Below are 54,185 nucleotides of genomic sequence, written 5' to 3'. Positions count from 1 at the left end.
ATGTACAGGTGTGTTATGGCATCTGGATATGATGAAATAAACCGAACACTTCCCTAAGTGTGTGGAGGGAGGGAGATCAGATGGCAGAAGTTAAAGTTGGCAAAGGCGAGTCACTGGAAAGCGCACTGCGTCGTTTCAAACGTGCGACCCAGAAGGCTGGCATTCTTTCCGAAGTTAGAAAACGCGAACACTACGAAAAACCCAGTGTTGCGCGCAAGAAAAAATCCGAAGCAGCCAGAAAACGTAAATCCAGATAATTGGAGGCGGGTCGGATGACCACAAAAGAAAAACTGATGGCTGATATGAAGCAGGCGATGAAGGACAGGGAAGCAGGCAAGCTTCGTCTGGAAGTGATCCGGATGGTCCGGTCCGACATCCGCAATGCGGAGATCAACGGAAAAAACAAAGAAGAGCTTACTGAAAATGAAGTGTTAGCTGTTATTATGAAGGCAGTCAAGATGCGGGAAGATTCCCTGGCTGAATTCATCAAAGGCAAACGCGAGGATTTGATTGAACAGACCAATAAGGAACTGGAAATCCTGAAAGCGTATCTGCCGGCAGCTATGAGCGATGAAGAACTGACGGCTATCATTAAAGAAGCGATTGCTTCCGTCGGCGCCACGGGCCCGAAAGAAATGGGAAAGGTCATGAAGGCGGTTATGCCTCAGGTGCAGGGACGTGCTGATGGCAAACGGATCAACACCATCGTGAAAAGCTTATTACAGTAAACAACAAATAACAGTGTCGGGAGGCACTGTTATTTTTGTAATCAGGAGGAATTTATGTCAAAATTATTAATGGGCGGCAGCGCCAGCCTGTTCCTGATCATCATCGGTGTGTTTATTTTTTTGCAGTTTGTGCCGGTGGGGCTTTGGATTTCAGCCATATCTGCGGGCGTCAGTATCAGCATTTTCAATCTGGTAGGTATGCGGCTGCGCCGGGTACCGCCGGATAAAATCGTGTTGCCTTTGATTAAGGCGAACAAGGCCGGCCTGCATGTGAATTCCGATCAGCTGGAAGCCCATTATCTGGCCGGCGGCAACGTGGACCGGGTCATCGATGCACTGATTGCGGCGCACCGGGCGGCCATTAACCTAACCTTTGAACGGGCCTGTGCTATCGATCTGGCCGGCCGCGATGTGCTGGAAGCCGTGCAGATGAGCGTTAACCCGAAAGTCATTGAAACGCCGGTAGTTGGCGCGGTGGCGAAAAACGGGATTGAATTGCGCGTCAAAGCGAGGGTTACCGTGCGCGCCAACATTGAACGACTGGTCGGCGGCGCCGGGGAAGCAACGGTCATTGCCCGCGTCGGGGAGGGCATTGTATCTACGGTCGGTTCTTCAGAAATGCATACCGATGTGTTGGAATCGCCGGAACATATTTCCAAAACGGTTCTGGATAAAGGACTGGATGAGGGCACTGCTTTTGAGATTCTGTCTATCGATATAGCGGATGTGGATGTGGGGCGCAATATCGGTGCCGCCCTGATGACCGATCAGGCAGAAGCGGACAAGCGTATCGCCCAGGCAAAAGCGGAACAGCGCCGCGCCATGGCAGTGGCCAAGGAACAGGAAATGAAAGCATACACGCAGGAGATGAAGGCCAAGGTCGTAGAAGCGGAAGCCAAGGTGCCGGAGGCTATGGCAGACGCATTGCGGCAGGGACGTCTGGGTGTGATGGATTATTACCGCATGAACAATATCAACGCGGATACCCAGATGCGCAAGGCCATTTCCGGAACAGATACACCGGAAGAAGCATAAGAGCAATCGCGTAGAATGATGTGAAACCATGTGAACATGGACGGGATCGTTTGTGTATCCTTTTATTCTGCAGGAGTTTTGTTATGTTTTTTAACAAGAATTACATACCTGCCGTTCCGATTCGTGAAGAACAACGCATCTCGGAAGAGGAAGAACTGGCGCGGCAGCTGAAACGGGAAGCCCGTATCTTTTTCCCGGACAGGAAGCTGCCGGACTTCGACACGGTTGACCTGCCGCCGCTGCCCACAGAAGAGCAGGAGCCTGAACTGTGGAAGACATCTCCTTCACCGGGCGGAGAAGAACAGACAACCGTTCTGCAAGATCACGATGCAGTCTGCCGGGAAGAAGACAGCCTGCGGAGAGAGCCGGACGGAAGCATATCCCATCACGAGGTGGAAGATGTACGGAAGGAATCAGAGCAGATTGTAAAAAAAAGAAAGCAGTTACAAAACAGCAGACAAAGCCTTTCACAGCTGGCTGACGGCGAAATCGGGCTGCAAACCGGGGGAACGGGTCAGGACGTTCGCCCCCGCTTAAATAAACAGGACTTAAAACGGGGCATCCGGTTACAGGTCATACTGGATAAGCCACGTGGCATTACGCCTTGGAAGGAGGACAATTTCTAATGTTAAAAAAAGTGGATCTTGACGCGAAACTAAAAAAATCAGAATTGAAAAAGCTTCTGGATGAAAAACTGGGCTATGAGCTGGGCAAGGCGCAGCGCGCTGCCAGAGATGCTGGCATGCCTGTTATCATGGTTTTTGAGGGCTGGCGCCATTCCCGCCGCAGTGAAATCGTCGGGAAAATGATGCAGTTTATGGATGCCCGTGGGTTCCATGTATACACAGCTACAAGAATTTCGGAAAAAGAAAGACTGCAGCCCTTCTTTACCTCTTTCTGGAAGCGCCTTCCGCCTCCGGGCCACATTTCGATTTACCGTCATGGCTGGTACTATCTGAAAAACGATATTGAAGTTAAGAATGAAACAAAATCGGTCAGGACGAGCTATGATGAAATCAATGCCTTTGAAAAGCAGCTGACGGACGGTCATTACTGCCTGTTAAAATTCTTCGTGCATGTTTCGGAAAAGCAGCAGGAGAAGAATAAAAAGAATATCATCAAAGAAACGGGCAAGGCGTGGAAGCCGGTTCAGGAAATTTATACCGAAGAAGGAAATTACGAAAAATTTTACAAACGGTATGACGAAATGCTGGAAGCGACTGACACGGAGAATGCCCCCTGGCACCTGATCAGCGGGGAAGACGTGGACGTGGCGGAATACGAAGTCTTTAACGCAGTGGTTGACGGTATTAACAAGGCGGTGAAAGCGTTTACTACATACAAAGAAGCACAGCGCCTGTCCACCAACGTCAGCGACAGCAAGCGGAAGTATGATATCCTCAGCAAGGTGGATTTAAGTAAAGATATCAGCAAGGACGAGTATAAGGAAAAACTGGACGCATACCAGAAACGTCTCCGTGAATTACAGGTGGAAGCGTTCAACAAAGGTATTTCCACAATCCTGGCATTTGAAGGATGGGATGCCGGCGGTAAGGGCGGCGCCATCAAACGCGTGGCCGAAGCGCTGGATCCGCTGGATTTCAGCGTACATCCGTATTCTGCCCCTAATGCGGTAGAGCGTATGTTCCATTACCTGTGGCGTTTCTGGATCAACATTCCGGCGCCCGGGCAGATTGCGCTGTTTGACCGTACCTGGTACGGACGCGTCATGGTTGAACGGATTGAAAAGATCACGCCGGACGTGGACTGGCGCCGGGGCTATGACGAAATCAACGAAATGGAAAAGGAATGGGCGGAAGCCAACATGGTCGTCCTTAAATTCTGGCTCCAGATCGATAAAGACGAACAGGCCCGCCGTTTCAAAGAACGGGAGAACAATCCGGAAAAACTGTGGAAGATTACCGACGAAGACTGGCGCAACCGGGCCAAGTGGGCCGAATATGAAGACGCAGTCAATGAAATGATCGGCCGCACCAATACCGACTATGCGCCCTGGATCATTGTAGAAGCCAACAGCAAGTACTACGCGCGGCTGAAAGTGCTGAAGAGCATCATTGAAGCGCTGGAGAAAAAGCTGAAAGAAAAATAAGAATGATAAAGCGAGGTCAGTTGTTTGAGCTGGAATCTGCAAAAAGAGATAAAGGAAATCCTTGCAACAGAAATCGGAACCCAGATATTTGCCCCGGGGCGGAGAACCCCGGTGGCTTTTTTATACCCGAATACCTATCATCTGGGGATGTCTAACCTGGGGCTTCATATTCTGTATCAGATCCTGAACCGGGAGGGCTGGGCCTGCGAACGCGTTTTCCTGCCGGAAGCCAGGAAACGGGCCGAGTACGCCAAAACGAAAACACCGTTGTTTTCTATGGAGAACCAACGCCCGCTGGCAGACTTTCCGTATATCTGCGCTACCCTTTCTTTTGAAATGGATTATCTTAACTTTCTGATCCAGCTGCAGATGGGGCACATTAAACTGCTCTCGGAAGAACGGGGAGAAAGGGATCCTTTTGTCATCATCGGCGGTCCATGTGCAACTTTTAACCCGGAACCGCTGGCGGAGTTTGCGGATCTTGTGGTCATCGGCGAAGGGGAAGAAACATTGCCGGAGCTGCTGCGGCTTTTGGAACAGCTGCGGATGGAAAAGAAGACGAGGAAGGAAAAGCTGCTGGCTGCGGCAGCGTTACCGGGGGTGTACGTGCCGCGGTTCTATCAGCCGCAATACGATGAGGCGGGAGACTTTACCGGTATGGAACGGCTGGAAGCCGTACCGGAAAAAATCAGACGCCAGTGGGTGAAAAACCTGGATGCATATCCCCATACTTCAGCCATTATTTCGCCTTATACGGAATTTGCAAACATGTTTATTGTGGAAGTAGCCAGAGGGTGCGGACGGCATTGCCGGTTCTGCATGGCTGGCTACTGTTTCCGAAAGCCCCGCAATCGAAAACTGGAGCTGTTGCTGCAGGATATCCGTCACCGTCCGGAACAGACGGCGAAGGTGGGACTGATGGGGGCCGCAGTATCCGACTATCCCGAAATGGCAAAACTGACGGAGACCCTGATCGACGAGGAAATCCCGTTTTCCTGTGCATCTCTGCGTGCAGATTCCCTGGACCTGCCGTTGGTGCAGGCACTGGCAAAAAGCGGGCAGCGTACCATGACAGTGGCGCCGGAAGCAGGCAGTGCCCGGATGCGGGCGGCTATTAACAAAGGAATCAATGAAGAGCATATTTATCAGGCGATGGAATATGCAGCCCTGGCAGGAATGCCGAATAATAAACTGTATTTTATGATCGGTTTGCCCGGTGAAGAAGACGAGGATATCGAGGAGATGATTGCGCTGATTCACCGGGTACGGAAACGCATGGATGAACTGGGGCATAAGGGTGACCTGGTGCTTTCTGTAAATGCATTTATCCCTAAACCGTTTACGCCATACCAGTGGTCACCTCTGGAAGATGTAAAAGTATTGAAACGGCGGTTTAAGATGTTACAAAACGGATTCAGGAAAGACAGGCGAATCCGTCTTCTGACTGAGTCACTGAAAGAGACGGTGTTACAGGCTGTTTTGGCAAGGGGTGACCGGAGAATTGGGAAAATTTTATTATGGGCGGCGGAAAACCGGACGGAGTTAAAAGAAGCGTTTCAGTTCTATCATATCATGCCGGAAGAACATGCCTGCCGTGAGATAAAAACCAGAGAAACGCTTCCCTGGGATCACCTGGATATGGGCGTGACCAAAGCGTATCTGTTGAAAGAACGGGCTAATTCGAACATGGGTAAGTTTACTCCAAATTGCTTTGAAGGTTGTAAACGTTGTGGCGTTTGCAATCAATAAATTCGAAAATGAAATCCAAAAGAGGAAATAGAATGCAAAATGATTTCAAAGTGACGTCACATAATAATGTTTGGTACGGATACTTTTCCAGCTTTGCAAAGGCTGGTTTTATTACGGCCTGTTCCTGCCGGATCCACGGAGAAAGTGATATCGTTCCCGGCACGTTGAACCTGGCACTGCATGTGGGGGATAATCCGGAAAAGGTGCTTCGCAACCGGAAAAAATTTGCGGAAGCTATCGGTGTGAAGGAAGAACGGTTTACGACCTGTGCCCAGGTACACGGCAGTAATGTGAGGATAGTTACAGAAAAACTGGCCGGCAGCGGTGCGATTTCTTTTGCAGATACGGTTCCGGAAACAGACGCTCTTGTTACCAATCTGGCGGATGTACCTTTGTTGTTGTTTTATGCTGATTGTGTTCCCATATTGCTGGCCGATCCCGAAACAGGTGTTATCGGACTGGCTCATGCGGGCTGGCGGGGAACCGCGGCGCAGATTGCAAAGAAAACAGTCTCCGCCATGACCGAAGCGTTTGGCGTCAAACCGGAAAACATTCTGGCGGCCATCGGTCCTTCCATCGGCTCATGCTGTTATGAAGTGGATGATGCTGTAAGAAACCAAATGCAGGAATATGCATCCTGTTTTACGGAAAAGTGTGACGGCAAATACTGGCTGGATTTGTGGCAGGTCAACCGGTTGCAGTTGATGGAAGCGGGGGTTACACTTTCCCGTATTTCCGTTTCCGGTGTGTGTACAAATCATAATCCGGAACTGTTCTGTTCCTACCGTTATGAAAACGGAAGGACGGGACGCATGGGCGTTTGCCTGTGCAGAAAAGGATAAAAATCACTCTTCTCTTTTTTCTTGCTGAAATACTCTTTATCTGTTATGCTTTAATGTGGTATAATTCTTATTATATATATTTATATTATTTCTAAAGAGGTCTGGTTTTATGTTGGCAGACAATCTGCGTAATGTAAGGGAAACAATTGCATCGGCCATAGCGAACCGTACAGAGGAAAAGGAAACCGGGGACTCGGTCTGCCTGGTTGCAGTGACAAAGAACCATCCGGCTGCTGTAATAACGGAAATAGAAGCGCTGGGTGTCGGTACTATCGGTGAAAACCGGGTACAGGAAGCCCGGGAAAAGCAGGAGCAGATTGGACATCCGGGCAGATGGCACCTGATCGGGCACCTGCAGACCAACAAAGCAAAGCAGGCGGTGGAACTGTTTGACCTGATTGAATCTGCAGACAGTGAACATCTGTTACGGGCACTGGAGAAGGAAGCAACAAAACAGGATAAGGTCATAGATGTTCTTCTGCAGATCAATGTGGCGCGTGAACCGCAGAAGACGGGCTTTTTGCCGGAAGAGTATGATGCTGTACTGCCGTTGCTGGATTCGTTTCCCCATATAAGAGTGCGGGGCATCATGGTCATTGCGCCGAATACTTCGGATCAGGAAGTACTGCATGCTGTGTTCCGGCAGGGATACGAGTATTATTGCAAACTGAAGAAGCAGCGGAATGATATAGATTACCTTTCCATGGGTATGACAAGCGATTACGCGATTGCCGTGGAGGAGGGCGCCAATATGGTGCGTGTGGGTACGGCGTTGTTTGGTGCGAGGAATTACAATTATCGGGGCTATTAATACAAAGGAGACCAGATTATGGGAAAAAAGAAGTTTTTGGAACGGATTTCAGATGCGTTGGGGCTGTATGATCCGGACGATCCGGACCGTGTAATGGATGAAGAGGACGAAGAAACGGAAGAGGAAGAAGCGGCAGAAAGGCCTGTAAAAAAAGCTTTCCCGAAAGCAGTCCGGCCGGCTCCTGTTCCTGTGGTGAAAGAAGAGGTTGTACCGGCTCCTGAAGAAAAAGAGGTAAAAGAGAAAAAAACCGGTCTGTTGTCCCGGGTGCGTAAAAATAAAAAGGAAAACCGTACAATTCAGATGAAAACGACCACGGAAGTTCGTGTTGTTGTAATCGAACCTGTGAGCTTTGACGATTCCCAGAAGGTGGCTGACTATCTGCGGAACGATCAGCCTGTGGTAGTAAACTTTGAAACGACGGAACCCGCTGTGCGGAAACGTATGACGGATTTTATCAGCGGAACGATTTATGCATTAAATGGCACGATCCGTACGATTGGACCGAATATTCTGGTCTGTGCGCCGCGCAATGTGGACATTGATGCGGAAGCAGAAGTGTATGGCGGAGAAAGAGGGGGATCCTCGTGGCCGAAAAACTGAATTTGAAAAAACTGGCATTTATTGGCGGCGGCGCTATGGGGGAAGCGATTATCAAAGGCATTACCGGCGCCGGGCTGATTGACCCGGCCATGGTTTGTGTAGGAGCACACAGGAAGGAACGGGCAGATTATCTGCACGAAACCTACGGCATAACCGGCCTGGTAGATAATTGTGAAGCGGTCAGGAACGCGGACATGATCGTATTGGCGATTAAGCCGCAGATGGTAGACAGCGTGCTGGACGGTGCGCTGGTTTCGGCTGTGCCGGACAAAGCGGTTATCGTGTCCATCATGGGATCTGTTACAATTGAAAAAATAGCCGGGATTTTTAAAGGAAATCCTGTCATCCGTACCATGCCAAACACCCCGCTGGCAGTGGGGGCAGGCATGACCGCGATTGCGCCCGGCAGCGGCGTGGGAGAAGACGCGGTGAAAACGGCGGAGCAAATTTTCGGCTGCTGCGGAGAAACGCTGCGGATCCAGGAAAAGGATATTGAAGCCGTTACTGCCGTTTCCGGATGCGGTCCGGGATATGTGTACGTGATGATTGACGCGCTGGCGGATGCAGGTGTAATGGCCGGACTTCCCAGAGCGGCGGCTATCAAACTGGCGGCTCAGACGTTTGCCGGTTCAGGAAAGATGGTGCTGGAAACGGGCAAACATCCTGCCGAACTGCGCGATATGGTAACTTCTCCCGGCGGAACTACCATTGCCGGTATCAAAGCGCTGGAGAATGGTGCTGTACGGGGAGCGCTGTACAATGCGGTACAGGCTGTGCTCGCCCGCAGCGAAGAGTTAAAGGGAAACAAATAAGCATGGCAGACAGGGATAAAATACTGCGTTATTTTAAAGCCGGCGGGGATGAAGAACTGGCGGCACGGTTAGTTGATCTTGCGGAAGCGGCGAAGAAAACTTCAAAGTACAAGGTCAGCGGCTTTTTGGATCCGCACGGCCAAAATGTGGCTGAAATCGTGGCTGCAAATTTTGACGGGATCCGTCTGGAAACTGATGGCGGGTTTGCCAATGCGGAACGGGCCAGGGCGGCCTTTGTGTCAGAAGATTTTTACGGAACACCGGATTTTGGGATTGTCTGCTATCTCGTTACCTGGGATAAGCGTTATTATACAGTTGGTCACAGGGATATTCTGGGTGCGTTTATGGGCATGGGTTGCGAACGCGAGATCCAGGGCGATATCGTTTTGGTGCCGGAAGGGGCCCAGTTTGTGGCAGACAAAGCCTTTGCTAATTACATCGAAAGCAACCTGACTCAGATTGGTGCTGCTAATGTGAGCCTCCGGCAGATTGGCAGAGAGGAATTGCAGGCAAAGGAAGAAAAGATCAAGATCATTTCAGCTACCGTGGCGGCATTGCGCCTGGATGCGGTGGCAGCGGCGGGTTATGGAATCAGCCGTTCACGGATGGCGGATGAAATTAAAAGCCAGAATGTGAAAATCAACTGGAAAGAAGCTAAAAACGCATCTCAGGCTGTTTCGGAAGGTGATATCATTTCGTTCCGAGGGAGGGGACGGGTGGAACTTTCTGAAATCCGAGGCACGACGAAAAAGGGTCGCTGTGCGATTACACTGAAGCGTTATATATAACTAAAGAAATGTAGGTAATGATGCAGGAGGAAACGCTATGCTTACACCATTGGACTTAAATGGAAAAACATTTTCCAAAGGTTTTCGTGGTTATGACACGGATGAAGTCAATCAGTTCTTTTCGCAGATTTCCCGGGATTATGAACGGTTATATCAGGATAATGTGGAATTAAAGGATTCCGTAGAGCGTGTCAGCGCCAAACTGGAATACTATCAGCGGATGGAAAGCACCATGCAGAGTACGCTGGTTGTAGCGCAGGAAACTGCGGACGAAGTGAAAAAGAGCAGCATGCAAAAGGCAGAAGTGCTGACCAGAGAGACAGAACTGGCCTGCAATAAGCAGAAAGAGGCTGCTGTTTCTTTCTGCAATAAGCTGCGCGCAGATACGGAAGCTGAGATTACCCGCATGAAATCCGAGGCGGACGCTTATGCGGAAAAGGTCCGGAAGTTGGCGGATGAATATGCGTCCAAAACCCGGGGCGAAGCGGACGATTACGGAAAATCTACCCGTACGGATGCGGATTCCTACGCATTGGGTCTGCGCAACAAAACAGACTCTACGACAAGCAAGCTGAGGGAAGAGGCCCAGTCCTTCGTAGACAAAATGAAAAGCCTGGCGGAAATTGAAGTGGCCAAGATGAAAGTGCAGGCGGAAGAAAACTGCAAGTCCCAGCTGGCTGACAGTCGGGATCAGGCCCGTACTCTGACAGCAGAAGCTTCAGCTCATGCCAACCAGGTAATGGCAGATGCCAACCAGCAATCTCAGAATATTGTAGCGGAAGCGACGCAAAAATCCCATGAGATGATTGCCAATGCCCAGAAGCAGTCTCAGGATATGATTGCGGAAGCACGGCAAAAGTCACAGGATATGGTGGCGGAAGCTACGCAGAAATCCCAGAATATGATTGCAGAGGCAACAGAAAAATCTCAGAAAATAATGGCAGAAGCCACGGATCAAAGCCGCTCCATGATTCATGAAGCGACTGAACGGAGTCGTTCCATGGTCCAGGAAGCCACGGAACGAAGCCAGAAGATGGTGTTCGTTGCAGAGACAAAAGCCGCTGCGGCCATGGATACCTATAATGCCATGGTAAACAAGGCAAATTCCCAGAGTAAACAGCTTAAGAGCCTGCTGCAGTCCCAGTTATCGTTGTATGATAATTTTGATGCGGAATATGCGGTGGACCAGATGGTCCAGCCCAAGCTGCAGGCGGTAAAGAAAGCAGAACCGGTTCTGGAAACGAAAGCGGAACCGGTCGTCGCAGGGACCGATGATACGGCTGCGTTTGTGGAAGCTGGGAAGACTGTGACCGGACAGGCAGATGTGGAAGCAGTAAAACCGGCTGTAGAAGTTGTCACAGAAGAAGCAGTTCTTTCTTCTGAAGAGGGTGCAGAGAAGGCTGTGAGTCAGGAGACTGCTAAACCGGAGCAGACCGGAACAACGGAGCCGGAGAGTAAACCGGCACAGGAGGAAGTGGCAAAAGAAGCAACTCCCGAAACAGTTGCTGAAACAAAAAATGCAAATTCCGCTGGTGTGGCGGATGCATCACGCAAGCCTCTGTTTCCCCGTTTTAAACCCCGCAGCACGATGGTTTTCAACCGGAACGGGTTTCCCCGTAAAAATGCTGACCTGCGTGTAGCGTTAAATGAACTGCAGAAGACGGCGGAAACGAAACCCCAAAGCAATGTTACAAAACCGGAACCGGTTGGGGAAGCTGTTAAAACTGAATCTCAAATTGCTGATCCGAAGCCGGAGCAGAATAAGGAATCCTGATATGATCATTCTTATACGACATGGAGAAGCAACGCACCATACGGAGCATTTTACCGGAGGATGGACAGATTCGGATCTGACGGAAAAGGGCCGAAGACAGATTGAGGCGGCCGCGGAAAAGCTGGCGAAGGATTTTGCCGGAACAATGCCGCATTTCCGGATCCTGTGCAGCGATTTGAAAAGGGCCCATGAGTCTGCGGTAATTTTTTCAAAAAGGCTGGGCATAAAACAGGTTGAGGATTATGCTTTTCTGCGTGAGAAAAATAACGGTAAAGCAGCCGGCCTTAAAGAAAGCGAAGCCCGTTGCCTGTATTGTCCTCCGGCAACATTGAAGGAACTGGATCACCGCAACTATCCCGGTGGGGAAACGCGGCGCGAGTTTTTCCGGCGTACCGTTGACGGAATGCGGGAAGCGGCTGAATGGGAAAAAGAAAACCTGATTATCATCTCCCATAAAGGGACAATACAGAATATTATATTTGCCTGGCTGGGTATGGATATAGACGATGTGAACCGGCTGAATTTTTCGGTGGACATCCTTCCGTCCAGCTTGTCAGTTCTGGGCATCAACAAATGGAAGGAACATGCTATATTCCGGCTGAACGATTTGTCTCATTTAGGGATGCAGGAAGGCTATGGCATTCACAAATTTAAACTGGGAACTATTGACGCTTTTTTTCAAAAGTAGTAAAATAGCTTCATTACAGGCATAATGTTCTTGTGCCGGGCATAAAAACACTATAACTGCTGTGAAAAAGACAGTAACCTGCAGAAATGGTAAAGCGAGCCGGGGAGGGTGAAAGCCCGGACAGAATTTTCAGCAGCGTGAAGATCACTTTGGAGCAGCCTGCTGAATAAACAAAGTAAGCATGGACGGGGTGACGCACGTTATCGCGTTGAACGAGTGGCGGAAGTATTCTGTCATGAGGGTGGTACCACGGGTTACGTATAGTCTCGTCCCTTTTCGGACGGGACTTAATTTTTTTACGAAAAATCAGGAGGAAGAGAAAGTGGATTACAGCAAAACTCTGAACTTGCCGGAGACTGAATTTCCGATGCGGGGCAACCTGCCCAAACGCGAGCCGGAATTTTTGAAATTCTGGGAAGAGAACAAGATTTACGAAAAGAAACAAAAGCTGCATGAAGGCCATACCAAGTGGGTGCTCCATGACGGACCTCCCTATGCGAACGGCCATATCCATATGGGTCATGCGTTAAATAAAGTGTTAAAAGATATTATTATGAAATATAAATATGCCAAGGGCTATGACACCCCGTATGTTCCCGGGTGGGATACCCACGGCATGCCGATCGAACACGCCTGTCTGAATGCCATGGGCGTGGACCGTCACAGCATGACGGCGCTGGATTTGCGGGCCAAGTGCGATGCGTATGCCCATGAGTTTATTGACATCCAGCGGGAAGAATTCAAACGGTTGGGCGTGCTGGGCGACTGGGATCACCCGTACCTGACACTGCAGCATCCGTTTGAAGCGGAGCAGATCCGCGTGTTCGGCGCTATGGCCAACAAAGGATATATTTATAAAGGACTGAAGCCCGTTTACTGGTGCCCTCATTGCGAAACGGCGCTGGCGGAAGCGGAAATTGAGTACGCAGACCAGAAGACTCCGACGATTTATGTGAAGTTCCCGCTGGTAAAAGACAATGGGAAAACGCCGGAAGGCGTAAACGGCCGGCCAGTGTATGTTGTCATCTGGACCACCACGCCCTGGACTCTGCCCGGCAACATGGCGGTCACCCTGAACCCTGATTTTGAGTATTCCTTTGTTGAGAACGGTGACGAAGTGCTGTTCATGGCCAGCGAACTGGTCAATACGGTAGCTGCGGAAGCGGGCCTGACCCTGGGGAACGTGCTGGGTACGGTAAAAGGCCGCGAGATGGAATATGCGGAATGCGAACATCCTTTCCCGGAATATAACCATCGCAAGTCTATGATCTGTTTAGCAGATTACGTAGATCTGGAAACCGGTACAGGCTGCGTGCACACCGCCGGCGGCCACGGCGACGTGGACTATCTGACCTGCCTGAAGTACAATGTGCCCATCGTCTGCCCGGTGGATGAACAGGGCAAAATGACGGCGGAAGCCGGCGAACGGTTTAAAGGCCTGTTTGTGTTTGACGCGAATGTGCCGATTTTGAAATATCTGGCTGAACTTGGTTTCCTGCTGGGCAAAAAGAATATCCATCACCAGTATGCCCATTGCTGGCGCTGCAAGAACCCGATCATCTACCGTGCTACCGAGCAGTGGTTTGCTTCGGTGGACGGATTCCGGGAAGCGGCGCTGAACGCCATCCATAATGAAGTAAAGTGGATCCCGGCCTGGGGCGAGCCGCGTATCCATAATATGATTGCGGACCGTCACGACTGGTGTATCAGCCGCCAGCGCGTATGGGGCGTGCCGATCCCGATTTTTTACTGCGAAAAATGCAATGAGCCGCTGGTAAACGAGGCGACCATTGAAAAGATTGCTAACCTGTTTGAAAAAGAAGGCAGCGATTCCTGGTGGAAATACGAAGCAGCTGAACTGCTGCCGGAAAATACCAAGTGTCCGAAATGCGGGCATACCCATTTCCGTAAGGAAAAAGACATCATGGATGTATGGTTCGACTCCGGTTCCAGCCATATGGGCGTCATGAAGAAGCGTCCGGAACTGGAATGGCCCTGCGCCATGTATCTGGAAGGAAGCGACCAGCATCGCGGCTGGTTCCAGTCTTCCCTGCTGACCTCCGTGGCGGTGACCGGCCATGCGCCGTATCATTCGGTCCTGACCCACGGTTACGTGGTAGACGGGGAAGGACGTAAGATGTCCAAATCCGTCGGCAATGTCATCGCTCCGCAGGATCTGATCAAACAGTACGGAGCGGATATCATACGTCTGTGGGTTGCTTCCGCCGACTATAAACAGGATATCCGTATCTCCAAAGAAATCATGAAACAGTTGTCGGATGCGTATCGCAAGATCCGTAATACCATCCGTTACATTCTTGGCAACACCAGCGATTTTGATTATGAAAAAGACAAGGTTGCCTTTTCGGACATGCCGGAACTGGATCAGTGGGCGCTGATGCGTCTGCAGCAGCTGAAGAAGGAAGTGGAAGCGGCGTATGAAGCCTATGACTTCCATGTGCTGTTCCATGCTATCCATAATTTCTGTACGGTGGAAATGTCCAGCTTCTATCTGGATATCATCAAAGACCGCCTGTATGTTTCCAAAGAAGACGATCCGGTCCGCCGCAGTGCCCAGACTGTTATGTACGAAACGCTGAACGATCTGATCGTCATGCTGTCCCCGGTGCTGAGTTTTACCATGGAAGAAGTATGGCAGTTCATGAAGAAACCTGCTAATTCGCCGGAATCTGTACAGATGTTGCCCTGGCCGGAAGTGAAGCAAGAATATATCAATGACGTGCTGGAAGCAAAATTTGATAACTTCCTGGCAATCCGCGGTGAAGTGACCAAAGTGCTGGAAGGACATCGCCAGAACAAAACCATCGGCAATTCGCTGGAAGCAAAAGTTGTACTGTATGCGGAAGGGGAAGCGCTGGAAATTTTAAAATCTGTAGAAAAAGATCTGCCTGCGCTGCTGATCGTGTCGCAGGTGGAATTGCATGAAGGCGCTTCCGGCGGGGAAGAAGAAACCGGACGCGCAGATCTGAAGGTAACCGTAAAACCGGCGGACGGGCATAAGTGCGAACGCTGCTGGACCTACAGCGAAACCGTAGGCAAGAACGCATCCCATCCGGAACTGTGCGAACGCTGCGCTGCAGTTGTTGAATAAGTGTAAAAAAATGATGCCTGTATCCATGAATGAACGTGGATGCAGGCATTACCTTTTATGCATTTCAGTCCCACCGATTTAAAATATCTTCAATGATCTGCTTTTCCGTTTTCCTCTTTTTCTTCTGCTGTGTACGGAAGTTGTTGTCTTCCTTGCCGGTGGAATAGTCGGCGTAGTCAAAATCGTCGTAGCCTTTGTCATAGCTCCGATTGTAATCGCCGCGGCCGTCGTCGCAGAAAAACGGAAAGGAACAGATGGGATTCAGTAAGGTATTGCAACGATTGCTATTGTATGAAGTAAGTAGGTTCATTGTGCTGAAATCTCCTTTGTAAAATTGAAAGATGAAAGCGGTTTTTCAATCATGATTATAGCACAAAATTGACAAAAAGGATTGAATGTAATAGTATAAAAAAGCATGGTTAAGAACATTTATATTTTTAACAAGTGTGAGCTATTGTAATTTATCAATGCAGTTTCATGGACACGTGAGTGGTAATAACGTTTTAAGGCAACAGGAGAGTAAGTTGATGAAAGAACAGGAACAAACGCAAAGCAAACCGGGATTCCCGCCGTCAAATCTGCCGAGGGACCCGGAGACAGGTTATTTTCTGGACATACCGGCACGCATCCGGGAGATTTATAAGCATAACTGCTTTATGTCTGATTTCTTCCACATTAATATTGATGAGATTTATTGTGGAGGAGCCCAGGTAAGTCTGCATATTGAGCATAATAAGCATGCCAATCACCGAAATGTGACTCATGGCGGCGTACTGACCGCGCTGGCAGATTCTGTGCTGGGGGTAACCGGAGCTTCTGTTGGGGAAGCGGTGGTGACAGCAAGCTTTGCCATGGATTTCATCAGCAATGTAAGTATGGATGGTACGGTGCGGATGATCAGCAACATTAAGCATCACGGTCGGAGCACGATGGTTATTGTAGGCGAGATGTATGACGACAAAAACCGTTTGCTTGCAACGATGATGGCATCCATGGTGAATGTAGATAAAATTGAAGGGATTCCACGGTCCTGGTGAGTTGACGCGGTTTGATGCTGCATTTTGCGGCAAGTATATATGGTGGAAGCGATTTACATCACAAAATATAATTTGGAGGAACACATGAAAACCAATCTTATTTTAATTAACAACGATATTGTAGATGCTGAAGAAATCAATATACATCCGTTTAACAGGGGACATCAGTTCGGAGACGGCGTGTATGAGATGATCCCGGTTTATAACGGGAAAGCCCTGCATGCGGAAATGCATATGGAAAACCTGTTGAACGCTTTAATACAGATTAAGGTTCCCGGTTTCTATATGGTAGAAGAAATGGTTGAATTTACAAGCCGGATGATTGAGGCGGCTGAAATAACTGACGGTCTGCTCTATACCCAGGTGACCCGTGGAATCGGGCCCTATGATCTGGATTTCCCGGAACAGTGTGAACCGGAGCTGATCATGCAGGCTGTGCCGCTGAACCGGGATGCGCTGGCAGAACAGAGGAAGACCGGTGTGAATCTGATGACGGTGCCGGACGAACGGGCTGTCAAATGCGAGTTGAACACGTTGAACCGTCTGCCGGAAATTTTGGCAAAGAACAAAGCCCGTATTGGGAAATGCTATGACGCGTTATTTGTGCGGGATGAAAAAATAACGGAAGCTACTGAGGCTGCGTTTATGGTCGTAAAAGATGAATTGTTGTGGACGTATCCCATGAAGCTTGGGAGCGTCCATCAAAACGTGACACGGCAGCTGGTGAAAGAGAAACTGGCGGCGACACTGGATCTGCAGGTAATCGAAAAAGCTTTTACCAAAGATTTTGCCCTGGAGGCAGAAGAGGCATTTCTGTGCGGTAATCGCTGCGAGATCATGCCGGTTGCCAAGATTGACCGGAGACCGATTGCAGATGGAAAGCCGGGAAAAGTAACCATGCAGTTGCAGGCTGCTTTTGAAGATTATATCCGGGAACAGACAAAATGACTGATTCGCAGCATAACCGTGCATTGGTAAGGGCTGCGCTGTGTCTGGCTGTTGCAGCCATTATGCAGGCGCTGCGGGTTCTCATACCGTTGCCGCCCATCGTGTCCATGCTGCTGATTGGGACGGTAGTAAATCTCTGTCTGTGCTTTGCGGTGTGGGGGAGCGGTATTCTGTATGCCGGAATGATTGGTTTGCTCCTTCCGGTTTTTGCTTTTCTTCAGGGGCATTTGCCGTTATTGCCGATGGTGGCGGTCGTGTTTTTGGGAAATCTGGTATTCTGCCTTGTAGTACAGCAAAGAAAGAGGTGGAAACATTATGTTTTCGCACCGTTGTTGAAAGCAGTGACGCTGTGGTCCTGTACCGGCATCGTGTGTAATTTATTCCGGCTGCCGCAGCAGGCAAAGTACCTGTTACAGATTTCCATGGGGATTCCCCAGTGGACGACGGCGTTGCTGGGCGTTATTGCCGCTGCATTTTTATGGAAACGGCTGCGGGAGAGCGGAATCGTGTGAATGAAAAACCCATTGACAAACTGAAACAGCAATGATAATATAGTTTTGTTCCGTTTTTATGTGCCGCTGTGGCGGAATTGGCAGACGCACTTGACTCAAAATCAAGCGCCTTTGCGGGCGTGCCGGTTCGACTCCGGCCAGCGGCACCAGCAAACCGGCAAAAATCCATCTGACAATTTCAGAATCAATTCTGTTTTTGTTACGGTAATGGAATGAATGATACGCTGGAGAACCGACTTTGTTAATGTGAAGTCGGTTTTATTTTTTAGTGTTAAGATCATTTCCTCCCAGGCAGTTTTCATTTCATGGAGAGAATACTTCGGTTTGGGAACGGCCGCTATGGCGTTTATTTCTTCCATACAGCGCCGCAAATCTTTTTTGAGTGTAGTTAGTCGTTCCAAATCAAATTCGTCTGCTGTGCCCTGTTCTATGACGTCGTACAGATTATTCATCCGGGTGGTAAGCCCGGCTTTTTTATTTTGCAGGAATTTTAATTTGTCGTCTGTGCCGGGAAGGTTTTGTAATTTATTGGCAGCGGCAGCGAAGATCCGGTCAAGATCCTCTTCTGGGAAAAAATCCAACAGCGCGGAGATGATAGTATCTTCTGTCGGTTGCGCTTTTAGTTTTGGATTATTACATTTCTGGCTGCCATGGAACTGTGTGTCTGCACACATATAGTAATAATAAATCTTTGAATTGGAATGAGTGGCCCGGCCGATATAGGAACTGCTGCATTCTCCACAGCGCAGCAATCCGGACAATAAATAATCGTGTTTGGCTCTGTATTGTCCGGGGGCACGTTTGTTAAAATCCAGGCGTTGCTGCACCATGGCAAAATCCTTTTCGGACACAATGGCAGGGATGGCGCCCCGATTGATAATCGTATTTTCTGACGGGGCAGCGTGGTTGTTGCGGCTGCCGTTGGGACGTTTGGCCACGCGGTTGTACATATAGGTACCGCAGTATTTTTGATTTCGCAAAATATCATGCAGGGAATTTTTACCAAATAAACGTCCGCTGCGGGTATGATAATTGGCCGCGGCCAGCTGGTCCAGAATCTGAACATAACTTCTGCCGGCAAGAAATTCCCGGAAGATCAGGCGGATGGCCGGCGCTTCGTCCTCATTAATGACATATTGTTTATCCACAATCTTATAACCGTACGGGGGAGTGCCACCCAGGAACTGGCTCTGGGCAGCGTAGGGTTTCAGCTTTGCCTTCATTTCTTTGGACAGGTTCCGGGAATAGAATGCAGCCTGGCCAACCATGACGGCTTCCATGAACTGGCCTTCCGGTGTGGAATTGATAGGCTGGGCAGCGTATTCATAAGTCAGGCCCAGTAAAATAATCTGCTGTTTGAAACGGTAATAATCAATTTCGTTCCGGGCGTTGCGGTCGATCTTGTGGAAGATAACCACATCAAAGATACCCTTGCGGGCATCAGCCAGCATGGCATTGTAGCTTTTCCGTTTTGTGGATTCCGTTCCGGAGAGCGCTTCATCCACGTATGTCTTCACGACAATGTAATTCCGGTGCTGGCAGTACGCGGTGCATTCTGCCACCTGCGCTTCGATAGATTCCTGATGCTGGTTCTCGCTGGAGAACCGGGCATAAATAACGGCACGTTTCATTTGAAAAACCTCCGATACCTTGTTATAATAAAAGGGCAGACTACTCTCGTATTAGCGTATGATTGGGTGTTTGCGCGACCGTCCGGGGTAGGAGCCGGGCGGTTGAATTTATATAATAATAGTGCTCTCAAACGTTCTGTAATGTTATTTACAACAATATGTAGCGACTGGAAAATCTGTGAAATAAATGATAAAATATAATTAGAACAAATTGAATGAAACAAAACTAAAAGGAAGCACATAAACAGTTACTGACATAAAGGCAGGGGAATAATATGGAGAATCGTATTATATATTCAAATAATCCACTCTTGGAAGTTGTATTGCAATTACGCTTCCCAACGATTCTGATTATAGGAACAGAAGTACCTGACAAATTTCAGGAGGCAATCAGAGAAGATTATCCTTCGTTTCGTTCAGGGATTACAAGCGAAAATACAGTTATGTTAAATATTAATCCGATTAATGGAATGATGCCTCCTGCTATTCAAAGCCAGCAAACTAAAGTATATAGCTTTATTTCCAGTGATGAAACATATAAAATTGATTTAACGAATTCTTCAATCTCGGTATCAACACGTAGGTATGTTAGCTGGGATGATTTTGTCCAGCATTTGAAAAAGCCGATTGACGAATTTATTAAATTATATAAACCGGCCTTTTTTGAGCGCATAGGTTTGCGATATATTGATGGATTGTCAAAACAAAAACTGAAGTCAGAAAACAAAGGCTGGAATGATTTGGTTAACAGTAATTGGCTCGGGATATTGTCTGATCAGGAAGAAAAGAATATCCGGCTAAGTAAATCGCAAGCAGAGTTTTATTTGGATAACAAAGAAGTGTTGGCAAGAATCAATGCATATTTGGGAAAAATAATTAATCAATCTGAGAACATGTTTTTTATTGATTGTGATGTGATTAAAATCAAGCAATCACAAATTAATGATTATGAAGATGTGATTCAAAAGTTGCATAGATACTCGTGGGATATTTTTGATTCGTTGATAACTGACACAACAAAGGAAGCAATGAAATAGAGGGATTTATATGTTTGAAAATTATCATTATAGCGAACATAAAAACTGTGAGAACGTCATAACGGAAATCGTGGATGACGACAATAATATTGTTGAAGAGGATAATCGAGACGATAGATTCATGGTTTTACCTGAGGCTTATGATATTTTTCAAAATATTGATTTTAAAAAGATTATCTCTGTGAGCAGCAGGCAAAAACAGTTTGCGTTTGATTGTTTAGGATACATGGATAAAAATTTGAAACGGCGATTTATAGAAACCGGAATTACAAAAGTATTGCCTAAGCTTTATTTGGTTGTTGAGGAAGATAAGGCATTAACAATTCATTGGGATTATGTTAATTATAGAATTTACTTAGACATTGAAAAGGACATTTCAAAATCTTTTTACGGCATAATTTCTAAAAATGCTGCAAAGGGTTTTAGCACATCGACGGGTCAATTGAGTGAAAATAACTATCCTGAAGTAATTGATAGTATTATTGCTTTTGTTTTTGCCAATTAAGGTGTGAAATGGAAGAAGAAAAATATCCTTCAGATTTTTACCGTGGAATTTCAAGTAAAGACTTTGTTTACGATAGCCCGGATATGGATAGTGGTAATATGAAGACTGTCAAATCAGATGCGTTCCAATTTGATGTTCTACGTTCTGATGGCTATCGGGAATTGTCTATTAACTGGAATGATGATGATAATTCCATTGAGTTGCTTTTTAATCAAAAAAGAGAGAATGGAAAAATTCATTTTCAAGCTGGTGCTGTTAAAATAGATTTGGCTTTGGTGAAACAACTATTTAAACAATTTATTGACTCAGAAGAGTTTGACTATGAGAGAAATAGATTAAAGGAAAATCCATATCATGGTAATTTGCTTGTAAAAGATACGGCACCTAAAGAAACAAGAAAGAAATTGATGTATGGCTTATCTTTAATTGCTGAACCTGTAATTGAAAATCCAAATTGCAAGTAGTGGTTTTCAATTCTTCAGCCTCCCGCCCGGGAGGCTTTTTAAATTTCAAAATAACTGTTATAATAAACAGGCAGACTGCTCCCGTATTAGCGTATAGGTGGGTGTTTGCTCGACCGTCCGGGGTAGGAGCCGGGCGGTCTTTTTTTATATTCCCAAACGTTTGGGAATTTTACTCTTTCTTGCCCCGGATAATAGCAATATACCGTTCCAGCTCCAACTGCTCATAAGTTGCGATCAGGCGGGTCATCGCCTCTGGATTACCGTTACTGTTGCGATAGGAATCGAAGCAGTCATAATACGCGGAGCGGTCATGGAACTTGATGTCGATGGGGAGCAGGCCGTGCTTCACCAGCTCCAGTTCCAGAAGCAGGCGTCCGGTGCGGCCGTTGCCGTCGATGAACGGATGGATCGTTTCAAACTCCAGGTGCATCCGTGCGATGGCCTCCAGGATATGCTGCTCCTTCTGCCACGTTGCATAGTTTTCTATCAGCTGTTCCATGGCTACGGGAACCAGATACGGCTGAGGCGGGGTATGGGCAGCACCCATGATACGGACCGGCACGCTGCGATAGCGCCCTTTGTTCTCCGCGTCGCGCATCAGTACAAGGGAATGGATGTTTTTAATGACAGATTCCGTCAGCGGCGTATCCTTTTTTGCAAGGTCAAGGATATAATAGAATGCGTCCCGGTACCCGATCACGTCGAGATGATCACGCAGCGGTTTGGCCGCGATGGTGATGCCTTCCTGCAGGATGAGGGCCGTCTCGCGTAGGGTGAGGGTGTTGCCCTCGATAGCATTGGAATTATAAGTGGCCTCGATGACGAATTCCTCCCGGAGGCGTTTCAGTTCGGTATCATTCAGCGGGCGCAGTGATTTTACAACGGCCGCCAGCATGTCTATGGCATTAAGTAATACTTTCATAATTAAACTTCCTTCCCGCCGCTCTCCGGAGCGGCTTTTTATTTGCCGGTAACTTGCCGCAAAGCCGAACGGATCCAGCCACGGTAGTAGAGCCATTTACGGGCAATCAGCAGGGGATACCGTTCCGGCTGTACACCCTTATCCAGCGTCTGCTGTCTGTACCTTTTCTGTATCTTTTCTGTACTGTTCCATTTGGGTAAATCCTTTTACTGTGGCAGCGGCTGCTGTTTGGCCAGCTGGGTTTAGTTTTCTGAAATCAGTGATAAGGTCTTTTTCAGAATCGTTTAAAGTAACGGAAACAACAGTGGGAGGGAATAAATCGTTAATGCTAATTCCAAATAATGAAGCCATTATAAAAAGTTGATCTTGCAATGGTTCCGAAACTCCGTTTTCCCATCCTGATATAGTGTTAAATTTAACACCAACTCTATCACCGAGGTCTTTTTGCGTCCAGCCCATTAGTTTCCGATATTCTCTAATTTTTTTGGATGTATATGCTCGAACATCAATATCATTTCTATACATGACGCCACTTCCTTTTCTTGTTAATTCTAAGATACACGAAAAAAACATCATAGTCAAGAAGAAAATTTCGTAAAACACGAAAATAAATGTTGACAAGAAAATAAACTTCGAGTATCATGAATAAAAAAGAGAAAGGAGGAATCAAGATGGCACAACCTTTAGAGTCAATTAGAAGGGCAGCTGGTGAAAGCCAAAAGTACGTTGCAAGCCTGATTGGTGTTGATGTTCGTACATATCAGAATAAAGAAAAGGGCATTACGCAATTCAAACAGGGAGAAATGTTTACCATTGCGCGGCATTATAATAAGCCGATCGATGAAATTTTTTTACCCGTAAACTTCGAGAAACACGAAGTTAAAGGGCGCAACGGAAAGGTAGGGTAAGGGAATGGACGAGAAAGTGAAAGAAAAACTGCTGAAACAGATAGAACTGATTCAGCAGATGTCATATCACGCAAACGTGCAAGAGTTAATTGACTTATCAAAAGTCATGAGTTCTCTGATTGGTCTACTGGCTGGAAGCCAATCTTCCGGCGGGGCTTCGAGATGTCATCCTTACGTGGTAACGCTGTCAGTAGAAGATTTAGCTGACTTATGTGCTGGACGAGTTCAACGGATGCACCGTCAGGGAGAAGCCCAGAGAACAGAATGATGTTAGGTTCCATGTAAGCTACTTTGTTGATAAGGAATGTGACGCCAGGTCCGTTCACAATATTGCCGGCCGCCTGCAGTTCATTAGGGAGCGAAGCTTCAAACTTTTGAATGCGTTCCACAATGTTTTCAAACATAATTTCCGCTTGGGAAGGAAACTTAATAGAAGCCTTGCTCAGAGCTTCGTAATCCGGCAGATGAAAAGACGGTAATGCGAATGAAGGTCCGGACAAATGGTCTTTAGGCATAAAAATCAACTCCTTTCTGCAGATAAATTATATCACGGCAGTGGGAGAAAAAAACAAGATATTGGGAAAGGCAGGGTAAGAGAATGAATAAATGGAAAAAGAAAAACCGGCCTTCTGCTGGAACAGAAGACCGGAAGGATTTCACAGTTGATATTTCAGCAAAAATCTCAAATGATAGCCATCAGGCTCGAGCATTAAAGGAAACGATCATAAAAACTGTATTTGATGCGACATCATCGGTCAAAAGCCATGTTTTGAAATCATTTCTTGAATCTGTTCATTAATCTTCTTGTTATTTGCTTCAATCAATCTGACAGCTAAAGCAGTAAATAAGTTCTGCTGTAAGCAAGTTGCAACGTGAATGGCTTGAACAACATCAGGGTCAACACCATGTTGTGAAGCTTCTGCAAGTTTTTCGTTTGAGATAGGTGGAATAGTCTTGGACAGTCTCTCTGCAAGTCCAGGGTCTTTTCCAATCTGTTTAAAAATAGATATTGCTTCTTCTGTTAATTCATCAACTGTCATACCAACTTCGTACATAGAAAACACCTCCAGTCCGTTTAAAGAAGTTGTTTGATAGTTTCGCTTTGACTCAGCATGTTCCGCCAAGCGGCTGCGCCTGTAAGAGCAGCAACAAAAATTCTGTCGTTTGTGTCGACATAGTTTCGCAAATCGTCTCGAAGCTGTTCGCAGTTAGCTGTTGCCGAGATAATCCAGCAGGATTCTGTTAATTTGCAAACGTTACGGTATTGCTGGATACGGGAAATGAGTCTGGAATAATCTCTTCCTGGTTGGCAAAGGTCATAACAAACAATTTTTGCATTTGACATGGCAAGTTCCTCCTTTCTGTCCAAATTATAAGAGGATGAACGAAAATGGCGAATAACCGTTCATCATTATATTAACAATACTATCATATATATTGTGTTTAGTCAAATAGTCAAATACGTTTATAACACAAGGAGGCGAACAGTAGTGAATAAAATCGAACAGATTAGAAAGGATAAAGGAATTTCAAGATACCGGCTGGCAAAGTTATCCGGATTGGACTATGTAACGATTACGAAAATTGAAAAAGGAGGAGATGTAAAGCTGAGTAATCTGCGGAAAATTGCAAAGGCGTTGGGCGCGACAATTCAGGAAGTGGTTTGGTAGGAAAGGCAGGGAAACAAAATGCTGAATCAGGAAAACACAGAGAAATGCCGGCGGATATTAAACCGGTACGGGTACCGGCCACAGATGCTGATGGTCATAGAGGAATGCAGCGAGTTGCAGAAAGCCACATGCAAGATGCTCCGGAACGGAACCACGGCCACGGCGCCTTCCGATAATTTTAAAGAGGAGATTGTGGACGTGATCGTGATGGTGACCCAGGCGGTTTTGATGGCGAATTTGAGTGCCGGGGAGATAAACGCCATGGCGCAGGCAAAGCTGGACAGGGTATTGGGGAAGGCAGAGTAAAAGAAAACCCCGGCAGAGAACCGGGGCAGGGGGAGAAAATGGATAATTTTTATTTGATACTTTTGCAATCAGTAGTGCTTATCTTCATAAATGTGACAGTTGCAGGATATTTGACACTAAAAATGGCCGTGTTTTTGTGGGAAAAGATTAGTGACTTAAAGGCAAATCGATTTAAATAGTTCGCCGTAAGAAGTAATTGTGAAAGATCCTTTGCTGATTTTGACTTCGCCAAAAAGGTTTGAATTATTCGAAAGCATTTTCAAAGCCTGTTGATAATACGAAAGATTTTTGTATGGTTCATAAATCAATTGGTCTTGTAATGAACATAAGTGGTCAAGTTCAATTAATCCTAAACGATCCAGATTATTAAGCGAAACAGCATTATTTTCAAAATTATCTATGACAGTAGGTGGGATAAATAAAATATTTTGTGGTCCTATTCGCATATATTTGGTTTGGTTTTTAACAAATAGTTTGATTTCGGCCAGTGGTCCAATTCCTGGAAGCAGGGGTAAAAGTCTTGCGTCATTTGAATTCATTTGACGAATAATGTCAACAAAAGAATGATGGATTTTATGAGATTTACGTAAGTCCAGTTCAGCGCCGATGAGCTTAACAAACATTTTTCGGACGACTTCGTCCTCAACGTAATATTTTGAAGCTTCAAGCGCGGGACCCAATACGCCGATGTCAGGAGATTGGTTGATTTTATCTGGAGGAATAGCATTAACTTCTTGATTAATTTCTTCCGCATACTTTAAAACATTTTGTCTATGTTCTTTAATACTTTTCTCTAGATAAGGATCAATACGGCCTATAGTGGCCTGCCATAAAAGATTTAATGTGTTGGCAGGTGCGTCTGCACCTTTAGTTACCAAAGATGTTGCTGCAGAGATAGCGATAGTAGACGTAATAGTAACAGGATCCATTTTCAGAACTACCTTTCAATTTATTCCGGTGGGACCGGTACATAAATTATAGCATTTGGGAAGTATATGAAAAATGAAATTAGTGTGAACGGAAATGCGGGGTAAGAAATGGAAGACATCATTATTGACCGGGAGACCGGTGAAGTCAGGGATCCGCCCGGCAGGTTGACAGACATGCAAGTGGAATTCTGGAGCGACCTGTTGGTGGAATATATTTTATCCGGAAAGGTTCCGGAAGAAAAAACAGCATAGGAGGAAAACGGTATGAACAAAACAGAACTGATTGCTGCAGCGGCGAAGGAATGTGGGTTGACCCAGACGGATATTTTCAAAGCCCTGGGCGGGATCCTGACGACGATTGAAAAGGCAGTGGCTGCCGGTGACAAGGTGCAGCTGATTGGTTTCGGGACTTTCGAGCCGCGTTTCCGGGCAGGGCGCAGCGTGCGGAATCCGCAGACCGGGGAATCCGCTTTCGTTCCGGACAAGAAAACACCGGCGTTTAAGGCAGGGAAGGCGTTTAAAGATTTACTGAACAAGCCGAAAAAGGTTACGAAGGCGGCAGTGAAAAAGGCGACAAAACCGAAACGGAAGTGATGGCGATGACAAACAAACTCAAGGCGGCTCTGCAGAGTGATGCGGCTGCAGTAGTGATGGGCCTTGCGCTGGCATACGGCTACATCAAATTTGCGATTAAGGTTATGGATTATGTGATAGAGGCAGGGCCATGAAGATACTGCGTGTTTTTGGGAACTACAATCCTTCCGGAATCATCATCAACGATGGCTGGATTGCTTTGGCTGCGTGTGTATACGGAGATATGTCCGTTGAATGGGCGCTGCACGTTATATGTGGAATGGGCTACGGCGGAGATAATCGAAGAAAGCAAGGGCAGGGAAGGGCAAAAGATATCCTGCAGATGCACAAGGAAGCTCCTGAACTGACAAATCAGCAGATTGCGGCCCGGATTGGCTGCAGCCGGGAGATGGTACGGCTGGTGTTAAAACAGGCAGGGATTAAGGCAAAGAAAGTGAGGGAGACGGCATGAAAACGTTTTTGGCAGTGACAGCTATGGCGCTTTGTATGTGTTTTATGAGCATGAATCCGGAAGGGGAAGTGACTAATATCACATACACGGTACAGACTGGTGACACGGTGTGGGCCATTGCGGAGAAATACGCGGATTGCCAGGCGAAGCCGTTCAATGAATTCGTGTGGATGATAGGCGACCGGAACAACCTTGCTGGCAAATATATCCGGCCCGGGGACCGGCTGATCATCCCGCTGTGGACCAGGGCAAAAAAATAAAGCCCACGGCGGTAGGGCGCCGGAGGCTTCGGGTGTGAATATATGCCTTGCGGAGGTCATGTTTCACACCCATATTTTACCACGAAGGGATAAAAATGGGAAGCGGATATATTTGTTATTACGATAGCGAAAGGCGCAGGCCGTGCCCAAAATGTGGCAGCTGGAACTATGCGTATGGCAGTGACCACAGGGATTACAAAAAGAACCGGGCGCTGGACGCGCATATCATCTGCCTGGACTGCGGGCATCGGACCAGATCGCGCAGGACGGTGGAAGAGGCCGTGGAGGAATGGAACGGAGGGTAATACAGCATATGGCATACCAGGAGATAGTAAAATGCGGGAAATGCGGGGCGCCCATCCGTTACATCCGGATGAAGCGGTCGGGGAAATGGATGCCGGTGAACCCAAAGCCGGTGGTGGTGACGCCATGCATCGGACTGGACAAGGGTGGTCATACCTATGTGACGTTGGACGGGGAAGCAATCCGTGCCCGGAAGAAAAAAGAGGAAAGCCTTTTTTATGATGGCGTGGACAGCATCGCAGCGTTTGAATCGCACTTTGCGACCTGTCCCCATGCGGATGAGTACCGGAGGAAGAAATGACAGCAAAAAAGCATACCAGGCTGGACACCATCGTGAACCTGGTCCAGATGCGGAACGATGTGGAAGACCCGGTGAGCCGGGCGCAGCTGTTGGACACCATTGCAGAAGAGATGGCCAGGACATTGAAGGCGTACTGCAGCCAGCAGGGGAACGGCTGTGAACATTGCGTGTTCCGGTTGGAAGATCCGGAACGCCGGAACTGCGAATGCAAGATCAATATCGGGAAAAACGAACTGGGCACGGCGCCCCGGTTCTGGGAACTGAAATGAAAAAGATGAAGACAAGAAAAGAATCAATCTTAACGGACAACTGGGATAAATGTTACCTGTGTGGGAAGAGAGCGGACAATGTGCATCACATCTATCCGGGATCCTGCAGGGCGGCCAGTGAACGCTACGGGTTCAAGGTGCCGTTGTGCGCGGACTGTCATACGATGGGGCCACGGGCCGTGCACCGGTGCCGTGAACGGGACCTGTGGCTGCGGCGGGAGTGCCAGCTGGAGTTTGAGCGCAGGGGCGGCACCCGGTATGAGTTCGTCAGGATAATAGGGAGGAATTATCTGTGATAGGAAGAGCACGTGCACGGATGAACAGCTTCTTTGGCTCGATATCTGTTCGCCACTATTTCAGACAGAGCGCAGGTAAAGGATTCTACATGATGGAAGAAAAGGCCGTTAGAGGAAAAGGGAGAGGCTTTGTATTTGTGGGTTCTTACAGCTTGTTTATGAAAAATGGCACGGAATATTTACAACATTTGCTGTTAAAACGCGCAAGAACGCTAAACAGAAGAAAAAGCTTTTACTCAACTGTGGGCGCGGTAAGACTTTACGGAGGATGAAAAGGAGATAATCGATTATGGGGAATGACGTTATTGATATAACCGGGCAGCGGAATGCCCAGCTGGCGATTGACCAGCTGAATAAGGAACAGGAAAAGCATCTAAAGGATGCCAATTACTGCAGAATCCACGAATTTTTAATTGATATGGTGACAGCGAATCCGGAACTGGCCGAAAAGATAACTGCGAAAAAAGATGTTCTGCAGTTTTCTCTGGAAGTGATTAAGGATGAAGCGAAAAAGAACGGCGGCGGGATTCCGGATAATGTGGCCTTTGAAAAGGTTATTAAAAAACTGAAGATCGAAGGCTATGAAGTTGTGATGAAGCCGGAAGTCCGGAAGGTTGGCAAGCCGGAAGAGCCGGCAGCGAAACGGAAGAAAACGTATCTGAATCTGGACGATTTTCTGTGAGGTGGCCGTTATGGAGATGACTAACAAAGAATTTTCCAGTCACTTTTCGGATACATTTACACCGGAAATCAAAGCTTTCGGCAGGGAAACGCTTTTAAAAGAAGGTTTCGATTGTCTGATTGTTACGGATAAGGAAGATAAGGAAAAAGCTTATTGTACACATTGTAAAAAGTGGGTGAAGATACCGGGGGATACGATTCATACCGGGTCGCCAAAATCAATACAGGCAGCGGAACGGAGGCGCTATAACAATCGTTGTTGCCATGGCGCCTGGGGACTAACAGAAGAGTTAATAGAAATGGAACGGGCAGAGAAGAAACGAAGGGAAGCCATCGAAGAGCGGAAGCTTGCCGTCTGCCCGGAATGTGGCTTCAGGTTTAACGTATATCACCGATGGCGCATGAACATGGGCCAGCTGGACGGTACCGTCAGTATCAGCGTTTGGGCAAAGTCTAAAGTGGATCCGGCAGCGGTAGTGATGCGGCGTATCGAGATTGAACGTAATTATGGAAATGGCGATGAACCTGTTGTGCAGGACACATACAGGGAAGCGGAACGATACCTGTTCCGGATGGGCCACAAGACGGTACGGCAGGATAGCAGGCCACTTAGGCATTACGAATATGATAAGAAAACAGGCTGGAAGTGTATAGAGGCTGGAAGAAAGAAATTTTTTGTCAAAAACATTATAGACCGGGCCGTGCGCCAGTCAAACGAGATGTGGACCGATTACATTAAAGGCCATTACCGTATGAATATTGGCAGTCTGAAGGCTGCCATAAAGGAAACGCCATATTATTACCTGTTCAAAGGCGAGAATGGTTATATCAGGAATTACCAATCATACGAGTACAGGGAAAGCTACCCGCTGCACACGGTGAGGCTGATGGATCTGTACAGCCTGCATCCGTGGATAGAAGTGCTGATAAAGAGCGGCATGGACAATATCGTGATGGATCATTTAAGAGGCGAAGGCTGCGGGGGCGCCATCTGCTGGGGAGCGAAGACATTAAAAAGCGCGGTGAAACGGTTCACGAAGCAGGACCTGAAAAACGTGATGGAGTATAACAGGCGGATTCGTGACAAGGCAAGCCGTATTAATGAAGAAGAACTTTCCGTTTTGGCGCTCGCCAGGGAACACCGGTACCAGCAAATAACGGTAGGGATGGCCAGAAACATAGCCAGGGAAGGATACGGTCAGTTTGAAAGCATGGTCATCACAGCGGAGAGAATCGGTCTTCACGGGATGAAAGTGTTGGGGTATTGCCAGAAAGAAGGTGGCATTGGTCACGCCATGGGGGACTGGCTGGATTACATCCGGGATGCTGAAAAGGTAGGGTTGGACTTGCGGGACAAGTCTAACAGCCTTCCCAAAGACTTGAAGCACAGGCACGCCAATATTATCAAACAGATTAAGTACAGGGAAAGCAAGGAACTGGAAGAAAGGCTGAAGGCCACGCTGGCAGTGCGTAATAAGATTTTCTGCTGGAAGGGAAAGAAATATTTTATCCGACCGGCAGAGAGTACAAAAGAGCTGATTGCAGAAGGCAAGGCGTTGCACCATTGTGTGGGCGGGTATGCAGAACGGCATGCGAAAGGCGTAACCACTATCCTGTTGGTGAGGGAGAACGGAGCACCGGACAAGCCGCTGTACACCATGGAGGTAAATGGCAGTGTGAAAGAAGGATGGCGCATGGTTCAGATCCGGGGCAACATGAATGCGGATCCGCCGGCAGAAGTAAAGAAAATAGTGAAGCGGTTCATGGAACAGGTGAACGCCAAGGGTAAGGAAGGGAAAGTGAGGAAGACGGCATGAGTGTAATGGATATTTCAAAGACAGATAAAGCTGCATTGATGGCGGAGGCAGAACTGAATGCCGTGGAAGCGGAATTTACGGAACGGACACCGGAGATTGTGGCAGCGGAGATCAGGCAGATTGCGGAACGGACTCCGGAAATTGTGGCAGCGGAAATCAGGCAGATTAAGGATCAGACACGTAAGCTGGTGCTGAACAACAGCATTGAAATAGGAAAGCGTCTCTGTGAGGCAAAAGAGATGGTTCCACACGGGGAATGGGGAACCTGGCTGGAACAGAACGTTGATTACAAACAGAGCACAGCAAATAAGCTGATGAAGATTTATGAACAGTACGGAGCTGCTCAGGGCGAGCTATGGGGTGCGTCCGCAAAATCGGAAACGTTTACGAATTTGACATATTCCAAGGCTTTGGCATTGCTGGCAGTACCAGAAGAAGAGCGGGAAGAGTTCGTGAAAGAAAATCATGTGGAAGACATGAGCACCCGAGAACTGCAGGAAGCGATTAAAGCAAGGGACGAAGCTGTAAAAGAACGGGATAAAGCAAGGGAAGAGCTGGACGAAGCAATAAAGAGCAGGGAAAAAGTTATAGATTCTTACATTAGAGAAGAAGAAAACAAGAGAACAAAGTTGCAAAAAGATATAGAACTTGCCGAGAAAAAGCTGAAGATGGAGAAGGAACGGCACGATGCGCTGATGGAATCGGCAGAGAAAAATAAAGAAGACCAGCTCGCGGAGATTGAACGCCTGAAAGCGGAACTGGCCAAAGCCGAAGAACGTCCGGATGTAACTGTGTCGGACGCGGCGGAAATTGCAAGGCTGAAGGAGCAGCTGGCCAAGGCAGAGAAGCTGGGAGCAGAACGGATGGCAGGTGATGAAGAGACGGCCCGGTTCAAGATTTTGTATCAGACAGTGCAGAACAACTTTTCTGATCTGATGGATGCCATGGCCTGCATCCGGGACGAAGCGGCGAAGGCAAAAAGGGAAGCTGCGGTCAGGGCGCTGTTGAAACGGTTTACGGAGGTTCTGGATGAAGAAAGCTAATATAATTGTAATGTTTGCTGTGGTATGGCAGACACTGAACTGTAGCGCCTATTGCCACACAGGAAACAGGACAGCCTCCGGAGCATGGCCGGCAGTCGGGATGGCAGCGGCAGATCATCTACCGTTTGGGAGCAGGGTAACATTACCTGACGGACGGATCCTGACCGTCACGGACCGGTTCGGCGGTGGATACCGGGACAGGCTGGACATATTTATGAACACAGAAGCGGAATGCTGGGAATTTGGGCGGCAGTGGCTGCGGTGTAAAGTGGAGGTGCCGGAATGAAAACGTACAGAGTAGCAGTGAAGCATTTATATTTTAAGAAGCCGGCGGTGAGCGTGTATGAGATCCAGGCAGCGGACGCGGACAAGGCAAGGGCCATCGTAAACAACAGCCTGGTGATGCGCGACTTCACCAAGGATGAATTCTCGATAGAGAGCGTGGAGGAAATCAAGGAGTGCGACCATGATTTTAAAACAGATAGCGTACGGCCTCAACAATAACTCCCTGACAGTATCCTGGTTAAGCGGAGAAGAGAATGAGGATTATAACAGCTTCCGCAGCAGTGAAGCGCCGGTACCGGAATTTTATCAGGTTATGCGGGATTTGGGCGTAAAGGTGTGGCGGGATTACCTGAAGATGAAGTTGGACGATCTGAACTTCGACGTGAAGGATCCTTTAAATAATGTAGCAATCATCAAACTGAAATGGCGGCATCCGGCAGAGATTAAGGATGTGGCATATTTTGTCAGCATGCACCTGTTGTACCATCAGAAGCCAGGCGTAAATGTCAGCATGGGACTGCCGGTGGTGCGGGTGCCGTTCCACCGTGACGAGAACGACAAAGAGGAAACGCTGCGGGAAGATTATTGGGCAGACAAGGAACTGGAGCAGCTGCTGGGACGGATGAAAGACCAGGGGTTGGCGTATGCCATGGGGCAGCGTGCCCAGGGGACGTTGCCGGGGATGGAGGAGAACCGAGATGGGAAGGATGGCAAGGAAGGCAATGCGCAAGAAGGAGCTCAAGGATAGAAAGAGGCTGGAAAAGCTTGAGGGAAGAAAAGAACGTATCCGGAAGAAGTACGGATAACTTTTCTTCTATATAAATTAATAGTGCGGCAGGCAGGAGCCGGGGATGCTCTATCACAGGCAGCGAAAAACGTAAGAAGTGAAATACGGAAGGCGCAGCCCGTTCCCGGCTTCTGCTGAAAATTTGAAAAAACCAAAGGCGGTAAAGACCGCTTTGCACTTGAAAGTGAGTGTTAAAAAGTCGGAACCCTGAAAGGAAATGTTGTAATGAAAAATATCAATGTGCGGCAGCGGACGTTCTACAGTAACCGGGATATTAAAAATGCAGATTACCGAAACGTTTTTATTTTTCAGTACAGCCTTTTTGATGATGAGCCGATAAAAATTGCAAAGACCAGGGAAGGAAAAGAAAAACTCACCACGCCGGCCAAGAAAATCCTGAACGACAAAAAGAGCAAAATGTATTTTGATTTACTGGTGAAGGGAAACTTTTCCGAGAACGATTATTTTATTTCACTCAGCTATGCAGATAAATTTTTACCGGAGTCGGAAGAGGCTGCAGAAATCCAAATCAGAAAATATATCAAAGATCTGCGAAAGGAAGCGAAGAAACGCGGCGTGGATAATCTGAAATATATTTACGTGACCGAGAGTGGAAAGACGAAAGGCCGTGTGCATCATCACATGATTTTACAGAATTGCCTTCCCCGGGATTTGGTGGAAGGGCTTTGGTCTAAACAGATTCGTCCCTTTCATCAGGAACGGGAGATGATCGGCTGGGCCAACGTGAAACGGATCCAGGTAACGGGTCCGGATTTTATGACGCGCATTTCAAAATATTTAACAAAAAATCCGTCCGGGAAAAAACGGTGGAAACAATCAACCGGTTTGGTTCTTCCCGGAACGTCCAAAGCGGATAACGTATGCAGCGCAAAACAGTTTGAACAGATGTCGCTGTTTGGCGGTACCAGTTTTGAATCGGCCAACATAGAGCTGGGCAAGTTTGTGAAAAAGCATCATCGCGGGTTTGTGATCATGGATACGAAACGGGAGTACAACGATGTGACGGGCCAGTGGTACATCAAGCTGCAGCTGATGCGAAAGTCGTTATGGCAAAAGACCATGGCCATATTCGAGGCAAAGGAAAAGGCAATGACGGACGCGGTGGACCGTTGGCTGGTTCCGCATGTTCCGGAATATAAGATTAACGGAATACAGGGGGTGTTGTGGTGAAATGATTAAAGTTGTTAAAACCATCGCAGACATGAAGAAGGCAATCAAGTCAGGCGTCGTTTATATTTCCGGGCCGATAAGCGGCGTGGAAGATTACAAAGACAATTTTGCAGAAGCGGAACGTGATTTATTTGCTGCCGGCATGATTGCCATCAACCCGGCCTACATGCCGGAAGGTTTGCCGTATGATGATTACTTCCCGACCTGTTACGCCCAAATCGGTATAAGCAATGCACTATGTTTTTTGTCGGGCTATGATAAAAGCACCGGCACAGCCAGAGAGGCAAAGCGGGCACAGTGGAACAAAAAGGAATATTGGGTCTTTACGTTGGAGCAGTATTTCTATTATTGCGATTGCCAGGACGCCTGTAACAAAGGGCGGTCCATTCCCAAAACGGAGAAGAAGGCAAGAAAAGGATTGGCCGAAACGATTAAGACTATACGAGACAGCATCAGGATAGCAGGCAGCCTGTTGGAGGAATGGAGCCGGACGGTGAATCCTCCAAAGACAGAACGGCAGAAGAAGAACGATAAAGTAAAACAGGTTTTACGGTCATATCAGGATTGCCTGCTGCAGATTGATGCGGCCTGTGACGAAATAGAGAAACTGGACACCAGGCGAAAAAGAATCACAGTGCAGTACCGTGAAGTGCATGGCGGTGGTGGGAGCGATTACACGGAAGCGGTCATTGAGAATATTCAGCAGCTGGAGCGCGAAATCGTAGAGCACACGAAGCAGCTGGAGGCGGAACGGAAGAAGGTACAGTTCTGGATTGATGTGCTTCAGGACTATCGGGAACGCCAGGTGCTGAGCATGTGTTACATAAACGGAATGCGGTTTGAAAAGATAGCAATGAAAATGAATTATGATCCGGCATATGTACGTCGGTTCCATAGCTGGGGCATCAACAAGCTGAGGGAATTATTTGTGGACGAAATAGCAAAACTGTAAAAGTGTACACAAAATTTAACAACGATGTGTGATATAGTATAGGTGCTAGGTTATGCAAGAGAGAACTACCATACATCTCTTCCTTTCCGGAAAGCGCCGAAATATGTCACAAATAGTTCGGCGTTTTTTCTTTGAGAATGTGATATAATTACACTGAAAAGGGAAGGAAGTGAGCAGGATGTTAGCAATGTTCGGGAAAGCAGCACTGACAATATTGTGTTTGTATGCTGCATACTCATTCTGCAAACAGAATAAACAGCTTATCCGATTAGTTATGGTATATGCTTTTCTTGCGGTATTGATTCATGCGTTGGGAATTGAATTCGGAGCAGTACCGATAGTAATAGGGTTTCTGTTTGCCGTACTAGCATTGTGCAAAATAGTTTATAATTTCTGAATGAGACTACAAAGTGAATAAACCCAAAGGACACCGAGTGAAAGCTCTGATGTCCTTTTTTATTGCAACTGACTGGATGGGAAGCCGATGTTAACACGAACTTGTAATATATGTGGTCGGGTGCACAAGGTTGGTGAAATCTGTCCGAGAGCAAAACAACGTCACAAAGAGTATGATGAGTTTAGAAGAGACGAGGTCGCAACCGGATTTTACAAAAGCAGGGCATGGGTGAAGATGGCATCGATGATTAAAGAACGGGATCATGGATTGGATCAATATGAGCTGGCCATAAACAAAAAGATTGTGAAAGGCGAAATGGTCCATCACATCATTCCGCTGGAAGATGGGCCGGACAGGAGACTGGATCCTGGGAACCTGATCTATGTGAGCCGCAAAAGTCACAAGCGGATCCATGACACGTACCAGAAAGGCGAAAAAGAGAAAGAAACGCTTCAAAAAGCCCTGTTTAGTGTGATTGAAAAGTGACATCCCCCCACCTTCAAAAAGTTTTGGCCGCTAAATATAAGACCGCGCGCCCTCTAAATTTCCGCAAAAACTCCCAAAAAAAGTGATTGAAGTTACACTTTTTAAAAGTTGAACAACTTTATTATATGGATTTTGTAAAGGCAGGTGAAAAAAGTTATGGGAAGACCGCCAAAAGTCATTGATTTGCAAAAACGGCATAATACGAAATCAGAAATTGCAAAAAAACGTGAAAACGAAAAAAAGTTAGGCTTGGCGAGAGACCAACTGAAAGCGCCTGCCTGGCTGCGAAAAGAAGCAAGAATGGAATTCGAACGTGTTGTTCAGGAAACAGCAGAAATTGGATTGCTGGATAATTTAGATTTATCGTTGCTGGCAATTTATGCAGATGCATATTATCACTATACGAAACTTTCAAAGCAACTGGCCAGGGAAGGCGATACGGTTACGGTAGAAAGCAGAAGCAGCACGTATGACAAAGTAAATCCGAAGCTTCAGGCCCAAAGCCATTACGTCGACCGGATTATGAAAGCATCGACCAAGCTGGGAATGGCTACGACGGACCGGCTGCGGTTAATCGTTCCGGCCAAGGGTGAGGATAAGAAAAATAAATTCCTGGCGCTGATCAGAGATGCGTGATAGAACTACTGCATATGCGAAACTGGTTGTTTCCGGAAAACGTATTGCCGGCCGGTCGGAGATTCTGGCGTGTCAGAGGCATCTGCGCGATATGGAAAGAAAAGATTTCCAGTTTATTTTTGACGTGGAAGAAGCGGAATACCATATCGATATTGCCAATAAACTGACAATTGGCGAAGGCCAGAAGAAACAGGCGTTAAAAACGAGAGGATTTCAGGATTTCATTTTGGGCAGCCTCTTTGGTTGGCGGAAAAGACGTTCGAAAGAAAGGCGGTTCCGCGAGGCTTATATCCAGATGGGCCGGCAAAATGGGAAGTCGTTTTTGGCCGGTGAAATCGGGAACGACTTCGCAACGTTTTCGGGATACTACGAAGGCCGCATCATGTGTGCGGCGACCAAATCGGACCAAGCAAAAATAGTTTGGCAGGAAATTGAAAAATTTATCCGGGCCGACAAGGAACTGGAAGAACTGTACAGCATAAAAGAATATAACAACCTGATAATCAGCAAGATTACAGGAACAGAAATCAAAGCCATCGGCCGTGATACAAAATCGGCAGATGGCTTTCGCAGTATATTGGCCATAGTCGATGAATATCACGCCCATGCGACTGACCAGATGTATAAGCTGATGCTGGACGGCCAGATAACTGTTGACAGTGCATTGACAATGGCGATAACGACGGCAGGGTTTAACCTGAACGGACCGTGTTACCAGCAGTATCAATTTTGTTTGAAGGTGCTGGAAGATACGATAAGAAAAGAATCCCTGTTTATCTACATAGCGGAAATGGACAAGGATGATGACATATGGAACCCGCACAACTGGGTCAAGGCAAATCCGTTGAACCTGTGGAAAGATGATACAGAAGTTGATACGGAAAGGCTGGCCAGAATGGCTGAAAAGGCTATTGATGCCAAGGAAAAGGGCGGTAATGATTTAGTTAATTTTGAGACGAAATCGCTGGACCGGTGGGTAACCTATACAGGCGGGGCATTGGTGGATCTGGCAGCGTGGCGGAATTGCGCCAGCGAGATGACGCTGAATGATATGCTTGGCCGGGAGTGTTATTTGGGAATTGACCTTTCGTCAGGTGGCGACCTGACATCCATCGTTCTGCTGTTCCCATTGGAAGATGGCAATGTCTACTTATGGAGCAAATCCTATATGCCGGAATTGCGATTGGCAGAACACATGCGTACGGACGAAGCACCGTATGGCGAATGGAGCCGTGCGGGATTGATTACGCTAACATCCGGAATGTATGGGATTAAGACGGATTACAAGGCTATCATTGCGGATCTCCGGCAGGTAATCAAAAGCCAGCAGCTGAAGATAATTGGATGTGGCTACGATTCTCACAATGCCAGTGCGTTCCTGTCAGATCTGGAAACGGTGCTGGATTGCGACCTGACCGAGGTGAAACAGTCGGCACGGAGTCTGAATGACGCTACGAAAGATTTCAGGTTGTCGGTAGAGGCAGGGCAGGTGCTGTATGACGAAAAGAATTCTCTGCTGACGTGGAGCGTTGTGAATGCGATCATATCGGAACCGAACAGCTTCGGGGAAATTAAAATTGACAAAATGACCCAGGATAACCGGATTGACCCGATAGATGCATTAATAGATGCATGGAAAATCTGGTTTACGTTGAAGGATGAGGCCGCAACCAGCGCGGATGACGCGGTGGATGAGTGGCTGGGCGCCATTGGAAGTGAGGAAAAATGAAACTATTGGATTTGATACGCGGAAAATTGAAAAACAAAAACGAAAGTGACGGTATCACATTAAGCCTGGCCAGTATCAATGAGTTTTTCGGGAAAATTTACCAGGGGAACGGGCCAGACATTTCGGTGATCGCTTACTTTATCTGCATGAAAACACTGGCGGAAAGTATGGGGAAACTGCCCTGTTATATCCGGGATAAGGATTACCGGCGCGTAAAAAACAAGACGTCGTTGAAGCTTGAAATCGCACCGAACGATCGCCAGACTGCCGGCGAGTTCTGGACCATGATGGAGTTTGAGCGGAATCATTACGGCAATGCCTATGCGTTTTGTGAGTGGAACGGGAAGACTGGCGAACTGGCAGGGATTCACAGGATGGATCCGCATTATGTGACGATATGGGTCAACAACACCGGTGATTTTACGGAACGCCCATTTTATTACCGTTACCATGATGTGACTGGCGGGCAGGAGTATTTATTTGACCCGAAGGACGTGCTGCATTTCAAATCGTGGATTACCGACGATACTGGGATTGTCGGCAAAGCGGTCCGGGAGATCCTGTATTCGTATTTTTCCGGTGATAAAGCGGCGCAGGCGTTTCAGAATGATTTGTACCAGAAGGGCATGACGGCCAATGCGGTGCTGAAGTACGTGGGCGATTTGACAGGCCCGGCCAGGAAGAAAATGCTGGATCGGATGAAAGAGATAACAGCAAACCGGAACGACCGCATTCTCCCGATACCGGTAGGGTGGGATATACAGCCTTTGAACCTGAATCTGCAGGACAGCCAATTCCTGGAAACGAGGAAATATTCCGCGTTGCAGATTGCGGCAGCGTTTGGTATCCAGCCAAACTTCCTGAATGATTACAGCAAATCCAGTTATGCGAACAGCACGGCCCAGCAGCTGAGTTTCCTGACAAACACACTGTTGCCGATTGTAAGAGGTTATGAGCTCGAACTGACACGAAAGCTGCTCCGGGAAGATGAAATCAAGGATAATATCCGGATTAAATTCAATACGAACGTGCTTTTGCGTGTGGACCCGTTGCAGCAGGCCAATATGCTGGCCAAATATGTGCAGGGGTCTATTTACACACCGAATGAGGCACGGGCGAAGGTAGATCTTCCCCCATATCCGGGCGGAGATAAATTGATTACGACGCCAGGCGGGAAAACGCTGGGAAACGAGGAAGGAGGTGAAACGGAGAATGATTAAGATTGTAAACACTGCTGACCATGGTGAAATTTGGATTTACGGCGATGTTGTAGACAATTTCGATGGCGAATGGTTAAAACAGTGCGGTCTTGGCCAAGCGTTTGTCTGGCCGGAAAATATTAAAAATCAACTGGAAGAGCTGAAGGAAAAACCGCTGGATGTGTATATTGCGTCTGATGGAGGACTGGTAACAGCAGGGTGGGCTATTGCCAACATGCTGCAGCGCCATGACGCGCCGATTATCGCTCATGTAGATTCCTGGGCGGCCAGTATTGCATCTGTCATTGCGTTGGCGTGCGATAAAGTCATCATGCCGGCGAACACATACCTGATGATCCACAGGCCGCAGGTAAATGCAAGCGGGAACGTAGATGATTTACAGGAAGCGATTGCATTTTTGGAAAATATCACAGATTCCATTGTCAAGACCTATATGGAAGCGGCAGCGGAAGGCGTGACCGAGGAACGCGTCCGGGATTTGATGAAACAGGAAAGCTGGCTTTCGGCGGAACAGTGCGCAGAACTGTTTAAGACGGTGGAACTGGCTGAAAAGCGACTGGAAGCAGTGGCGCAGGTAACGAGTTTTGCAAACGCCCCTGAATGTTTGAAAGTGAACCGGGCGGGAAACGCCTTGAAAATCAACATGGCAGAGATTGCCAAGTCATTAAGAGAAAGTTATGAGGTGAGCTAAAATGAGAAAATCTATTGAACTGAAACAGATTATGCAGGCAAAACAGAAAGCGTTAGTGGATTTGCTGGGGAAGGATGGCGTGACTGCTGATGCAATCAACGCAGCCAAGAAGGAACTGGACACGGCAACAGCTTCTTACAATGCAGCTGTTGCTCTTGAAAAGCTGGAAAAGGATAATTTTGCCGGTAACCCGATTGTTCCTACAGCAAAAGCCAGTCCGGTTGCAGCTTTGAACAAAGCACTGCGCGGCATCCAGCTGACCGATGAAGAGAAAAAACTGGTGAAGTACGAAAAGCTGCGCGATACCGCAGGCACTCCGGGTCAGGTTGGCGCAACTCCGGCCAAAGGCGGTTATCTGCTTCCGAAAGAAAGCGCGGCTACAATTGAAACATTTATGGACGACCAGGTCCGACTGAAAAACGATTGCGATGTTTATGCGACCAAATACCGCAGCGGTTCCATTCCGACCAGGGCGCACAGCAATCATAAGCTGACCAATTATGACGAGCTGAACAACATCCAGGAATCCGACCGTGATTTCGGGCAGATCACCTATGATTGCAAGAACTACGGTGAGATCATCCCTGTAGCAAATGAACTTCTGGATGATGTGGATGTTGACCTGATCGGCATCATTGCTGAAGAATTCGCCATGGATGCGGTCGATACGGAAAATGACAAGATTATTGATGTTATGGATACCGCGACCACGGAAGCCATCACCGATTACACCGGTATTAAAACGGTTATTAATACCAAACTGCCCCGGAATGTTGCTAAACGCGCGAAGATTTATACCAATCAGAGCGGCTGGGATTACCTGGACCAGCTGAAAGATAAGAATGACCGGCCCCTGTTGTCCGAGCACGCATCCGAACCGGGTGTATACCGTTTCCGCGGTAAAGAAGTTGTTGTTATCGACAATGAAACCTTGCCGGACGATGAAACGACGGGCATCCCGTTCTATGTTGGCTCCCTGAAAGATTTTATCAAATTCGTGGATCGTCAGGGCCTGCTGGTTGCTGTTTCCACAGAAGCCGGCTTTGAGATGAACGCAAGCAAGGTACGTGCGATTGAGCGCTTTGATGTGGCCAAGAAAAACGCGAAAGCTCTTCGCAAACTGACTTTGCTGGTTTCCTCTGTAACAACCGACGAAGGTGAAGGAAATGGAGAAGGCGGCGAAGGCTGATAAACAGGTGACGCCAAATGACACTTTCTGATGTCAAATTGTATCTCCGCATCGACTCTGATGCGGAAGATACAATTTTGGGAACGATGGTGCAGGCTGCGGAAAACTATATGGTTGGCGCAGTGACTGACTATGAAATAAATTATGCAGAAAACGAAAAATACGCGGCGGCAGCAGATGTTTGTAAGATGGCCATTATTGCCCAGATGTATGAAGACCGGAATTCTCAACTGAAAGGGGATTTCGGTTTTGTCATTCGCAGCATGATTAACCAGCTGGAATATTGGAGTGATACAGATGGTTGATATCGGAAAATTGCGTAACCGTGTAACGGTACAGAAGAAAGTTCGCGGCTTGGATGAAGGGTTGGGAGCACCGGTCACGTTTGTAGATGACGGCCAGATATGGGCTGAATTCCTGAAGCAACGCATCTCTTCTGCTGTCATTGCAGACGATGGGGCTGCAGTGTTGGTTACCCAGGGAATCCGTATCCGTCCCCGTGAAGTACAAAAGGGGTGGCGAATCGTTTTCGGCAACCATGTTTTTGAAATCATTGATGTCGATCGCTCGGATCCGGCAATCTATGTATTGACCACGCAGGAGATACGGCCATGAAGATGTTCGAAATCCGTGTGAACATGGGTGAAGTCATTTCCAAAGCTGTAAAGGATATTGACAAGTACGATGTTGCAAAGCAAAAGAAAATCAAGAAGGTTATAGCGGACGGAACGAAAGAAACAAAGGCAAGAGCTTTGCAGCTGGCGCCAAAAGGACCGACAGGAAATCTGAAGAAAGGTATCAAGGGGCACCTTGTTGACGGCGGGCGGGAGGGAATTGTCATGTCTACCGCTCCCCATTCCCATTTGGTTGAATACGGAACGGATCCACGTATTACGTATACGGTACGGAAGAAAGCTTTGAAGATAACCTGGAACGGTAAGACCGGATGGGCACGTGGATACATCGGCAGCGGAAAAATGCCTGCCCGGCATGTGCTCAAGAGAGCAGCTGAACGGGAATGGCCGAAGATTGTGCAGTCAATGGAGAAAGCAATGAAATGATTTTAATTAAAGACGTACCGCAGGTCCCACTGCGCAGGGCACTGTTTACTATGCTTACTGATGGGCAGGATCATAATGTGTATGGCGATGTTCCAGAAGACGCAGTACTTCCCTGGATCACCATAGGCGGCATGATTTTCAGTCCGATTGGCAGCAAAACAACGGTTATCTGGCAGGCAAAAACGAATATCGAAGCGTATTCAGACGGGACACAGAAACTGGAATTGAATGAAATGTTGAATGACATCTGTACGTTGGTATCGTATTACGGTAACAGTCTGGAAATCGAAGGGTACAGTGTTATTGATACGGAGATTGAGACTGTGGAGACGGAACAAGAATCAACGACAGGGTATCACGGAACGGTAACAGCCGTATTTAAATTACAGAAAGCGAGGAAAACAGAATGAGCAAATTAACAGCTGAAGAATTGCAGAATCTTCCAGAGAATCCGGATACTGACTTAGCAGAAGCTGGTAAGGATGTATTATTGTATATTGGCAAAAGCGGTTCGGGAGATGAAGAGGTGTTCGCACTCGTAGGTGGCCAGCGCAATTCCACTATTGAAATGACAACAGATTCTCTGGACGCATCCCACAAAGGGAGCGGTGGTTGGAAACAGAGCAAGCCCGGACTGAGCGGTTGGAAATCCAGCTTTGACGGCTTACAGATCATGTCGGACGAAGGCGCCCAGATTATGGAGTACTGTTTCAGGGAGAAGAAACAGATTCATGTGAAATTCGTATATCCTGATCAGTCATATCAGCTGGGCTGGGCGCATGTGACAGAGTTCACCCGCGACAATCCGCATGACGGCATAGCCACCATCAAGTCTACTCTGGAAGGCGTCGGAGCAATCAGCGAGATTACGGCAGCAGAGGCTGCAGGAGAGGCAGAGGAAACGGAAACTAATCCGTAAAAGGGAGGTAACATAAATGCAGGAAGCGATTAGTTTCAAAAATGGTGACCGGGAATGCAAATTACTGTTCAATATCCGTACACTGAAAAATATGGAGCAGGAATTAGGCTTTTCCCTGAATCTGTTATTCACTCCAAATTTGACGCTGACTTTACGGCTGACGACCATTATGTTTACCTATCTGGGCATCAAGTATGGTTTACAGGATAAAGAGCCGGAAGATACGGATTACTATAATTTTATTCAGCAGTATTGTGATAACGGTGGCTCGTTGGATACGCTGAATGCGCATATCCTGGCAGCGATTGACGCTACAAACCTTTTTACGGAGGGGCAGACGGCAAATCTGGAAGAGATTCGCAAAGTGCTGGAAACGGCACAAGCAGGCAAGGAAAAAGTCGAAGTCTGACATCTTTTGCGGAATGGGTCAGCATGGCGGAGCCACTGGCCTACGAAATCGGCCTGAAACCGAAAGAATTTGAACAGATGCAGCCCGGGGAATTCTGGTTGCTGTTGGAGGCCAATGACCGGCGCCAGCGGGAACAGGATTACCGGTCTGCATATTTTTTGTCGTACCTGATTGCCCCGTATCTGAAAAAAGAAACCACGGTCACGGTAGAAGATATTGTGGATCCTCTTTGGGAAGATCCGGAAGAATTGAAAAAGAGAAAAGCGGAAGAGAGAAAGAAAAAGATTGAGGCTGACAGGAAAACTTTGGAAAAAGAATTTGCCTGGGCGTTAAAGGAGTAATAGAAAATGTCTGTGTTGTCTGCATTGATGGTAAAAATTGGAGCTGACAGTTCCGGGCTGAGAAGAGAGCTGAAAGGAACAAAAAAGGAAATTAATAATGCTTTTTCTGTTGATCCGATTATCAGTTTTCAAAATGCAATTACCGGCACTACAGCGAATGTTGGTTTTTTAATCAACAAATTCAACGCGGTAACGGCTTTAATAGGCAGCGGTTTTGGTCTTACAGCATTAATTACCAACGCCGTAAACGCGGGAGCGGCTGTTAAAGATTTGGCAGATAAACTACAGATTTCAACTGCTGAAGCTGATAATTTTTCAAGAGTGATCAAACTGACTGGCGGAGACGTTGATTCAGCGGCTGCAGCCATGATGCGCCTGGATTCTTCCATAAGCGGGAACAGCGAAAATGCGCAGAAAATCCGTGCGGTATTAGATGCTGTAGGCGTTTCTGTAACGAATCAGGAAGGAAAGTTGCTACCGTTAAATGAGCAGTTGAAAAATCTTGCACAGGGTTATCAGGTCGCTGCGCAGGCTGGGTATGGGCAGGAATTTATTATGAATACCTTAGGCGTTCGCGGCATGGCTTTGACCGAAACGCTAATGAAATATAACGATGCAGCCGAAGACGCCTCCAAGATTAAAGGAATCGGACTTGATATTGAGCAGATGGCGGAAATTGACCGTGAACTGCAAGTCGTTCAAGCACAGCTTGGGCAGCTGACCATGGCTGGCGGCGCATTACTGGCGCCGATAATCGGTGAATACTTGCCTGCAATCACAGAAGGATTGGCAGAAACGGCAGGTCTGATAGCAGAAAACAAAGAGGGAATTGTTTCTCTTGGAGCAGGACTTGCGCAACTGGCTGTGACATATAAAGTAATTCAGGCCATGGGTAAAGCCGGCGGTTTATTAGGTACATCAGTGACAACTGCAGCGGCAGAGCTGGAAACTCTTACAAAAGCACAGGAAGAAGCTATCTCGCGGCGGCTAAACATACTGAAAGCAGCGCAGAAAAAAGAAGAACAGATGATGACTAAAGAGGTGGCTGCCCGGAAGATAACGGAAGCGGAGAAGGAAAAAATTATCACAGAATCTTGTATGCGGATCCAGATGAAATATTCGGAAACAGCTGCACGGATTGAAGCGGAAATGCGGACGGCATATCGGAAGATGAACGCAGAGGCTAAGTTGTCAGCTGCCGGGCAGGTGCAGGCCATTGCAACAACTGGTACGGCTGCAGAAGTGGCCGGTGCAAAAACAGTGGTGGCAAGCGGTGCGGCTAAAGGTGCGGTAGGGTCGCTGACAAAAAGCGTCTGGGCTTTGGTAGGCGGATGGTATGCTGTGGCGGCCGCCATCGCGTTCGCCTTTGAAAAACTTGTAGCGTTCAAACAAGAAAAATCAAAGGAAATAACCGGCGACACCTATGTAGGAGAGCAACGGTACCGCAAGGGATCTGACGGCGCCTTTTATCGACAGGAAATAAATACAGAGGCGGAAGACGCCTTTGATACATATACTGAAACGAAGGTTACTGATGAGGAAGAGTTGACTGCAGTGAGAGAAGCATATCTGCAGAAACATCCACAGAAAACAGTGGATACGCCAAAGCCTGTAGATAGCGACAAATACAAAAATCTGTTTGAGAATGCCGGCTCTGGCGGTAGCGGAAGTGGCGGGAAGTCATCTTCCGGAAAGGCTTCGGACCCGGAAAAAGAAGAGCAGGAACGCCGACAAAAGTTGCAGAGGAGTATTGAGCAGGAATACTCTATGCGAAGGACTGTAAATGATGCAATGCGGGAAAGTGTTGACCTGCAGACTGCCTACATGTCGGTAGCGGGCAAAGCGGCCTATGAAATGCAGAAGGAACATGAAAAAGCTATTGAAGGTATCAAGAGCCGCTGGTTACAGTTTGAAACGGAATATATCGGCATGTCGGATGCGGAGCGTGCCCGGATGGTTAAGAACTTGGAAGAAGTCGGTGCCGCGTTTGAAATCACGGAGGAAGGCAGGCTGTCTTTGGCAAAACAGGTGGCAGCGGATATTGCGGCAGCGGAAAAACAGTATGATGATGAAATCGTTGCTTACCATACCCAATGCAAGGGCATTCTGGCGGAGATAGATGACGCGTTCCGCTTGAACTCCATGGAAAAGCTGCAGGAGTCTTTGACCAATGAAAACGCGGCCATTCTAAATGCCTACAACACAAAACAAAATATGATGAAACGTTATTATGATAATTGGCTGATTACCCATCAGAACACCAGTGAAATGGTGGCCAATATTGTGATGGACAGTCAGGGCAGCTTCGAGAATTTCTTCAAGAATATACTGACCGGGGCTAAATCATTTAACGATTCTCTGTTGGATTTGTTCAGTGGATTGCTGGATGCCATTGTCAAGCAGATTGCGGAAATGATGGCGGCAAAGGTAGTAAACCAGTTCCTGAGCTGGATCATGCCAGGCTTCTTCAACGCCGGCGGTAGCGTTACAACCGATGGCTTTATGGGAGGGAGTCTGTGGATTTCGGGAGGAGGCGGTATCAGTGTTCATGGTGCAACGGGTGGTTCTATTGTAGGACCGGGATCTGGAACCAGCGATAGTATTCCCGCGATGCTCAGCAATGGTGAATTTGTTATGAGTGCTGCAGCGGTGCGGCGCATTGGCGTTCCATATCTGAATCGGTTAAACAAAGGCTATGCGAATGGCGGCTTAGTGGCCGGAAACGCTGCGTCTGACGGTTTTGGTAAACCTGCGAACATACAGATTAATATCCAGAATGAGACAGGACAACAGTTGGAAGCCAGGGAAGCCGGCAGCAGCTTTGATGGCGAGAAATACATTCTGAACCTTATCCTGAAATTCGTGAACAATAATGATGGCGGATTGCGGACGATGATTAAAGGGGTGGCAGCGACATGAGTGAAGAAAAGATATATTTCCCCGACATTACGCCGCCGACCTGGCCATTTGATGAGGAACCGGAAGATACTTCTATCATCAGTAAGTTTGAAGAAGGAAGCCAGCAGAGTCGGGCTAAGTTTACCCGTTCCCGACGTAAATGGACGTTGAAATGGAAACACATATCCCGAAAAGAATACCTGATTCTGATGCACTTTATCAAGCATGTAGTCAAGTTTTCCTCAAAGTCATTTTACTGGATCAATACAGATTCCATTGACGATGATTACCAATACCTGAATCCGGATCAGGAGGAGGTGGAGGTACGCATAACCGCTGTTGGAAAATGGACAAACGATGCATTACAGTATTGGTCTGGTACTCTGGAATTGACGGAGGTGTGAAATGTTACAACTGTCGTCAATCGCGAAACGGGAAAAAAATAAGCTCTCGACCGGCAGCGCATTCATCATCTTGCTGGACATCAAACTGGTTACCGATACGGCGCGGATTTGTTATAACACAGAAGATATTACTTGGAATGGCAATTTATACCAGGCCTTTCCGTTTAAGCTCGGGGACGTCTCGGAGGACACGGACGGAAGGACGCCGGAAGTGCAACTGATGGTGGACAACACTTCCCAGGCGTTGCAGTATGCGGTGGAAGAGGCAAACGGCGGGAACGGGAAGGAAGTGATCCTGCGCGTGGTGAATTCGGAGGCGCTGGAGAATCCGGAACCGGAACTGGAAGAAAAGTTTGTCGTCACTAAAACCAATGTGACCCAGGAATATATCACATTCACGCTGGGGGTTGAGTACAGCACCAGGACCCGGCGGCCACTGATGCGTTATATGAAAAATAACTGTCCGTTCCGGTATAAGAGCCTGCGCTGCGGATGCACATCGTCTTTGGCCAGCTGCAACCATACGCTGACGGATTGCCGGCAGCGGAATAACTCGCAGCGCTTTGGCGGGTTCCAGGGGATTGACCAGAAAGGGGTATATGTTCATGGTTGAATACAGCGACCTGATCGGCGTGCCGTTCCGGAACCGGGGCAGGGATGTAAAAACCGGCCTGGATTGTTACGGACTGGTTATGGAAATATATCGGAGATACGGTATTTCAATTCCGGAATACACGGAGGATTTTGATAATTTGGAAAAGGTGAACGCGCTGATTACGGAGAGCGTCGCCATAAAAAGCAACTGGCGTCGGGTGGAAGGAGAACTTCCGGTTCCGTGCCTGGTGGCAATACGTTTTGGGGTTCCAAAAGGAATGGTGAATCATACCGGCTGTTATATAGGGAACGGCCGGTTTATTCATATCCGGCAGAATATTGGAGTTTGTGTTGACAGCATCGCTTCGCCGGCGTGGAAGCGGGTCATAGAAGGATGTTATGAGTACATAGGTGACGGAAATGGTAACACTGGTAATCGTTAAGAATCCTTTTGAACCGTGGAACGGGCGGGAGATAAAGAAGATTGTACCGGGTGACACCGTGCAGCAGCTGCTGTCCGGATATCAGTTGCCGGGGCTGGAGATGATGGCCAGTGTGAACGGGTACACCGTGGCGCCGGAAACCGTCATCCAGGACAATGACATTGTGGTGATTTGCCCGGTGGTTGGAAAGGGTGGCAAAAACATTCTGGGGTTAATTGCGTCGATCGCCTTATCGGTCGTGGCGTTTGGCGTGGGCGGTATTTTTTCAGACGTTGCGAATCCTGGGATGTGGGCAGCGGGCGCGGCTCATTTTACAACGATGTCCTATATCGCTATGGCCGCGGTAATGTTTATTGGCAATACCTTGATAGGAAGAGCATTTGGCGGCAAACCGGATACCGGGAAATACGAGGGTACGACGGAAGCGACATATTCCTGGAACGGCGTTTCCACCATGGAAGGGCAGAACAATGCGGTGGCCCTGACATATGGGACCGTTATGAGCGGTGGCCAGAGTATTGCCAAAAATGTGCAGGTAATTGATAACGAAGAATACCTGAACTGGTTGGTGGCAGCCGGGGAGGGTCCGTTGGTGATATCCGATATTAAGATAAATGACAACGACGTTGCCTATTACACAGGAATGACGGTAGATGTGCGGGAAGGCACGAACACACAGGAAGTCATTCCTAATTTTAACGATACGTTTTTCACAAAGACTTTGGGGTACCAGCTGCTGGAGACGGAGCGCATTGATACGGCCCAGGGCAATGCCACGGAAGGCCTTGCGGTTAAAGTGGAATTCAACGGCGGCTTGTATTATGCGAATGACAGCGGCGGGTTAAGCGAAGCTTGGGTGAAGCTGCTGGGAGAGTACAGGAAAGGTGAAACCGGGGAATGGGAACCGTTTGTGTTTTCCAAAGAAACGAACAGCAGTTATGTGAAAACAGTAAAGAATGAAGCGCTTGTCGGGAATTATACGTTTCATGTAGAAGATTTTACAGATTATAACCAGTGGCACGAGCCGGTCAGAACATATACGATGGCGACACTCACATGTCCGGATGGGACGGAGTTGACAAAAGAAGTCCATCGCGGCACAGAGTTTTCGTTGGGGGATTTTACATTTTTGGTTCCGTATGAAGATGATGGTGACGATGGAGGCGGTGGCGGCGATGGTGATGGCGGCGGTGACAGTGACTTTTAAGAGGTGACGGATAATGGCGCAGTCAACGATAAATGAGACATTTACAGTCAGCTATGAAGGCTTGAAGATTACCGGCAGCCAGTCCAGCGCAATCCGGAAAGAATTCCGTGTGGATGGTCTCCCGGCAGGGGAATATTATGTCAAAATGCAGGTGACTGGCCGGTCGCACGCTGTAACAAACAGTAGGGCTGCTGTTCGGTGCTATTGGACCAGCCTTACATCAATTGTGTATGACGATTTCTGTTATCCGAACATTGCGCTGATAGGTATCCGAGCGCTGGCCACGGATCAGATCAGCGGCAGCCCGACGCTGAAATTCAAAAAAACATGCCCGTATGTGTGGGTATGGAATCCCTATACGGGCGCGTATGTACAGAAGGCTTCGAACAATCCGGCATGGGCAGCCTATGATGCGCTTCATCAGTGCAGGGAATTGGAGGATCCTAACAATCGGGGACATTTTGAGTTTGATGTCCGGGGGGTGGAAGCGGATCGGATCATTTACGACCAGTTTAATGAATGGGCGGCGTTCTGTGACAGCAAGCGGCTGTATATCAATATAGAACTGAACACGGTCGGGGAAATGCTGGAGGTCATCAATCAAAACATTGCCAATGTAGGCAGGGGCATGGTGATTCCGTTCGGCACAAAGTATGGCTGCATATGGGATTGCGCAAAGCAGCCGGTGCAGATGTTCGGCATGGGAAATATTTGTGCCGGCACGTTCCAGGAAGATTTTCTCCCAACGAATGACCGGGCCAATGCTGTGGAACTGACCTACATGGACGCGGAAAACGATTTCAACCGCGAGACTATAACGATTTATGGAGACAATTATGATGACGCAGCCACAGAAAAGGTAGCGCAGGCAACGTTTAACGGTATCACCAGCTATGAGCAGGCGTACCGGGAAGGGATGTATCAGCTGTACTGCAATAAGTATCAGGTGCGGACGGTATCCTTCGAAGCGAACATTGACGCGATTGCCTGTACCCTCGGGGATGTAATTCTGGTGGCCCATGATGTGCCGCGCTGGGCGAGGTCGGGCCGGATTGAGAAGGTGGAAGGACAGGAACTGCTCTTGCCGGTGGAACTGGAAGATGCGTCAGGAGAGTATCGCATCCAGTACAGGACGGTAAATGACAATCTGTACACTTCGGCAGTGACGATTCTGGAAAACAAAGATGGCTGGTGCCGGGTGCAGGTTGCGACTCCGTTCGATGAAGCGGATCCGCCGCAGCGTCATGACATTTTCGATTTGGCTGTTACTAATGTGGGGAGCAAACCGTTTGTAGTGAAGAGCATTACCCGGGCGCAGGACTTCACAAGACGTATCAGTGGAATTGAATATAATGAAAATCTCTATAACGAAGATTATGACATTCCGGAGATTCATTACTCCAGCGAAGACGCCCGGCCAAAAAATGTAACGAATGTCAGCGCGACGAAATACAGCTACCTGACGCCTGACGGGGTAGTCCGATACAAGATGGACGTTTCCTGGGAACGTGCTTCAACCGGGCGGTTTACATTGTTTGTTTCTTCGGACGGGGAAGGCTGGAGCCTGCTGGTGAGTGGGTTGAGCGCGACGGAGTATGCGGCGGAGGTGGATGCTGATACAGCCTTTGTGAAGATTATCACGACCAACGGGGCTGTGATCACATCCGGAACGGTAGCTGCGATTACGAACATTGACACAATGATGCAGCAACTGACGATTTCCGGCTTGGCAGCGACAGTAACTATGTCGGGAAGCATCGGAACGGTACAGGCTGTATGGGACGCAATCACGGCTTCGAACCTGAAACACTACAAGGTGACATTCCGGGGCAGCGAATACCGGACGATAAACACATCGGCAGAATTTGGCGGGGTTCCGGAAGGTAGCTATGTTTTGTCTGTGCGGGCAGTTACCAATCAAGGAGCAGAAGGCACGGCAGCGAGTGTGACTGTAGAAGTGGAAGCACCGGAGCCAGAGCCGGAACCTGTGGTGCCGTCGGATACATAAGGAGGTGCAAAATTGATAATCGTAAAGGATAAAACAATCATGACCAGCAAAGGGCAGACGTTCACCACGTTGTTCCAGATGCCGGAGGATGGGTATGTGCTGGACGGCAACGAGACCATCAGATTGAACGTGAAACGGAATCCGGAGGACACAGAAATCCTGCTGACCTTGCCGTGCGGGATTGATACGCTGAACAATATCATCTCCGTTTACGGAACGAAACAGGAGATGTCCGTGCTGGATGCCGGTATATATTTTTATGACATTGTTATGAATCTCACGTCAGGCGCCCGGTACACGCTGATGTATCCGACCAAATTCATCGTCAGGGAGGTTTGTTATGAGTAATAGCTTAATTGACAGGGAAATCACCCAGGGCGTCATCCCGATTGGTACTCCCAAGGCATACAAATATGACGCAGCGCTGGTGGAAGCAGCAAAGTCAGCTGTACAGCAAGGCATTGCAAGCATTCCGTCAGTTGTAGAAAATGCTGCTGAAGAAAAAGTACAGCCATACGTTACGGAAGCTTCTAACTCTGCTACGGCCGCGGCGAAAAGCGTAACGCAGGCAGAGGCGATCAAGAACGCTATGCTTGCCGGTTACGGCTATCCCTTTACCGCTTCCACGGTAGCAGACATGACCGATATAGATAAAATCTATGTGTATACTGGCAGCGAAGAAGATTATATAAATGGCAACTGGTATTACTATAACGGATCTGCATGGGTAAGTGGTGGTGTGTATAATGCGGTTGCTTTTACCACGGACAAGGCGTTGTCTGTTAGTGATGCGGCGGCCGATTCCAAAGTGACAGGGGATAACATCAAAGCACTTAATAAACAAATCCAATCCCTACATTCCGTGGCTATTAGTGGCGACCTTAATAATAAAACGGTAAGCACTATTCAAGGTTTGTCTGTGGAAGTAGACGGATGTGTAATAAAGTTAAACGGCACTACAAACGGGTCAACGAGTTCTATTCGAGTCTTTTCGTTGCAAGAAAACCCACCCAAAGGATATACAAGCGCAAACAACTTTTACAATGGCTGTACATTATCAAACACTTTGCTTGCAGGTCATACATACAGAATGCACGCGGTGTTGGTTGGAGGGACGTTCACATCGGGGGACAATACACATGGTGCGGGTACTGTTTTCCCCATGGGAACTAACACCACACTTTGGTTGACATCATATGCCGATGGATATAACGTAGGCCCTGCCTTAATGTATGGTGATGGTGCGGAGTTCACACCGGAAACCGACATGGTTGTGGGCGCGTTGAATTTCAGAAGTGTTGGAACACGCGTGTTCAACAACGCCGTTATCGTTGCGTATGTGGAAGATGTTACCGTAACGAGTAGGCTTGTCACAACGGACACGACGTTATCCATAGATGGGTTACCTGCCGATGCAAAAGCAACGGGCGAATCTATTGCTAATGCGAAAGCAGAGGTTGATTATATCAATGCTGAAAAGTGTGTTTTTGCTCATGGTGCTATTGACACGGGTGGTAGCACAGGGGATATAATCAACATTTACGATGTTGAAACTGGCGGTTCGTTTGATTATTATGTTTCCGAGTGCGAGCCGGGCGCGAGATTTGTAATATACGGCGAGGGTGGAACAACATCTCGTCGGTTATATGCATTCTTATATACTGACGATGATGACCAACAAAGAATTACTGGTGTTAGAGCGGATGCCGGAGAAACACACCTTGATGCCGATTATGTAATTACTGCCCCGGAGAACGCGTCACATATTGTTGTACACTGCTTTAGAGATACCCCGCATCACCTTTATAGGGGGTTGCCAATTAGCCTTCGGGTAAATGAACTGGAAAATAAAGTTGGCGGCATTGATGCGATCAATGAAATGATCGGTGGTCAAGCACACGAATACACTGGCCGGTGTTATATTAAAACAGTTGACCCCATAGACATCACGGCGTATCAGAGCAGTCCAAGTTTTGCATCTTGTGTTTTACCTTGCGAAGAAGGAGATAAGTTTATCATCACAGGGTATGGTGGGACACAAAATCAGCGGTTGTATGCGTTTATTGACGAGGACGGCTACATGTTGTCAGTAAAAGCGGGAAAAAACGAACAGGCGGATGAGCAAACGATTACCGCTCCTGCTGGTACTGCGTACCTTGTATCCAACGTCCGTGTTGCCTATCCATATGCGCTTCGGCAAGGAGAGTCTATCATTAGTCGCCTTGACGATATTGAAGAATCGCTTGATGGGGTAGCTGATGCATATAAAATACCATCGTACTATGATGAGAACGATTATTTAAAGGTAAGCGCAAAATAAAATACCGGATTTCATCATCGGCTGAATTGTGCCATACTTAATGGTATAAAGCAGCCGATATTTTTGTGTGGTACGAGATGTCGGC

At 47.7% G+C, this 54,185-nt stretch carries 70 protein-coding genes, 1 tRNA gene and 1 other annotated feature; of the genes, 63 read left to right on the top strand and 8 right to left on the bottom strand.

Features of this window, described 5'->3' with window-relative positions; translation table 11 throughout:
* Positions 1–80 precede the first annotated feature (80 nt).
* The 14 genes from rpsU to ileS all read left to right on the top strand — a co-directional run bounded on the left by rpsU (position 81) and on the right by ileS (position 15,049).
* Positions 81–257, top strand: a complete 177-nt coding sequence (gene rpsU / locus ACZOWY_RS08000) for a 30S ribosomal protein S21 (protein WP_093730635.1) — start codon at positions 81–83, stop codon at positions 255–257.
* 15 nt (positions 258–272) lie between these two features.
* Complete coding sequence (locus tag ACZOWY_RS07995; RefSeq protein ID WP_484395102.1) at positions 273–728, top strand: GatB/YqeY domain-containing protein; 456 nt, start codon at positions 273–275, stop codon at positions 726–728.
* Positions 729–797: 69 nt separating this feature from the next.
* Complete coding sequence (gene floA, locus ACZOWY_RS07990; protein ID WP_484395308.1) at positions 798–1,763, top strand: flotillin-like protein FloA; 966 nt, start codon at positions 798–800, stop codon at positions 1,761–1,763.
* 83 nt (positions 1,764–1,846) lie between these two features.
* On the top strand, positions 1,847–2,389 hold the full coding sequence (locus ACZOWY_RS07985) for a hypothetical protein (protein WP_484395098.1): 543 nt from the start codon (positions 1,847–1,849) through the stop codon (positions 2,387–2,389).
* Positions 2,389–3,873, top strand: coding sequence for a phosphate--AMP phosphotransferase (locus ACZOWY_RS07980; RefSeq protein WP_484395092.1), 1,485 nt, complete (start codon positions 2,389–2,391; stop codon positions 3,871–3,873). Before ACZOWY_RS07985 ends, ACZOWY_RS07980 begins: the two co-directional genes overlap by 1 nt.
* A 24-nt stretch (positions 3,874–3,897) precedes the next feature.
* The gene (locus ACZOWY_RS07975) at positions 3,898–5,622 is read left to right on the top strand and encodes a radical SAM protein (protein WP_484395087.1); all 1,725 of its coding nucleotides are present in this window, start codon (positions 3,898–3,900) and stop codon (positions 5,620–5,622) included.
* Between the two features lie 32 nt (positions 5,623–5,654).
* Positions 5,655–6,464 (top strand): peptidoglycan editing factor PgeF, encoded by an 810-nt coding sequence (gene pgeF, locus ACZOWY_RS07970; protein WP_484395083.1) that lies wholly within the window; start codon positions 5,655–5,657, stop codon positions 6,462–6,464.
* 109 nt (positions 6,465–6,573) lie between these two features.
* On the top strand, positions 6,574–7,275 hold the full coding sequence (locus ACZOWY_RS07965; protein ID WP_484395079.1) for a YggS family pyridoxal phosphate-dependent enzyme: 702 nt from the start codon (positions 6,574–6,576) through the stop codon (positions 7,273–7,275).
* An 18-nt stretch (positions 7,276–7,293) separates the two neighbouring features.
* Positions 7,294–7,875: a cell division protein SepF gene (locus ACZOWY_RS07960; RefSeq protein WP_484395076.1), complete on the top strand. Its 582-nt coding sequence runs from the start codon at positions 7,294–7,296 to the stop codon at positions 7,873–7,875.
* Entirely contained in the window at positions 7,860–8,687 is an 828-nt protein-coding gene (gene proC / locus ACZOWY_RS07955; protein WP_484395071.1) for a pyrroline-5-carboxylate reductase, read from the top strand. Before ACZOWY_RS07960 ends, proC begins: the two co-directional genes overlap by 16 nt.
* 2 nt (positions 8,688–8,689) lie before the next feature.
* Positions 8,690–9,475 carry a YlmH family RNA-binding protein gene (locus ACZOWY_RS07950; protein ID WP_484395068.1) on the top strand — a complete coding sequence of 262 codons (786 nt, stop codon included), beginning with the start codon at positions 8,690–8,692 and terminating at the stop codon, positions 9,473–9,475.
* Between the two features lie 37 nt (positions 9,476–9,512).
* Positions 9,513–11,249: a DivIVA domain-containing protein gene (locus ACZOWY_RS07945; RefSeq protein ID WP_484395063.1), complete on the top strand. Its 1,737-nt coding sequence runs from the start codon at positions 9,513–9,515 to the stop codon at positions 11,247–11,249.
* Position 11,250: 1 nt separating this feature from the next.
* Positions 11,251–11,937 (top strand): histidine phosphatase family protein, encoded by a 687-nt coding sequence (locus ACZOWY_RS07940; RefSeq protein WP_484395061.1) that lies wholly within the window; start codon positions 11,251–11,253, stop codon positions 11,935–11,937.
* Between the two features lie 52 nt (positions 11,938–11,989).
* Positions 11,990–12,214: a binding site (T-box leader), on the top strand.
* 45 nt (positions 12,215–12,259) lie between these two features.
* Positions 12,260–15,049: an isoleucine--tRNA ligase gene (gene ileS / locus ACZOWY_RS07935; protein WP_484395058.1), complete on the top strand. Its 2,790-nt coding sequence runs from the start codon at positions 12,260–12,262 to the stop codon at positions 15,047–15,049.
* 64 nt (positions 15,050–15,113) lie between these two features.
* On the opposite strand, the gene ACZOWY_RS07930 is transcribed toward ileS, so the two are convergent.
* Positions 15,114–15,359 carry a hypothetical protein gene (locus tag ACZOWY_RS07930; RefSeq protein WP_484395054.1) on the bottom strand — a complete coding sequence of 82 codons (246 nt, stop codon included), beginning with the start codon at positions 15,357–15,359 and terminating at the stop codon, positions 15,114–15,116.
* A gap of 217 nt (positions 15,360–15,576) precedes the next feature.
* On the opposite strand from ACZOWY_RS07930, the gene ACZOWY_RS07925 reads away from it, so the two are divergent.
* From ACZOWY_RS07925 to ACZOWY_RS07910, 4 genes are all read left to right on the top strand, one after another.
* The gene (locus tag ACZOWY_RS07925; RefSeq protein WP_484395051.1) at positions 15,577–16,086 is read left to right on the top strand and encodes a PaaI family thioesterase; all 510 of its coding nucleotides are present in this window, start codon (positions 15,577–15,579) and stop codon (positions 16,084–16,086) included.
* 84 nt (positions 16,087–16,170) lie between these two features.
* Positions 16,171–17,034, top strand: coding sequence for an aminotransferase class IV (locus tag ACZOWY_RS07920; RefSeq protein WP_484395046.1), 864 nt, complete (start codon positions 16,171–16,173; stop codon positions 17,032–17,034).
* Positions 17,031–17,546, top strand: coding sequence for a hypothetical protein (locus tag ACZOWY_RS07915; protein WP_484395042.1), 516 nt, complete (start codon positions 17,031–17,033; stop codon positions 17,544–17,546). The genes ACZOWY_RS07920 and ACZOWY_RS07915 overlap by 4 nt, the downstream gene beginning before the upstream one ends.
* Positions 17,547–17,608: 62 nt before the next feature.
* Positions 17,609–17,695: transfer RNA gene (locus tag ACZOWY_RS07910), tRNA-Leu, on the top strand.
* Here ACZOWY_RS07910 and ACZOWY_RS07905 read toward each other — a convergent pair.
* Positions 17,648–19,177 carry a recombinase family protein gene (locus tag ACZOWY_RS07905; protein WP_484395303.1) on the bottom strand — a complete coding sequence of 510 codons (1,530 nt, stop codon included), beginning with the start codon at positions 19,175–19,177 and terminating at the stop codon, positions 17,648–17,650. The two genes, ACZOWY_RS07910 and ACZOWY_RS07905, sit on opposite strands and share 48 nt — an antisense overlap.
* Before the next feature lie 275 nt (positions 19,178–19,452).
* On the opposite strand from ACZOWY_RS07905, the gene ACZOWY_RS07900 reads away from it, so the two are divergent.
* The 3 genes from ACZOWY_RS07900 to ACZOWY_RS07890 are packed head-to-tail and all read left to right on the top strand — an operon-like array spanning position 19,453 to position 21,183.
* Entirely contained in the window at positions 19,453–20,214 is a 762-nt protein-coding gene (locus tag ACZOWY_RS07900; protein ID WP_484395038.1) for a TIGR04255 family protein, read from the top strand.
* 10 nt (positions 20,215–20,224) lie between these two features.
* Positions 20,225–20,719 (top strand): hypothetical protein, encoded by a 495-nt coding sequence (locus tag ACZOWY_RS07895; protein ID WP_484395034.1) that lies wholly within the window; start codon positions 20,225–20,227, stop codon positions 20,717–20,719.
* A gap of 8 nt (positions 20,720–20,727) precedes the next feature.
* On the top strand, positions 20,728–21,183 hold the full coding sequence (locus tag ACZOWY_RS07890) for a hypothetical protein (protein ID WP_484395032.1): 456 nt from the start codon (positions 20,728–20,730) through the stop codon (positions 21,181–21,183).
* Positions 21,184–21,352: 169 nt separating this feature from the next.
* On the opposite strand, the gene ACZOWY_RS07885 is transcribed toward ACZOWY_RS07890, so the two are convergent.
* Positions 21,353–22,105 carry a Fic family protein gene (locus ACZOWY_RS07885; RefSeq protein WP_484395027.1) on the bottom strand — a complete coding sequence of 251 codons (753 nt, stop codon included), beginning with the start codon at positions 22,103–22,105 and terminating at the stop codon, positions 21,353–21,355.
* A gap of 138 nt (positions 22,106–22,243) precedes the next feature.
* Positions 22,244–22,630: a helix-turn-helix transcriptional regulator gene (locus tag ACZOWY_RS07880; RefSeq protein ID WP_484395022.1), complete on the bottom strand. Its 387-nt coding sequence runs from the start codon at positions 22,628–22,630 to the stop codon at positions 22,244–22,246.
* 146 nt (positions 22,631–22,776) lie between these two features.
* Here ACZOWY_RS07880 and ACZOWY_RS07875 point away from each other — a divergent pair, with 146 nt between their 5' ends.
* Entirely contained in the window at positions 22,777–23,013 is a 237-nt protein-coding gene (locus ACZOWY_RS07875; protein WP_484395018.1) for a helix-turn-helix transcriptional regulator, read from the top strand.
* 104 nt (positions 23,014–23,117) lie between these two features.
* On the opposite strand, the gene ACZOWY_RS07870 is transcribed toward ACZOWY_RS07875, so the two are convergent.
* From ACZOWY_RS07870 to ACZOWY_RS07860, 3 genes are all read right to left on the bottom strand, one after another.
* Positions 23,118–23,528: a DUF6173 family protein gene (locus ACZOWY_RS07870; RefSeq protein WP_484395013.1), complete on the bottom strand. Its 411-nt coding sequence runs from the start codon at positions 23,526–23,528 to the stop codon at positions 23,118–23,120.
* 240 nt (positions 23,529–23,768) lie between these two features.
* Entirely contained in the window at positions 23,769–24,068 is a 300-nt protein-coding gene (locus ACZOWY_RS07865; protein WP_484395008.1) for a hypothetical protein, read from the bottom strand.
* A gap of 20 nt (positions 24,069–24,088) precedes the next feature.
* Entirely contained in the window at positions 24,089–24,358 is a 270-nt protein-coding gene (locus tag ACZOWY_RS07860; protein WP_484395004.1) for a CRISPR-associated protein Cas2, read from the bottom strand.
* Positions 24,359–24,503: 145 nt separating this feature from the next.
* Here ACZOWY_RS07860 and ACZOWY_RS07855 point away from each other — a divergent pair, with 145 nt between their 5' ends.
* On the top strand, positions 24,504–24,683 hold the full coding sequence (locus ACZOWY_RS07855) for a helix-turn-helix domain-containing protein (RefSeq protein WP_484394999.1): 180 nt from the start codon (positions 24,504–24,506) through the stop codon (positions 24,681–24,683).
* An 18-nt stretch (positions 24,684–24,701) separates the two neighbouring features.
* The gene (locus ACZOWY_RS07850) at positions 24,702–24,989 is read left to right on the top strand and encodes a hypothetical protein (RefSeq protein WP_484394994.1); all 288 of its coding nucleotides are present in this window, start codon (positions 24,702–24,704) and stop codon (positions 24,987–24,989) included.
* A 155-nt stretch (positions 24,990–25,144) separates the two neighbouring features.
* Here ACZOWY_RS07850 and ACZOWY_RS07845 read toward each other — a convergent pair whose 3' ends face one another.
* A complete protein-coding gene (locus ACZOWY_RS07845) occupies positions 25,145–25,918 on the bottom strand; it encodes a DUF4393 domain-containing protein (RefSeq protein WP_484394990.1) in 774 nt (257 codons plus the stop codon).
* 108 nt (positions 25,919–26,026) lie between these two features.
* Here ACZOWY_RS07845 and ACZOWY_RS07840 point away from each other — a divergent pair, with 108 nt between their 5' ends.
* The 39 genes from ACZOWY_RS07840 (at position 26,027) to ACZOWY_RS07650 (ending at position 54,100) form a co-directional block, all read left to right on the top strand.
* The gene (locus tag ACZOWY_RS07840; protein WP_484394985.1) at positions 26,027–26,170 is read left to right on the top strand and encodes a hypothetical protein; all 144 of its coding nucleotides are present in this window, start codon (positions 26,027–26,029) and stop codon (positions 26,168–26,170) included.
* A 12-nt stretch (positions 26,171–26,182) separates the two neighbouring features.
* Positions 26,183–26,512 (top strand): HU family DNA-binding protein, encoded by a 330-nt coding sequence (locus ACZOWY_RS07835; RefSeq protein ID WP_484394980.1) that lies wholly within the window; start codon positions 26,183–26,185, stop codon positions 26,510–26,512.
* Positions 26,513–26,517: 5 nt separating this feature from the next.
* A complete protein-coding gene (locus tag ACZOWY_RS07830) occupies positions 26,518–26,646 on the top strand; it encodes a hypothetical protein (RefSeq protein ID WP_484394976.1) in 129 nt (42 codons plus the stop codon).
* A complete protein-coding gene (locus tag ACZOWY_RS07825) occupies positions 26,643–26,963 on the top strand; it encodes a hypothetical protein (RefSeq protein WP_484394972.1) in 321 nt (106 codons plus the stop codon). Before ACZOWY_RS07830 ends, ACZOWY_RS07825 begins: the two co-directional genes overlap by 4 nt.
* Entirely contained in the window at positions 26,960–27,223 is a 264-nt protein-coding gene (gene yneA / locus ACZOWY_RS07820; protein ID WP_484394970.1) for a cell division suppressor protein YneA, read from the top strand. Before ACZOWY_RS07825 ends, yneA begins: the two co-directional genes overlap by 4 nt.
* 95 nt (positions 27,224–27,318) lie before the next feature.
* Positions 27,319–27,528, top strand: coding sequence for a Lar family restriction alleviation protein (locus ACZOWY_RS07815; RefSeq protein WP_484394968.1), 210 nt, complete (start codon positions 27,319–27,321; stop codon positions 27,526–27,528).
* 8 nt (positions 27,529–27,536) lie between these two features.
* Positions 27,537–27,827, top strand: a complete 291-nt coding sequence (locus tag ACZOWY_RS07810; RefSeq protein WP_484394965.1) for a hypothetical protein — start codon at positions 27,537–27,539, stop codon at positions 27,825–27,827.
* Positions 27,824–28,096, top strand: coding sequence for a hypothetical protein (locus tag ACZOWY_RS07805; protein WP_484394960.1), 273 nt, complete (start codon positions 27,824–27,826; stop codon positions 28,094–28,096). Before ACZOWY_RS07810 ends, ACZOWY_RS07805 begins: the two co-directional genes overlap by 4 nt.
* Positions 28,093–28,392, top strand: coding sequence for a hypothetical protein (locus ACZOWY_RS07800; RefSeq protein WP_484394957.1), 300 nt, complete (start codon positions 28,093–28,095; stop codon positions 28,390–28,392). Before ACZOWY_RS07805 ends, ACZOWY_RS07800 begins: the two co-directional genes overlap by 4 nt.
* Positions 28,389–28,664, top strand: coding sequence for a hypothetical protein (locus tag ACZOWY_RS07795; protein ID WP_484394955.1), 276 nt, complete (start codon positions 28,389–28,391; stop codon positions 28,662–28,664). The genes ACZOWY_RS07800 and ACZOWY_RS07795 overlap by 4 nt, the downstream gene beginning before the upstream one ends.
* A 17-nt stretch (positions 28,665–28,681) precedes the next feature.
* On the top strand, positions 28,682–29,074 hold the full coding sequence (locus tag ACZOWY_RS07790; protein ID WP_484394951.1) for a hypothetical protein: 393 nt from the start codon (positions 28,682–28,684) through the stop codon (positions 29,072–29,074).
* Between the two features lie 10 nt (positions 29,075–29,084).
* The gene (locus ACZOWY_RS07785; protein ID WP_484394947.1) at positions 29,085–30,890 is read left to right on the top strand and encodes a PcfJ domain-containing protein; all 1,806 of its coding nucleotides are present in this window, start codon (positions 29,085–29,087) and stop codon (positions 30,888–30,890) included.
* Entirely contained in the window at positions 30,887–31,933 is a 1,047-nt protein-coding gene (locus ACZOWY_RS07780) for a DUF3102 domain-containing protein (RefSeq protein ID WP_484394943.1), read from the top strand. The genes ACZOWY_RS07785 and ACZOWY_RS07780 overlap by 4 nt, the downstream gene beginning before the upstream one ends.
* The gene (locus ACZOWY_RS07775; RefSeq protein WP_484394938.1) at positions 31,920–32,219 is read left to right on the top strand and encodes a 3D domain-containing protein; all 300 of its coding nucleotides are present in this window, start codon (positions 31,920–31,922) and stop codon (positions 32,217–32,219) included. The genes ACZOWY_RS07780 and ACZOWY_RS07775 overlap by 14 nt, the downstream gene beginning before the upstream one ends.
* The gene (locus tag ACZOWY_RS07770) at positions 32,216–32,437 is read left to right on the top strand and encodes a hypothetical protein (protein ID WP_484394934.1); all 222 of its coding nucleotides are present in this window, start codon (positions 32,216–32,218) and stop codon (positions 32,435–32,437) included. The genes ACZOWY_RS07775 and ACZOWY_RS07770 overlap by 4 nt, the downstream gene beginning before the upstream one ends.
* On the top strand, positions 32,400–32,966 hold the full coding sequence (locus ACZOWY_RS07765; protein WP_484394931.1) for a hypothetical protein: 567 nt from the start codon (positions 32,400–32,402) through the stop codon (positions 32,964–32,966). The genes ACZOWY_RS07770 and ACZOWY_RS07765 overlap by 38 nt, the downstream gene beginning before the upstream one ends.
* Before the next feature lie 264 nt (positions 32,967–33,230).
* Entirely contained in the window at positions 33,231–34,196 is a 966-nt protein-coding gene (locus tag ACZOWY_RS07760; protein ID WP_484394929.1) for a rolling circle replication-associated protein, read from the top strand.
* 1 nt (position 34,197) lies between these two features.
* Entirely contained in the window at positions 34,198–35,148 is a 951-nt protein-coding gene (locus ACZOWY_RS07755) for a DUF4406 domain-containing protein (protein WP_484394927.1), read from the top strand.
* Between the two features lie 631 nt (positions 35,149–35,779).
* Positions 35,780–36,031: an HNH endonuclease signature motif containing protein gene (locus tag ACZOWY_RS07750; RefSeq protein WP_484394924.1), complete on the top strand. Its 252-nt coding sequence runs from the start codon at positions 35,780–35,782 to the stop codon at positions 36,029–36,031.
* A 156-nt stretch (positions 36,032–36,187) separates the two neighbouring features.
* Positions 36,188–36,667 carry a phage terminase small subunit P27 family gene (locus tag ACZOWY_RS07745; protein WP_484394921.1) on the top strand — a complete coding sequence of 160 codons (480 nt, stop codon included), beginning with the start codon at positions 36,188–36,190 and terminating at the stop codon, positions 36,665–36,667.
* Positions 36,660–38,396 (top strand): terminase large subunit, encoded by a 1,737-nt coding sequence (locus tag ACZOWY_RS07740; protein ID WP_484394919.1) that lies wholly within the window; start codon positions 36,660–36,662, stop codon positions 38,394–38,396. The genes ACZOWY_RS07745 and ACZOWY_RS07740 overlap by 8 nt, the downstream gene beginning before the upstream one ends.
* Positions 38,393–39,616 (top strand): phage portal protein, encoded by a 1,224-nt coding sequence (locus tag ACZOWY_RS07735; RefSeq protein WP_484394917.1) that lies wholly within the window; start codon positions 38,393–38,395, stop codon positions 39,614–39,616. The genes ACZOWY_RS07740 and ACZOWY_RS07735 overlap by 4 nt, the downstream gene beginning before the upstream one ends.
* Positions 39,609–40,307 (top strand): head maturation protease, ClpP-related, encoded by a 699-nt coding sequence (locus ACZOWY_RS07730; RefSeq protein ID WP_484394915.1) that lies wholly within the window; start codon positions 39,609–39,611, stop codon positions 40,305–40,307. Before ACZOWY_RS07735 ends, ACZOWY_RS07730 begins: the two co-directional genes overlap by 8 nt.
* Position 40,308: 1 nt before the next feature.
* Positions 40,309–41,496 carry a phage major capsid protein gene (locus tag ACZOWY_RS07725; protein WP_484394913.1) on the top strand — a complete coding sequence of 396 codons (1,188 nt, stop codon included), beginning with the start codon at positions 40,309–40,311 and terminating at the stop codon, positions 41,494–41,496.
* A gap of 17 nt (positions 41,497–41,513) precedes the next feature.
* Complete coding sequence (locus ACZOWY_RS07720; RefSeq protein ID WP_484394911.1) at positions 41,514–41,801, top strand: head-tail connector protein; 288 nt, start codon at positions 41,514–41,516, stop codon at positions 41,799–41,801.
* Complete coding sequence (locus tag ACZOWY_RS07715; protein WP_484394909.1) at positions 41,794–42,111, top strand: head-tail adaptor protein; 318 nt, start codon at positions 41,794–41,796, stop codon at positions 42,109–42,111. The genes ACZOWY_RS07720 and ACZOWY_RS07715 overlap by 8 nt, the downstream gene beginning before the upstream one ends.
* Positions 42,108–42,557, top strand: a complete 450-nt coding sequence (locus ACZOWY_RS07710) for an HK97 gp10 family phage protein (protein ID WP_484394907.1) — start codon at positions 42,108–42,110, stop codon at positions 42,555–42,557. The genes ACZOWY_RS07715 and ACZOWY_RS07710 overlap by 4 nt, the downstream gene beginning before the upstream one ends.
* A complete protein-coding gene (gp17, locus tag ACZOWY_RS07705; protein ID WP_484394904.1) occupies positions 42,554–42,967 on the top strand; it encodes a tail completion protein gp17 in 414 nt (137 codons plus the stop codon). The genes ACZOWY_RS07710 and gp17 overlap by 4 nt, the downstream gene beginning before the upstream one ends.
* Positions 42,964–43,476 (top strand): phage tail tube protein, encoded by a 513-nt coding sequence (locus ACZOWY_RS07700; protein ID WP_484394903.1) that lies wholly within the window; start codon positions 42,964–42,966, stop codon positions 43,474–43,476. The genes gp17 and ACZOWY_RS07700 overlap by 4 nt, the downstream gene beginning before the upstream one ends.
* A gap of 16 nt (positions 43,477–43,492) precedes the next feature.
* Positions 43,493–43,885 carry a hypothetical protein gene (locus ACZOWY_RS07695; protein ID WP_484394901.1) on the top strand — a complete coding sequence of 131 codons (393 nt, stop codon included), beginning with the start codon at positions 43,493–43,495 and terminating at the stop codon, positions 43,883–43,885.
* Positions 43,886–43,908: 23 nt separating this feature from the next.
* Complete coding sequence (locus ACZOWY_RS07690) at positions 43,909–44,226, top strand: hypothetical protein (RefSeq protein ID WP_484394899.1); 318 nt, start codon at positions 43,909–43,911, stop codon at positions 44,224–44,226.
* 6 nt (positions 44,227–44,232) lie between these two features.
* Positions 44,233–47,145, top strand: coding sequence for a phage tail tape measure protein (locus tag ACZOWY_RS07685; protein ID WP_484394897.1), 2,913 nt, complete (start codon positions 44,233–44,235; stop codon positions 47,143–47,145).
* Entirely contained in the window at positions 47,142–47,528 is a 387-nt protein-coding gene (locus ACZOWY_RS07680; RefSeq protein WP_484394894.1) for a hypothetical protein, read from the top strand. Before ACZOWY_RS07685 ends, ACZOWY_RS07680 begins: the two co-directional genes overlap by 4 nt.
* A gap of 1 nt (position 47,529) precedes the next feature.
* Positions 47,530–48,141: a DUF1833 family protein gene (locus ACZOWY_RS07675; protein ID WP_484394892.1), complete on the top strand. Its 612-nt coding sequence runs from the start codon at positions 47,530–47,532 to the stop codon at positions 48,139–48,141.
* On the top strand, positions 48,134–48,565 hold the full coding sequence (locus tag ACZOWY_RS07670) for a C40 family peptidase (protein ID WP_484394890.1): 432 nt from the start codon (positions 48,134–48,136) through the stop codon (positions 48,563–48,565). The genes ACZOWY_RS07675 and ACZOWY_RS07670 overlap by 8 nt, the downstream gene beginning before the upstream one ends.
* Positions 48,543–49,772, top strand: a complete 1,230-nt coding sequence (locus ACZOWY_RS07665; RefSeq protein ID WP_484394888.1) for a ubiquitin family protein — start codon at positions 48,543–48,545, stop codon at positions 49,770–49,772. Before ACZOWY_RS07670 ends, ACZOWY_RS07665 begins: the two co-directional genes overlap by 23 nt.
* 13 nt (positions 49,773–49,785) lie before the next feature.
* Positions 49,786–51,780, top strand: coding sequence for a phage tail protein (locus tag ACZOWY_RS07660; protein WP_484394886.1), 1,995 nt, complete (start codon positions 49,786–49,788; stop codon positions 51,778–51,780).
* Positions 51,781–51,792: 12 nt separating this feature from the next.
* Positions 51,793–52,128: a hypothetical protein gene (locus tag ACZOWY_RS07655; protein WP_484394883.1), complete on the top strand. Its 336-nt coding sequence runs from the start codon at positions 51,793–51,795 to the stop codon at positions 52,126–52,128.
* A complete protein-coding gene (locus ACZOWY_RS07650) occupies positions 52,121–54,100 on the top strand; it encodes a hypothetical protein (RefSeq protein ID WP_484394878.1) in 1,980 nt (659 codons plus the stop codon). The genes ACZOWY_RS07655 and ACZOWY_RS07650 overlap by 8 nt, the downstream gene beginning before the upstream one ends.
* Positions 54,101–54,185 lie beyond the last annotated feature (85 nt).

This window comes from Succiniclasticum sp. (assembly GCF_056977735.1).
This window is presented reverse-complemented; position numbering and strand designations above follow the sequence as displayed.

What these genes read in the sequence shown, in the direction of transcription:
- rpsU (WP_093730635.1), top strand. Translation starts at nt 81, where the DNA reads ATGGCAGAAGTTAAAGTTGGCAAAGGCGAGTCACTGGAAAGCGCACTG.
- ACZOWY_RS07995 (WP_484395102.1), top strand. Translation starts at nt 273, where the DNA reads ATGACCACAAAAGAAAAACTGATGGCTGATATGAAGCAGGCGATGAAG.
- floA (WP_484395308.1), top strand. Translation starts at nt 798, where the DNA reads ATGGGCGGCAGCGCCAGCCTGTTCCTGATCATCATCGGTGTGTTTATT.
- ACZOWY_RS07985 (WP_484395098.1), top strand. Translation starts at nt 1,847, where the DNA reads ATGTTTTTTAACAAGAATTACATACCTGCCGTTCCGATTCGTGAAGAA.
- ACZOWY_RS07980 (WP_484395092.1), top strand. Translation starts at nt 2,389, where the DNA reads ATGTTAAAAAAAGTGGATCTTGACGCGAAACTAAAAAAATCAGAATTG.
- pgeF (WP_484395083.1), top strand. Translation starts at nt 5,655, where the DNA reads ATGCAAAATGATTTCAAAGTGACGTCACATAATAATGTTTGGTACGGA.
- ACZOWY_RS07965 (WP_484395079.1), top strand. Translation starts at nt 6,574, where the DNA reads ATGTTGGCAGACAATCTGCGTAATGTAAGGGAAACAATTGCATCGGCC.
- ACZOWY_RS07960 (WP_484395076.1), top strand. Translation starts at nt 7,294, where the DNA reads ATGGGAAAAAAGAAGTTTTTGGAACGGATTTCAGATGCGTTGGGGCTG.
- ACZOWY_RS07950 (WP_484395068.1), top strand. Translation starts at nt 8,690, where the DNA reads ATGGCAGACAGGGATAAAATACTGCGTTATTTTAAAGCCGGCGGGGAT.
- ACZOWY_RS07945 (WP_484395063.1), top strand. Translation starts at nt 9,513, where the DNA reads ATGCTTACACCATTGGACTTAAATGGAAAAACATTTTCCAAAGGTTTT.
- ACZOWY_RS07940 (WP_484395061.1), top strand. Translation starts at nt 11,251, where the DNA reads ATGATCATTCTTATACGACATGGAGAAGCAACGCACCATACGGAGCAT.
- ACZOWY_RS07930 (WP_484395054.1), bottom strand. Translation starts at nt 15,359, where the DNA reads ATGAACCTACTTACTTCATACAATAGCAATCGTTGCAATACCTTACTG.
- ACZOWY_RS07925 (WP_484395051.1), top strand. Translation starts at nt 15,577, where the DNA reads ATGAAAGAACAGGAACAAACGCAAAGCAAACCGGGATTCCCGCCGTCA.
- ACZOWY_RS07920 (WP_484395046.1), top strand. Translation starts at nt 16,171, where the DNA reads ATGAAAACCAATCTTATTTTAATTAACAACGATATTGTAGATGCTGAA.
- ACZOWY_RS07915 (WP_484395042.1), top strand. Translation starts at nt 17,031, where the DNA reads ATGACTGATTCGCAGCATAACCGTGCATTGGTAAGGGCTGCGCTGTGT.
- ACZOWY_RS07905 (WP_484395303.1), bottom strand. Translation starts at nt 19,177, where the DNA reads ATGAAACGTGCCGTTATTTATGCCCGGTTCTCCAGCGAGAACCAGCAT.
- ACZOWY_RS07900 (WP_484395038.1), top strand. Translation starts at nt 19,453, where the DNA reads ATGGAGAATCGTATTATATATTCAAATAATCCACTCTTGGAAGTTGTA.
- ACZOWY_RS07895 (WP_484395034.1), top strand. Translation starts at nt 20,225, where the DNA reads ATGTTTGAAAATTATCATTATAGCGAACATAAAAACTGTGAGAACGTC.
- ACZOWY_RS07890 (WP_484395032.1), top strand. Translation starts at nt 20,728, where the DNA reads ATGGAAGAAGAAAAATATCCTTCAGATTTTTACCGTGGAATTTCAAGT.
- ACZOWY_RS07885 (WP_484395027.1), bottom strand. Translation starts at nt 22,105, where the DNA reads ATGAAAGTATTACTTAATGCCATAGACATGCTGGCGGCCGTTGTAAAA.
- ACZOWY_RS07880 (WP_484395022.1), bottom strand. Translation starts at nt 22,630, where the DNA reads ATGTATAGAAATGATATTGATGTTCGAGCATATACATCCAAAAAAATT.
- ACZOWY_RS07875 (WP_484395018.1), top strand. Translation starts at nt 22,777, where the DNA reads ATGGCACAACCTTTAGAGTCAATTAGAAGGGCAGCTGGTGAAAGCCAA.
- ACZOWY_RS07870 (WP_484395013.1), bottom strand. Translation starts at nt 23,528, where the DNA reads ATGCCTAAAGACCATTTGTCCGGACCTTCATTCGCATTACCGTCTTTT.
- ACZOWY_RS07865 (WP_484395008.1), bottom strand. Translation starts at nt 24,068, where the DNA reads ATGTACGAAGTTGGTATGACAGTTGATGAATTAACAGAAGAAGCAATA.
- ACZOWY_RS07860 (WP_484395004.1), bottom strand. Translation starts at nt 24,358, where the DNA reads ATGTCAAATGCAAAAATTGTTTGTTATGACCTTTGCCAACCAGGAAGA.
- ACZOWY_RS07850 (WP_484394994.1), top strand. Translation starts at nt 24,702, where the DNA reads ATGCTGAATCAGGAAAACACAGAGAAATGCCGGCGGATATTAAACCGG.
- ACZOWY_RS07845 (WP_484394990.1), bottom strand. Translation starts at nt 25,918, where the DNA reads ATGGATCCTGTTACTATTACGTCTACTATCGCTATCTCTGCAGCAACA.
- ACZOWY_RS07840 (WP_484394985.1), top strand. Translation starts at nt 26,027, where the DNA reads ATGGAAGACATCATTATTGACCGGGAGACCGGTGAAGTCAGGGATCCG.
- ACZOWY_RS07835 (WP_484394980.1), top strand. Translation starts at nt 26,183, where the DNA reads ATGAACAAAACAGAACTGATTGCTGCAGCGGCGAAGGAATGTGGGTTG.
- ACZOWY_RS07830 (WP_484394976.1), top strand. Translation starts at nt 26,518, where the DNA reads ATGACAAACAAACTCAAGGCGGCTCTGCAGAGTGATGCGGCTGCAGTA.
- ACZOWY_RS07825 (WP_484394972.1), top strand. Translation starts at nt 26,643, where the DNA reads ATGAAGATACTGCGTGTTTTTGGGAACTACAATCCTTCCGGAATCATC.
- yneA (WP_484394970.1), top strand. Translation starts at nt 26,960, where the DNA reads ATGAAAACGTTTTTGGCAGTGACAGCTATGGCGCTTTGTATGTGTTTT.
- ACZOWY_RS07815 (WP_484394968.1), top strand. Translation starts at nt 27,319, where the DNA reads ATGGGAAGCGGATATATTTGTTATTACGATAGCGAAAGGCGCAGGCCG.
- ACZOWY_RS07810 (WP_484394965.1), top strand. Translation starts at nt 27,537, where the DNA reads ATGGCATACCAGGAGATAGTAAAATGCGGGAAATGCGGGGCGCCCATC.
- ACZOWY_RS07805 (WP_484394960.1), top strand. Translation starts at nt 27,824, where the DNA reads ATGACAGCAAAAAAGCATACCAGGCTGGACACCATCGTGAACCTGGTC.
- ACZOWY_RS07800 (WP_484394957.1), top strand. Translation starts at nt 28,093, where the DNA reads ATGAAAAAGATGAAGACAAGAAAAGAATCAATCTTAACGGACAACTGG.
- ACZOWY_RS07790 (WP_484394951.1), top strand. Translation starts at nt 28,682, where the DNA reads ATGGGGAATGACGTTATTGATATAACCGGGCAGCGGAATGCCCAGCTG.
- ACZOWY_RS07785 (WP_484394947.1), top strand. Translation starts at nt 29,085, where the DNA reads ATGGAGATGACTAACAAAGAATTTTCCAGTCACTTTTCGGATACATTT.
- ACZOWY_RS07780 (WP_484394943.1), top strand. Translation starts at nt 30,887, where the DNA reads ATGAGTGTAATGGATATTTCAAAGACAGATAAAGCTGCATTGATGGCG.
- ACZOWY_RS07775 (WP_484394938.1), top strand. Translation starts at nt 31,920, where the DNA reads ATGAAGAAAGCTAATATAATTGTAATGTTTGCTGTGGTATGGCAGACA.
- ACZOWY_RS07770 (WP_484394934.1), top strand. Translation starts at nt 32,216, where the DNA reads ATGAAAACGTACAGAGTAGCAGTGAAGCATTTATATTTTAAGAAGCCG.
- ACZOWY_RS07765 (WP_484394931.1), top strand. Translation starts at nt 32,400, where the DNA reads ATGATTTTAAAACAGATAGCGTACGGCCTCAACAATAACTCCCTGACA.
- ACZOWY_RS07760 (WP_484394929.1), top strand. Translation starts at nt 33,231, where the DNA reads ATGAAAAATATCAATGTGCGGCAGCGGACGTTCTACAGTAACCGGGAT.
- ACZOWY_RS07755 (WP_484394927.1), top strand. Translation starts at nt 34,198, where the DNA reads ATGATTAAAGTTGTTAAAACCATCGCAGACATGAAGAAGGCAATCAAG.
- ACZOWY_RS07750 (WP_484394924.1), top strand. Translation starts at nt 35,780, where the DNA reads ATGGCATCGATGATTAAAGAACGGGATCATGGATTGGATCAATATGAG.
- ACZOWY_RS07745 (WP_484394921.1), top strand. Translation starts at nt 36,188, where the DNA reads ATGGGAAGACCGCCAAAAGTCATTGATTTGCAAAAACGGCATAATACG.
- ACZOWY_RS07740 (WP_484394919.1), top strand. Translation starts at nt 36,660, where the DNA reads ATGCGTGATAGAACTACTGCATATGCGAAACTGGTTGTTTCCGGAAAA.
- ACZOWY_RS07735 (WP_484394917.1), top strand. Translation starts at nt 38,393, where the DNA reads ATGAAACTATTGGATTTGATACGCGGAAAATTGAAAAACAAAAACGAA.
- ACZOWY_RS07730 (WP_484394915.1), top strand. Translation starts at nt 39,609, where the DNA reads ATGATTAAGATTGTAAACACTGCTGACCATGGTGAAATTTGGATTTAC.
- ACZOWY_RS07725 (WP_484394913.1), top strand. Translation starts at nt 40,309, where the DNA reads ATGAGAAAATCTATTGAACTGAAACAGATTATGCAGGCAAAACAGAAA.
- ACZOWY_RS07720 (WP_484394911.1), top strand. Translation starts at nt 41,514, where the DNA reads ATGACACTTTCTGATGTCAAATTGTATCTCCGCATCGACTCTGATGCG.
- ACZOWY_RS07715 (WP_484394909.1), top strand. Translation starts at nt 41,794, where the DNA reads ATGGTTGATATCGGAAAATTGCGTAACCGTGTAACGGTACAGAAGAAA.
- ACZOWY_RS07710 (WP_484394907.1), top strand. Translation starts at nt 42,108, where the DNA reads ATGAAGATGTTCGAAATCCGTGTGAACATGGGTGAAGTCATTTCCAAA.
- gp17 (WP_484394904.1), top strand. Translation starts at nt 42,554, where the DNA reads ATGATTTTAATTAAAGACGTACCGCAGGTCCCACTGCGCAGGGCACTG.
- ACZOWY_RS07700 (WP_484394903.1), top strand. Translation starts at nt 42,964, where the DNA reads ATGAGCAAATTAACAGCTGAAGAATTGCAGAATCTTCCAGAGAATCCG.
- ACZOWY_RS07695 (WP_484394901.1), top strand. Translation starts at nt 43,493, where the DNA reads ATGCAGGAAGCGATTAGTTTCAAAAATGGTGACCGGGAATGCAAATTA.
- ACZOWY_RS07690 (WP_484394899.1), top strand. Translation starts at nt 43,909, where the DNA reads ATGGCGGAGCCACTGGCCTACGAAATCGGCCTGAAACCGAAAGAATTT.
- ACZOWY_RS07685 (WP_484394897.1), top strand. Translation starts at nt 44,233, where the DNA reads ATGTCTGTGTTGTCTGCATTGATGGTAAAAATTGGAGCTGACAGTTCC.
- ACZOWY_RS07680 (WP_484394894.1), top strand. Translation starts at nt 47,142, where the DNA reads ATGAGTGAAGAAAAGATATATTTCCCCGACATTACGCCGCCGACCTGG.
- ACZOWY_RS07675 (WP_484394892.1), top strand. Translation starts at nt 47,530, where the DNA reads ATGTTACAACTGTCGTCAATCGCGAAACGGGAAAAAAATAAGCTCTCG.
- ACZOWY_RS07670 (WP_484394890.1), top strand. Translation starts at nt 48,134, where the DNA reads ATGGTTGAATACAGCGACCTGATCGGCGTGCCGTTCCGGAACCGGGGC.
- ACZOWY_RS07665 (WP_484394888.1), top strand. Translation starts at nt 48,543, where the DNA reads ATGGTAACACTGGTAATCGTTAAGAATCCTTTTGAACCGTGGAACGGG.
- ACZOWY_RS07660 (WP_484394886.1), top strand. Translation starts at nt 49,786, where the DNA reads ATGGCGCAGTCAACGATAAATGAGACATTTACAGTCAGCTATGAAGGC.
- ACZOWY_RS07650 (WP_484394878.1), top strand. Translation starts at nt 52,121, where the DNA reads ATGAGTAATAGCTTAATTGACAGGGAAATCACCCAGGGCGTCATCCCG.